General features: G+C 61.3%; 57 protein-coding genes. 18 read left to right on the forward strand and 39 right to left on the reverse strand.

What is annotated here, in order from left to right; genetic code table 11:
* Positions 1–164: 164 nt before the first annotated feature.
* Complete coding sequence (locus tag ACP7BS_RS25725; RefSeq protein ID WP_426233686.1) at positions 165–596, reverse strand: Lrp/AsnC family transcriptional regulator; 432 nt, start codon at positions 594–596, stop codon at positions 165–167.
* A gap of 87 nt (positions 597–683) precedes the next feature.
* Between ACP7BS_RS25725 and ACP7BS_RS25730 the strand changes: the two genes are divergently transcribed.
* Positions 684–1,823, forward strand: coding sequence for a saccharopine dehydrogenase C-terminal domain-containing protein (locus ACP7BS_RS25730; RefSeq protein ID WP_426240357.1), 1,140 nt, complete (start codon positions 684–686; stop codon positions 1,821–1,823).
* Positions 1,824–2,013: 190 nt separating this feature from the next.
* On the opposite strand, the gene ACP7BS_RS25735 is transcribed toward ACP7BS_RS25730, so the two are convergent.
* From ACP7BS_RS25735 to ACP7BS_RS25770, 8 genes are all read right to left on the reverse strand, one after another.
* A complete protein-coding gene (locus tag ACP7BS_RS25735; protein ID WP_426240358.1) occupies positions 2,014–3,441 on the reverse strand; it encodes a mannose-1-phosphate guanylyltransferase/mannose-6-phosphate isomerase in 1,428 nt (475 codons plus the stop codon).
* Positions 3,442–3,685: 244 nt separating this feature from the next.
* Positions 3,686–4,093: a F0F1 ATP synthase subunit epsilon gene (locus ACP7BS_RS25740; protein ID WP_426233680.1), complete on the reverse strand. Its 408-nt coding sequence runs from the start codon at positions 4,091–4,093 to the stop codon at positions 3,686–3,688.
* A gap of 128 nt (positions 4,094–4,221) precedes the next feature.
* Positions 4,222–5,784, reverse strand: coding sequence for a F0F1 ATP synthase subunit beta (gene atpD / locus ACP7BS_RS25745; protein ID WP_426240359.1), 1,563 nt, complete (start codon positions 5,782–5,784; stop codon positions 4,222–4,224).
* A gap of 24 nt (positions 5,785–5,808) precedes the next feature.
* On the reverse strand, positions 5,809–6,693 hold the full coding sequence (locus ACP7BS_RS25750; RefSeq protein ID WP_426240360.1) for a F0F1 ATP synthase subunit gamma: 885 nt from the start codon (positions 6,691–6,693) through the stop codon (positions 5,809–5,811).
* A 27-nt stretch (positions 6,694–6,720) separates the two neighbouring features.
* Positions 6,721–8,250: a F0F1 ATP synthase subunit alpha gene (gene atpA / locus ACP7BS_RS25755; protein ID WP_113313884.1), complete on the reverse strand. Its 1,530-nt coding sequence runs from the start codon at positions 8,248–8,250 to the stop codon at positions 6,721–6,723.
* Positions 8,250–8,816 (reverse strand): F0F1 ATP synthase subunit delta, encoded by a 567-nt coding sequence (locus tag ACP7BS_RS25760; protein WP_426233673.1) that lies wholly within the window; start codon positions 8,814–8,816, stop codon positions 8,250–8,252. The genes atpA and ACP7BS_RS25760 overlap by 1 nt, the downstream gene beginning before the upstream one ends.
* 262 nt (positions 8,817–9,078) lie before the next feature.
* Complete coding sequence (locus ACP7BS_RS25765; protein WP_426240361.1) at positions 9,079–9,465, reverse strand: DUF4345 domain-containing protein; 387 nt, start codon at positions 9,463–9,465, stop codon at positions 9,079–9,081.
* 316 nt (positions 9,466–9,781) lie between these two features.
* The gene (locus ACP7BS_RS25770) at positions 9,782–11,986 is read right to left on the reverse strand and encodes a primosomal protein N' (protein WP_426240362.1); all 2,205 of its coding nucleotides are present in this window, start codon (positions 11,984–11,986) and stop codon (positions 9,782–9,784) included.
* A gap of 96 nt (positions 11,987–12,082) precedes the next feature.
* On the opposite strand from ACP7BS_RS25770, the gene fsa reads away from it, so the two are divergent.
* Positions 12,083–12,736, forward strand: a complete 654-nt coding sequence (gene fsa, locus ACP7BS_RS25775) for a fructose-6-phosphate aldolase (RefSeq protein ID WP_426233667.1) — start codon at positions 12,083–12,085, stop codon at positions 12,734–12,736.
* Positions 12,737–12,799: 63 nt separating this feature from the next.
* Here fsa and ACP7BS_RS25780 read toward each other — a convergent pair whose 3' ends face one another.
* The gene (locus ACP7BS_RS25780; protein WP_426233665.1) at positions 12,800–13,933 is read right to left on the reverse strand and encodes an AAA family ATPase; all 1,134 of its coding nucleotides are present in this window, start codon (positions 13,931–13,933) and stop codon (positions 12,800–12,802) included.
* Positions 13,934–13,942: 9 nt separating this feature from the next.
* Positions 13,943–14,869 carry a GNAT family N-acetyltransferase gene (locus ACP7BS_RS25785; protein WP_426240363.1) on the reverse strand — a complete coding sequence of 309 codons (927 nt, stop codon included), beginning with the start codon at positions 14,867–14,869 and terminating at the stop codon, positions 13,943–13,945.
* A 130-nt stretch (positions 14,870–14,999) separates the two neighbouring features.
* Between ACP7BS_RS25785 and ACP7BS_RS25790 the strand changes: the two genes are divergently transcribed.
* From ACP7BS_RS25790 to ftsZ, 3 genes are all read left to right on the forward strand, one after another.
* Positions 15,000–15,941, forward strand: a complete 942-nt coding sequence (locus tag ACP7BS_RS25790) for a tyrosine recombinase XerC (RefSeq protein ID WP_426240364.1) — start codon at positions 15,000–15,002, stop codon at positions 15,939–15,941.
* A 99-nt stretch (positions 15,942–16,040) separates the two neighbouring features.
* Complete coding sequence (locus tag ACP7BS_RS25795) at positions 16,041–17,144, forward strand: TraB/GumN family protein (protein WP_426240365.1); 1,104 nt, start codon at positions 16,041–16,043, stop codon at positions 17,142–17,144.
* A 349-nt stretch (positions 17,145–17,493) separates the two neighbouring features.
* A complete protein-coding gene (gene ftsZ / locus ACP7BS_RS25800; RefSeq protein WP_426233497.1) occupies positions 17,494–18,519 on the forward strand; it encodes a cell division protein FtsZ in 1,026 nt (341 codons plus the stop codon).
* 251 nt (positions 18,520–18,770) lie between these two features.
* Here ftsZ and ACP7BS_RS25805 read toward each other — a convergent pair whose 3' ends face one another.
* From ACP7BS_RS25805 to sdhC, 20 genes are all read right to left on the reverse strand, one after another.
* Entirely contained in the window at positions 18,771–20,039 is a 1,269-nt protein-coding gene (locus tag ACP7BS_RS25805; protein ID WP_426240366.1) for a CHASE3 domain-containing protein, read from the reverse strand.
* Between the two features lie 118 nt (positions 20,040–20,157).
* On the reverse strand, positions 20,158–20,655 hold the full coding sequence (locus ACP7BS_RS25810; protein WP_426240367.1) for a DUF2867 domain-containing protein: 498 nt from the start codon (positions 20,653–20,655) through the stop codon (positions 20,158–20,160).
* A 101-nt stretch (positions 20,656–20,756) separates the two neighbouring features.
* Positions 20,757–22,163: a dihydrolipoyl dehydrogenase gene (lpdA, locus tag ACP7BS_RS25815; protein WP_426240368.1), complete on the reverse strand. Its 1,407-nt coding sequence runs from the start codon at positions 22,161–22,163 to the stop codon at positions 20,757–20,759.
* A 23-nt stretch (positions 22,164–22,186) separates the two neighbouring features.
* Complete coding sequence (locus ACP7BS_RS25820; RefSeq protein WP_426240369.1) at positions 22,187–22,945, reverse strand: SDR family oxidoreductase; 759 nt, start codon at positions 22,943–22,945, stop codon at positions 22,187–22,189.
* Entirely contained in the window at positions 22,942–23,436 is a 495-nt protein-coding gene (locus tag ACP7BS_RS25825; protein WP_426233487.1) for a hypothetical protein, read from the reverse strand. Before ACP7BS_RS25825 ends, ACP7BS_RS25820 begins: the two co-directional genes overlap by 4 nt.
* A 2-nt stretch (positions 23,437–23,438) precedes the next feature.
* Entirely contained in the window at positions 23,439–24,080 is a 642-nt protein-coding gene (locus ACP7BS_RS25830) for a LysE family transporter (RefSeq protein ID WP_426240370.1), read from the reverse strand.
* 27 nt (positions 24,081–24,107) lie between these two features.
* Positions 24,108–24,521 (reverse strand): MAPEG family protein, encoded by a 414-nt coding sequence (locus tag ACP7BS_RS25835; protein WP_426240371.1) that lies wholly within the window; start codon positions 24,519–24,521, stop codon positions 24,108–24,110.
* A gap of 12 nt (positions 24,522–24,533) precedes the next feature.
* Positions 24,534–25,766, reverse strand: a complete 1,233-nt coding sequence (gene odhB / locus ACP7BS_RS25840) for a 2-oxoglutarate dehydrogenase complex dihydrolipoyllysine-residue succinyltransferase (protein WP_426240372.1) — start codon at positions 25,764–25,766, stop codon at positions 24,534–24,536.
* A 75-nt stretch (positions 25,767–25,841) separates the two neighbouring features.
* Positions 25,842–28,838: a 2-oxoglutarate dehydrogenase E1 component gene (locus ACP7BS_RS25845; RefSeq protein WP_426240373.1), complete on the reverse strand. Its 2,997-nt coding sequence runs from the start codon at positions 28,836–28,838 to the stop codon at positions 25,842–25,844.
* Positions 28,839–29,007: 169 nt separating this feature from the next.
* Complete coding sequence (gene sucD, locus ACP7BS_RS25850; protein ID WP_426233478.1) at positions 29,008–29,910, reverse strand: succinate--CoA ligase subunit alpha; 903 nt, start codon at positions 29,908–29,910, stop codon at positions 29,008–29,010.
* Positions 29,911–29,928: 18 nt separating this feature from the next.
* Positions 29,929–31,122 carry an ADP-forming succinate--CoA ligase subunit beta gene (gene sucC, locus ACP7BS_RS25855; protein ID WP_426128111.1) on the reverse strand — a complete coding sequence of 398 codons (1,194 nt, stop codon included), beginning with the start codon at positions 31,120–31,122 and terminating at the stop codon, positions 29,929–29,931.
* A 31-nt stretch (positions 31,123–31,153) separates the two neighbouring features.
* Positions 31,154–32,116, reverse strand: coding sequence for a malate dehydrogenase (gene mdh, locus ACP7BS_RS25860; protein WP_068955315.1), 963 nt, complete (start codon positions 32,114–32,116; stop codon positions 31,154–31,156).
* A gap of 194 nt (positions 32,117–32,310) precedes the next feature.
* Positions 32,311–33,423, reverse strand: coding sequence for a cell division protein ZapE (zapE, locus tag ACP7BS_RS25865; RefSeq protein WP_426240445.1), 1,113 nt, complete (start codon positions 33,421–33,423; stop codon positions 32,311–32,313).
* Positions 33,424–33,530: 107 nt separating this feature from the next.
* On the reverse strand, positions 33,531–34,073 hold the full coding sequence (locus ACP7BS_RS25870) for a protease inhibitor Inh/omp19 family protein (protein WP_426240374.1): 543 nt from the start codon (positions 34,071–34,073) through the stop codon (positions 33,531–33,533).
* Between the two features lie 423 nt (positions 34,074–34,496).
* Positions 34,497–35,276: a succinate dehydrogenase iron-sulfur subunit gene (locus tag ACP7BS_RS25875; RefSeq protein ID WP_426128118.1), complete on the reverse strand. Its 780-nt coding sequence runs from the start codon at positions 35,274–35,276 to the stop codon at positions 34,497–34,499.
* Complete coding sequence (locus tag ACP7BS_RS25880; protein ID WP_426240446.1) at positions 35,269–35,718, reverse strand: type II toxin-antitoxin system VapC family toxin; 450 nt, start codon at positions 35,716–35,718, stop codon at positions 35,269–35,271. The genes ACP7BS_RS25875 and ACP7BS_RS25880 overlap by 8 nt, the downstream gene beginning before the upstream one ends.
* A 5-nt stretch (positions 35,719–35,723) precedes the next feature.
* Positions 35,724–35,960, reverse strand: a complete 237-nt coding sequence (locus tag ACP7BS_RS25885) for a FitA-like ribbon-helix-helix domain-containing protein (protein ID WP_426233475.1) — start codon at positions 35,958–35,960, stop codon at positions 35,724–35,726.
* 51 nt (positions 35,961–36,011) lie between these two features.
* On the reverse strand, positions 36,012–37,856 hold the full coding sequence (gene sdhA / locus ACP7BS_RS25890) for a succinate dehydrogenase flavoprotein subunit (RefSeq protein WP_426128120.1): 1,845 nt from the start codon (positions 37,854–37,856) through the stop codon (positions 36,012–36,014).
* 5 nt (positions 37,857–37,861) lie between these two features.
* A complete protein-coding gene (gene sdhD / locus ACP7BS_RS25895; protein ID WP_426128122.1) occupies positions 37,862–38,242 on the reverse strand; it encodes a succinate dehydrogenase, hydrophobic membrane anchor protein in 381 nt (126 codons plus the stop codon).
* Positions 38,243–38,257: 15 nt separating this feature from the next.
* Positions 38,258–38,650 (reverse strand): succinate dehydrogenase, cytochrome b556 subunit, encoded by a 393-nt coding sequence (sdhC, locus tag ACP7BS_RS25900; RefSeq protein WP_426233469.1) that lies wholly within the window; start codon positions 38,648–38,650, stop codon positions 38,258–38,260.
* A gap of 303 nt (positions 38,651–38,953) precedes the next feature.
* On the opposite strand from sdhC, the gene ACP7BS_RS25905 reads away from it, so the two are divergent.
* From ACP7BS_RS25905 to ACP7BS_RS25925, 5 genes are all read left to right on the forward strand, one after another.
* Positions 38,954–39,580: a hypothetical protein gene (locus tag ACP7BS_RS25905; protein ID WP_426240375.1), complete on the forward strand. Its 627-nt coding sequence runs from the start codon at positions 38,954–38,956 to the stop codon at positions 39,578–39,580.
* A gap of 68 nt (positions 39,581–39,648) precedes the next feature.
* Positions 39,649–40,458, forward strand: coding sequence for a helix-turn-helix domain-containing protein (locus tag ACP7BS_RS25910; protein WP_426240376.1), 810 nt, complete (start codon positions 39,649–39,651; stop codon positions 40,456–40,458).
* A gap of 75 nt (positions 40,459–40,533) precedes the next feature.
* Positions 40,534–40,935, forward strand: coding sequence for a VOC family protein (locus ACP7BS_RS25915; RefSeq protein ID WP_426240377.1), 402 nt, complete (start codon positions 40,534–40,536; stop codon positions 40,933–40,935).
* A gap of 31 nt (positions 40,936–40,966) precedes the next feature.
* Positions 40,967–41,368 (forward strand): VOC family protein, encoded by a 402-nt coding sequence (locus tag ACP7BS_RS25920; RefSeq protein WP_426240378.1) that lies wholly within the window; start codon positions 40,967–40,969, stop codon positions 41,366–41,368.
* Complete coding sequence (locus tag ACP7BS_RS25925) at positions 41,365–41,721, forward strand: DUF1801 domain-containing protein (RefSeq protein ID WP_426240379.1); 357 nt, start codon at positions 41,365–41,367, stop codon at positions 41,719–41,721. The genes ACP7BS_RS25920 and ACP7BS_RS25925 overlap by 4 nt, the downstream gene beginning before the upstream one ends.
* A 50-nt stretch (positions 41,722–41,771) precedes the next feature.
* On the opposite strand, the gene ACP7BS_RS25930 is transcribed toward ACP7BS_RS25925, so the two are convergent.
* The 5 genes from ACP7BS_RS25930 to tsaD form a co-directional block, all read right to left on the reverse strand.
* Positions 41,772–42,431, reverse strand: coding sequence for a class I SAM-dependent methyltransferase (locus ACP7BS_RS25930; protein WP_426240380.1), 660 nt, complete (start codon positions 42,429–42,431; stop codon positions 41,772–41,774).
* A 253-nt stretch (positions 42,432–42,684) separates the two neighbouring features.
* Positions 42,685–43,116 carry an EVE domain-containing protein gene (locus ACP7BS_RS25935; protein ID WP_426233454.1) on the reverse strand — a complete coding sequence of 144 codons (432 nt, stop codon included), beginning with the start codon at positions 43,114–43,116 and terminating at the stop codon, positions 42,685–42,687.
* A gap of 2 nt (positions 43,117–43,118) precedes the next feature.
* Positions 43,119–43,412, reverse strand: a complete 294-nt coding sequence (locus ACP7BS_RS25940) for a YciI-like protein (RefSeq protein WP_426233452.1) — start codon at positions 43,410–43,412, stop codon at positions 43,119–43,121.
* A 33-nt stretch (positions 43,413–43,445) separates the two neighbouring features.
* A complete protein-coding gene (locus ACP7BS_RS25945; RefSeq protein ID WP_426240381.1) occupies positions 43,446–44,444 on the reverse strand; it encodes an NAD(P)H-dependent glycerol-3-phosphate dehydrogenase in 999 nt (332 codons plus the stop codon).
* Positions 44,444–45,541 carry a tRNA (adenosine(37)-N6)-threonylcarbamoyltransferase complex transferase subunit TsaD gene (gene tsaD, locus ACP7BS_RS25950; RefSeq protein WP_426240382.1) on the reverse strand — a complete coding sequence of 366 codons (1,098 nt, stop codon included), beginning with the start codon at positions 45,539–45,541 and terminating at the stop codon, positions 44,444–44,446. Before tsaD ends, ACP7BS_RS25945 begins: the two co-directional genes overlap by 1 nt.
* A gap of 76 nt (positions 45,542–45,617) precedes the next feature.
* Between tsaD and hemC the strand changes: the two genes are divergently transcribed.
* From hemC to ACP7BS_RS25980, 6 genes are all read left to right on the forward strand, one after another.
* Positions 45,618–46,547 carry a hydroxymethylbilane synthase gene (hemC, locus tag ACP7BS_RS25955; RefSeq protein ID WP_426240383.1) on the forward strand — a complete coding sequence of 310 codons (930 nt, stop codon included), beginning with the start codon at positions 45,618–45,620 and terminating at the stop codon, positions 46,545–46,547.
* A 4-nt stretch (positions 46,548–46,551) separates the two neighbouring features.
* Positions 46,552–47,274 carry a uroporphyrinogen-III synthase gene (locus ACP7BS_RS25960; RefSeq protein WP_426240384.1) on the forward strand — a complete coding sequence of 241 codons (723 nt, stop codon included), beginning with the start codon at positions 46,552–46,554 and terminating at the stop codon, positions 47,272–47,274.
* Positions 47,275–47,414: 140 nt separating this feature from the next.
* Positions 47,415–48,695 carry a COG4223 family protein gene (locus tag ACP7BS_RS25965; RefSeq protein WP_426240385.1) on the forward strand — a complete coding sequence of 427 codons (1,281 nt, stop codon included), beginning with the start codon at positions 47,415–47,417 and terminating at the stop codon, positions 48,693–48,695.
* 10 nt (positions 48,696–48,705) lie between these two features.
* On the forward strand, positions 48,706–50,373 hold the full coding sequence (locus ACP7BS_RS25970) for a heme biosynthesis HemY N-terminal domain-containing protein (protein ID WP_426240386.1): 1,668 nt from the start codon (positions 48,706–48,708) through the stop codon (positions 50,371–50,373).
* Between the two features lie 29 nt (positions 50,374–50,402).
* The gene (locus tag ACP7BS_RS25975; protein WP_426233438.1) at positions 50,403–50,888 is read left to right on the forward strand and encodes a TerB family tellurite resistance protein; all 486 of its coding nucleotides are present in this window, start codon (positions 50,403–50,405) and stop codon (positions 50,886–50,888) included.
* 1 nt (position 50,889) lies between these two features.
* On the forward strand, positions 50,890–51,633 hold the full coding sequence (locus ACP7BS_RS25980; RefSeq protein WP_426240387.1) for a glutamine amidotransferase: 744 nt from the start codon (positions 50,890–50,892) through the stop codon (positions 51,631–51,633).
* Positions 51,634–51,675: 42 nt separating this feature from the next.
* On the opposite strand, the gene ACP7BS_RS25985 is transcribed toward ACP7BS_RS25980, so the two are convergent.
* Entirely contained in the window at positions 51,676–52,923 is a 1,248-nt protein-coding gene (locus ACP7BS_RS25985; protein WP_426240388.1) for an MFS transporter, read from the reverse strand.
* A gap of 129 nt (positions 52,924–53,052) precedes the next feature.
* Here ACP7BS_RS25985 and ACP7BS_RS25990 point away from each other — a divergent pair, with 129 nt between their 5' ends.
* Positions 53,053–53,346 (forward strand): YggT family protein, encoded by a 294-nt coding sequence (locus tag ACP7BS_RS25990; RefSeq protein WP_113241811.1) that lies wholly within the window; start codon positions 53,053–53,055, stop codon positions 53,344–53,346.
* A 345-nt stretch (positions 53,347–53,691) separates the two neighbouring features.
* On the opposite strand, the gene ppa is transcribed toward ACP7BS_RS25990, so the two are convergent.
* Positions 53,692–54,225, reverse strand: coding sequence for an inorganic diphosphatase (gene ppa / locus ACP7BS_RS25995; protein WP_426231192.1), 534 nt, complete (start codon positions 54,223–54,225; stop codon positions 53,692–53,694).
* A 151-nt stretch (positions 54,226–54,376) separates the two neighbouring features.
* Between ppa and ACP7BS_RS26000 the strand changes: the two genes are divergently transcribed.
* Entirely contained in the window at positions 54,377–54,991 is a 615-nt protein-coding gene (locus ACP7BS_RS26000) for a hypothetical protein (RefSeq protein ID WP_426240389.1), read from the forward strand.
* Positions 54,992–55,027: 36 nt separating this feature from the next.
* Here ACP7BS_RS26000 and ACP7BS_RS26005 read toward each other — a convergent pair whose 3' ends face one another.
* A complete protein-coding gene (locus ACP7BS_RS26005) occupies positions 55,028–55,534 on the reverse strand; it encodes a GNAT family N-acetyltransferase (RefSeq protein WP_113241773.1) in 507 nt (168 codons plus the stop codon).
* Positions 55,535–55,664: the final 130 nt, after the last annotated feature.

Consider the following 55,664-nt stretch of genomic DNA (forward strand, 5'->3'; position numbering starts at 1 on the left):
GAACGGCGGACGGAGACCCTTGCTCTCCCACGGGCTTGGTGTCCCAAAGGTGCGACGGTCTTCCATCCGCCACCGCAACTGGCATTACAGCGCCAAATGCGGAAGAAGGGAAGTTACAAGGGTTTAGGGTGAGGGGCCTTTAGGCGCACCTCCTCGACTGAAAATCACCGATTGATCCGCGTCGACAGAATGATCGACGACAGCGTCTTTTCAACCCCGTCGATCTCGCCAATCCGGTCGATGACCAGATCGAGTTCGCTGATCGATGACGCGGCGACAACGGCGATCAGATCGAAACTGCCGCTGACCGAATGCAGCGTCCGCACATCCTCGATATCGTGCAGGTCCTGCGTTACTCGCCCCAGCGCCTTGGCGGCAAGCGTGATCAGCACATGCGCCTTGATCAGCCCCTTCTCAAAATCATCCGACAGCCGCACGCCGTAGCCGGCAATGATGCCGTCGCGCTCCAGCCGCTCGAGCTTTGCCTGCACCGTCGTGCGCGAAAGGCCGAGTTTGCGCGCCAAAAGCGCCGTCGGCATGCGGGCATTCTCGCTGAGAATGGCGAGGAGTTGCCGGTCCTTGTCCGCTAACGTCATTATGATCATCCTTATCGGCATTATGCCGATTATTCGACGGCATTTTTATCAGATCAGCGCTTCATATCAACCGGTAGAAATCAGACAATGGAGGTACAGACAGATTCATTCGGGGGACCCACCATGAAAAATATCGTTGTCATCGGCGCCGGCAAGATCGGCTCGACCATCGCCCGCCTTCTCGCCCATTCCGGCGATTATCAGGTCACGCTGGCCGATCGCAGTGCCGAACAGCTCGCCATGATCGAAAAGCACGACGCCATTTCGGTCGCTGAAATCGACATCTCCGACAGCGCCGCCATGGTGTCCCTTTTGACCGGCAAATTCGCCGTCCTCAGCGCCGCACCGTTCCACCTGACGATCGCCATTGCCGAAGCCGCCTCCAAGGCCGGCGTGCACTATCTCGACTTGACCGAAGACGTCGAATCCACCCGTCACGTCAAGGCGATCGCCGAAACCGCCAATACCGCCTTCATCCCGCAATGCGGCCTGGCACCGGGTTTCATCTCCATCGTTGCCAATGATCTCGCCAGCCGCTTCGACACGCTCGACAGCGTGCGCATGCGCGTCGGCGCCCTGCCGCAGTATCCGTCCAACGCTCTGAACTACAACCTGACCTGGAGTACGGATGGCGTCATCAACGAATATATCGAACCCTGCGAAGCCATCGTCGAAGGCCATCTGATCGAAGTTCCGGCGCTTGAAGAACGCGAAGAATTCTCGCTCGACGGCGTCACCTATGAAGCCTTCAACACCTCCGGCGGCCTCGGCACGCTGTGCGAAACGCTGAAGGGCAAGGTTCGCACGCTCAACTACCGCACCATCCGCTATCCCGGCCACGCCGCGATCATGAAGGCCCTGTTGAACGATCTTGGCCTGCGCCACCGCCGCGAAGTTCTGAAGGACATCTTCGAAAATTCGCTGCCGTCGACCATGCAGGACGTCGTCATCATCTTCGTTACGGTCTCCGGCCGCAAGGAAGGCCGCCTGGTGCAGGAAACCTACGCCAACAAGGTCTACAGCGCCGTCGTTGCCGGCCGCATGATGAGCGCCATCCAGATCACCACGGCATCCAGCATCTGCGCCGTTCTCGACATGCTGGCCAAGGGCGAACTGCCGGCCAAGGGCTTCATCCGCCAGGAAGAAATCGGCCTCGACGCCTTCCTCAAGAGCCGCTTCGGCCACCACTACGAACAGCGCGCCTATGCCGACAAACTGGCCGGCTGATCTGCTGCGATAAATGACGTTAGACCGCAATGCCCGGGATTTTACTATCCCGGGCATTTTTGCGTCAGCTCCATCATTGGATTGCTGACGCTATTGCTGTTGGGGACAACAAGAGGGAAGATTTCCGGGCGCAAAGTGTAGCTCCCTCTTCTCCCCGCAGGGGAGAAGAGAAGAAAGCAATCCTGAGACCTTACGTCCGCCCAAACTCGTCATCCAGCCGGATGATATCGTCATCCTCCAGATAGGAGCCGGTCTGCACCTCGATCAGCTCCAGCGGGATTTTGCCCGGATTGGTCAGCCGGTGGACGACGCCTTGCGGGATATAAACAGACTCGTTTTCGTGCAGCAGGCGCGTCTCGCCGTCGATCATAATCTCTGCCGTGCCGCGCACGACGATCCAGTGCTCGGAGCGGTGATGATGCTTCTGCAGCGAGATCTTGCAGCCGGGCGTCACATGCAGCCGCTTGACCTCGAAACGCTCGCCGCTCAGCACCGATGCCACTGCACCCCAGGGGCGATAGGATGTCGGATGGTTTTCCGTCAGCCTTTTCGTTTTCGCCGACAATGCCAGCTGCTTTACGATCTGCCCGACATTCTGGCTGTCCTCCATCCGCCCGACATAAACCGCGTCCTCGCTGGCGATGACGGCGACATCATCCAGACCCTGCACGGCGAGATGGATATCGCGCGACAGTATCAGCGAGTTGCGGGTATTGGAGACCGTTGCCTTCTGGCCGACGACATTGCCGTCCGCATCCTTGTCCCCGATCGCCCAGACGCTGTCCCAGCTGCCGAGGTCCGACCAGCTGAAGGATGACGGCACGACAGCTGCATGCTCCGTGTTCTCGAACACCGCGTAATCGACGGAAATATCCGGTGCCTGCGAGAAGGCCGCCTCGTCGAGACGGTCGAAATCAAGATCCCGCTCTGCACTTTGGATTGCCCGCTGGGCTGCATCGTAGACGGCAGGCGCATAACGCAGGATTTCCGCCAGCAACTGGCCGACGGGCAGCATGAACATCCCGGAGTTCCAGAGATAACGGCCGCTTGCCAGAAGCTCCTCCGCCCGCTCCCGGTCTGGCTTCTCGACGAACCGGGCAACGGTTTTTGCGCCCGTTTCGAGATCGTCCCCCATTTCGATATAGCCATAGCCGGTCGCCGGTTCCGTCGGCTCGATGCCGAAGGTCACCAGCTTGCCCGTCTGTGCCGTTTCCTGCGCGATGCGGATGCAGTCGAAATAATGCGGGCCCGCATCGATCTCGTGATCGGAAGCCAGTACCTGCATGACGGCGGTGTCGCCATGATCGCGCAAAACCACGAAGGCGGCGGCTGCGAGTGCCGGCGCGGTATTGCGGGCAACAGGCTCCAGAAGGATGCTCGACAGCGGTGCGTCGAGCGCCCGGGCCTGCTCGGCAACGATGAAGCGGAATTCGGCATTGGTGACAACCACTGCCGGCGTGTAAAGCTCCTGATCGGAAACCCGCTCCAGCGTCTTCTGGAACAGCGAACGATCGCCAAGAAACTGGAGAAATTGTTTCGGCGCCGCCGAGCGCGACAGCGGCCACAACCGCGTCCCCTTGCCGCCAGCCATGATGACCGGCACGATCCTGGAAGACATGCGCATCCTCTTGTCTTGAGTCGAACCTTGCAGTTCCAGATTTTCAGAACTCTTTTTGCGAAGGGGCAACCTAACGCAAAACCAGAGCATGTAAAATCTTTTCGCGGATATGCGCTTTTATCAAATCAAGGTGTTGACGCCGGCAGTGCCGCCGAAGCCGACAGTCCCGCTCTCCTGCACAAGAAAGTCCAGACAATAAAAAACCCCGCCGGAGCGGGGTTCGAAAGCCACGTCACAGACCTTTTCAGGCTGCGACGACAATCTCATTGAGCTGTGTCAGCTCGGCAAGGAAACTCTCCAGGCGCGTCTTGTGCTCGTCACTGTGCGAACCGTCTTCCAGTTCCGACTTCGTTGCATCGATGCGCTTTTCGATCAGCTTGGCATCGACTTCGCTGACCGGAACGGCGGATTCGGCAAGCAATGTGCAGCCTGTCGGCAGGATATCGGCGAAACCGCCGAACACGACGTAACGCGTCACCGTGCCGTCGATCGCCTTGACGCTCACGACGCCCGGCTTGATCGTCGTCATCGTCGGCGCATGGTTGGCCATGACGGTCATTTCGCCTTCCGTTGCCGGAAGCACGACTTCGCTGACACGCTCGGACAACAGCAGGCGCTCCGGGGAGACGAGTTCGAAATTGAAATCAGCCATGATCATTCGCTTCTTTTGGCGCTACCGGCGAGAAACCCCGGCAGAAAATCCGTTCGGCGCGGCCAGGCCCTTGCCAGCCGCAGCGATTGTCGATCGGGGCACCGTTGCGGCGCCCCGATCGAAAGTCATTAAGCGGCTTCAGCAGCCAGGCGCTTGGCCTTTTCGACCGCTTCCTCGATGGAACCGACCATGTAGAAGGCAGCTTCCGGAAGATGATCGTATTCGCCATTGACCAGGCCCTTGAAGCCCTTGATCGTGTCTTCGAGAGCGACCAGCTTGCCCGGCGCACCGGTAAAGACTTCGGCCACGAAGAAGGGCTGCGACAGGAAGCGCTCGATCTTGCGGGCGCGGGCAACCGCGACCTTGTCTTCTTCCGACAGTTCGTCCATGCCCAGGATGGCGATGATGTCCTGAAGCGACTTGTAGCGCTGCAAGGTCGTCTGGACGCGGCGCGACACTTCGTAGTGCTCTTCACCGACAACCATCGGGTCGAGCATGCGCGAGGTCGAGTCGAGCGGGTCAACGGCCGGGTAGATACCCTTTTCAGCGATCGAGCGCGACAGAACGGTCGTTGCATCCAAGTGGGCGAACGAGGTTGCCGGTGCCGGGTCGGTCAAGTCGTCGGCCGGAACGTAGATGGCCTGAACCGAGGTGATCGAACCCTTGGTCGTCGTGGTGATGCGTTCCTGCATCTGGCCCATGTCGGTGGCGAGTGTCGGCTGATAGCCCACAGCCGAAGGAATACGGCCGAGAAGAGCCGACACTTCGGAACCTGCCTGGGTGAAGCGGAAGATGTTGTCGACGAAGAACAGAACGTCCTGGCCTTCGTCACGGAACTGTTCGGCGATCGTCAGACCGGTCAGGGCGACGCGCGCGCGGGCGCCCGGCGGTTCGTTCATCTGGCCGTAAACGAGGGCAGCCTTGGAGCCTTCGCCGCCACCGTGCTTGTTCACGCCGGATTCGATCATTTCGTGGTAAAGGTCGTTGCCTTCGCGGGTGCGTTCACCCACGCCTGCAAACACCGAGTAACCGCCGTGCGCCTTGGCGACGTTGTTGATCAGTTCCATGATCAGAACCGTCTTGCCGACGCCGGCGCCGCCGAACAGGCCGATCTTGCCGCCCTTTGCGTAAGGCGCGAGCAGATCGACGACCTTGATGCCGGTGACGAGGATCTGCGCTTCAGTGGACTGCTCGACGTAGGACGGTGCTTCCTGGTGGATCGAGCGCTTGCCCGAGGTGATCAGCGGACCAGCTTCGTCAACCGGCTCGCCGATGACGTTCATGATGCGGCCGAGCGTTTCCAGACCAACCGGAACGGTGATCGGAGCGCCGGTGTCGGTCACAGGCTGCCCGCGAACCAGACCTTCGGTCGAGTCCATGGCGATCGTGCGAACGGCGTTTTCACCGAGATGCTGGGCAACTTCGAGAACAAGGCGGTTGCCGTTGTTGTCGGTTTCCAGCGCATTCAGGATCAGCGGCAGCTGGCCTTCTTCGAAGGTCACGTCGACGACGGCGCCGATGACCTGCGTTACGCGGCCGACTGCGCCGGTTGCCGTCAAGACCACCTTGGCTGCCGGTGCCTTCTTCGCTGCAACGGTCTTCGCTGCTGCTGCCGGCTTTTCCGCTGCTGCCTTCACCGCTGTCGGCTTCGCCGCCGCTGCTGTTGTACTGGGGGTAGCTGCCTTAGCCATAATCCTTACCCTCTTTCCGTAACCTTAGAGCGCTTCCGCGCCCGAAATGATTTCAATGAGTTCCTTGGTGATCTGAGCCTGACGCTGACGATTGTAGGAGAGCGTCAGCTTGTTGATCATTTCACCGGCATTGCGCGTGGCATTATCCATCGCGCTCATTTTGGCACCCATTTCACCCGCAACATTTTCGAGCAAAGCCCGGAAAACCTGCACCGAAATGTTGCGAGGGATGAGATCGTTGAGGATCTCGCCCGCATCTGGTTCGTATTCGTAGATCGCCGCAGCAGATGCTTCGTCGCTCTTGGCGACTGCAGGAGCAGCGGCCGGGATCAGCTGAAGCGCTGTCGGAACCTGCGAAATGACCGACTTGAACTCCGAATAGAACAGAGTGCAGACGTCGAATTCGCCCTTTTCGAACAGGCCGATGACCTTCTTGCCGATCAGGTCGGCATTATCGAAACCGATCCGCTTGACTTCGCGCAGATCGACACGGTCGATGATCAGCGATGCGAATTCGCGGCGAAGGATATCGAAGCCCTTCTTGCCGACGCAGATGATCTTCACCGTCTTGCCGTCGGCCAACAGCTTGCGCACGTGGTCGCGGGCAAAACGGGCGATCTGGCTGTTGAAACCGCCGCAAAGACCGCGTTCCGCCGTGCAGACCACGAGCAGATGCGTCTGGTCGCGGCCATTGCCCGTCATCAGGCGCGGTGCACTGTCGTCCGTGCCCACAGCTTCCGCGATGTTCGCAAGAACGATCGCCATCCGCTGCGAGTAAGGCCGGGCAGCCTCGGCCGCCTCCTGCGCGCGCCGAAGCTTCGCCGCGGCGACCATTTTCATCGCCTTGGTGATCTTCTGCGTCGCCTTGACGGAGGCGATCCTGTTTTTCAGATCCTTAAGTGAAGGCATCCGTTGTCCGTCCTAACTGGTACCCGTTCAGGCGAAGGATTTCGCAAACGTGTCGATGGCAGACTTGAGCTTGCCCTTGACGTCGTCGCTGATTGCCTTGTCCTTGCGGATAGCCTCAAGAATGTCCTTGCCTTCGGAACGCATGTACGACAGCAGACCCTGCTCGAACGCGCCAACCTTGTTGACGGCAATCTTGTCGAGGTAACCGTTCACGCCGGCGAAGATGACTGCGACCTGTTCTTCCGTCTTCAGCGGCGAGAACTGCGGCTGCTTCAGGAGTTCGGTCAGGCGCGCACCACGGTTCAATAGGCGCTGCGTCGCAGCGTCGAGGTCGGAACCGAACTGAGCAAAGGCGGCCATTTCGCGATACTGGGCGAGCTCGCCCTTGATCGAGCCGGCAACCTGCTTCATCGCCTTGACCTGAGCGGCCGAACCGACGCGGGAAACCGACAGACCGACGTTCACAGCCGGGCGGATGCCCTGATAGAACAGGTCGGTTTCAAGGAAGATCTGGCCGTCGGTGATCGAGATCACGTTGGTCGGGATAAACGCCGAAACGTCGTTACCCTGGGTTTCGATGACCGGCAGTGCGGTCAGCGAGCCAGCGCCGTTGGCGTCGGAAAGCTTTGCAGCGCGCTCAAGAAGACGCGAATGCAGATAGAAAACGTCGCCTGGATAGGCTTCGCGGCCCGGCGGGCGGCGCAGCAGCAGCGACATCTGGCGGTAGGACACAGCCTGCTTGGACAGATCGTCGTAACCGATCAGGGCGTGCATGCCGTTGTCGCGGAAATATTCGCCCATCGCGCAACCGGCGAACGGTGCGAGATACTGCATCGGAGCCGGATCGGACGCCGTTGCAGCAACGATGATCGAGTATTTCAGTGCGCCGCGCTCTTCGAGCACCTTGACGAACTGGGCAACCGTCGAACGCTTCTGGCCGATGGCGACATAGACGCAATACAACTTTTCCGCTTCCGGACCATTGTCGTGAATGGCCTTCTGGTTGAGGATCGTGTCGAGAATGATGGCGGTCTTGCCGGTCTGGCGGTCACCGATGACCAGCTCGCGCTGGCCGCGGCCGACCGGGATCAGAGCGTCGATGGCCTTGAGGCCTGTCGACATCGGCTCATGAACCGACTTGCGCGGGATGATGCCCGGGGCCTTGACGTCAACGCGCGAACGGCGCGTTGCGTTGATCGGGCCCTTGCCGTCGATCGGATTGCCGAGCGCGTCAACGACGCGGCCGAGCAGTTCCGGACCAACCGGAACGTCGACGATGGCGCCGGTCCGCTTGACGGTGTCGCCTTCCTTGATGCCACGGTCGGCACCGAAGATAACCACACCGACATTGTCGGCTTCAAGGTTCAGCGCCATGCCGCGAATTCCACCCGGGAATTCCACCATCTCGCCGGCCTGGACATTGTCCAGACCGTAGACGCGGGCAATACCGTCACCGACGGAAAGCACCTGGCCAACCTCGGAGACTTCTGCCTCCTGGCCGAAGTTTTTAATTTGATCTTTGAGAATTGCGGAAATTTCCGCGGCGCGGATATCCATCAGCCGACCTCTTTCAGTGCAAGCTTAAGGCTAGAAAGCTTTGTGCGAAGGGAAGTGTCAATCTGGCGGGACCCGACCTTGACGATCAGACCACCGAGAATAGAGGGTTCAACCGTGACGTTGAGCGTCACGTCTTTGCCGGTGACGCCCTTGAGCGCCGCCTTCAATTCAGTCTGCTGCGCTGCCGACAGGGCATGAGCCGAAGTCACTTCAGCAGAAACTTCGCCACGATGACGGGCGGCGGTTTCGCGATAGGACTTGACGATGCCAGGCACTGCAAACAGGCGGCGATTGCGAGCAACCACCTTCAGGAAGTTGCCGACCAGACCCGTAATTCCAGCCTTCGCGATGATCGCGGAAATGGCCTTGAACTGGTCGTCGGCAGAAAAGATCGGGCTGACGATAAGGCGCTTCAGATCGGCGTTCTCGTTGATCAGCGACTGGAACTTGTCCAGATCCGCCCCGACGCTCTCGACCGAACCCGCTTCCAATGCGAGATCGAAAAGCGAAGACGCGTACCTTTCTGCAACACCGGAAATAAGCTGGGATGTGTCTGCCACGGGCACAAGCTTCTCTTATTTTAATTCAAAGGCGATGTCTGCGGAGAACCGTAAACCCAACACTTTGAATTTGTTGCTATATTTTAAAGGACATGCAGGCCGGGCGGCCTGTTTCCCCCACAAGTCGCGGTTCGTCTAGCATAGGATATCTGGACTCGCAACACGCGAACGGCACGAATGCGCTTAAGATCGCCCGGTTTGGCCAAATTTTGACAAAAATGGGGTATGAGCTGGCGAGGTCCGCGCTGTAGGGCCTGGCAGACGGGGCTTAAATGAAGCCAAAGACATAGGCCAAGGGCAAAGCCGAAAGCGCGATCTGGACGGCCAGATACAACCAGTTCACAACCGTATTGCCGCTATCCGATAGCATCGACAGGATGCGCCCGAATGCCGCAAGCGCAAACGCAGCCCCCAGCGCCAGATACACCATCGGCTGGGCAAGCAGCAGCGCTGCAAGACCAAGCCCCAGATGAAAGCCCCCCATCGTCGAGCGCGCCTCCGCATACCCGCCACGACGGCCTTCGCGAAGATCGATCCCCAAAGCCCGAAACGCGATGCCTGGCGCGAACAGAAAGACAAGCCCGAGCAGCGACGTGACGACGGCGGCACAGAACGCCAGGAACTCCCCCGTTTCTGTCGGAATGTAGAACTCCATGCCATCTCCCCGTTTTCGATCAGCCGATTCGCTTATCGCACAGACAGATTCGGCCTGAAAGCACAGAAATCCAACCGAAGAATCGCCCGTATCACCATCCACTTTTTCCGTAATATATTGAGGTAGCTATTATTATCCCTCCTTGAGAAAATTCCATGCGAATAGGGATAATGCCTGAACCGCAACACACCTTCCGCATCTGAGCGTCAAAGATCAGCCCTCAACGCGCTTCCCTTGAACTTGAAGAGTCGAACAGCGATGTTGGCAGACGGAAACCGAGATACCCCGCCTTCCCTTGAGCCGGATTGGTAAAACCTCACAAAAAACTCTGCGGATCGATATCCAGCTGCACGCTCACCGAGCCGCGCATCTTCGGTCCGTTGGCCATCATCGTCTTGACGAAGGCCTGCATGTCGCTGTTGCGGCGGCCGTGGACCAGCAGCCGGAAACGGTGGCGGCCGCGGATCAGCGCCAGCGGCGCCTCCGCCGGACCCAGAATACTGATGCCGCTGACCTTGGGGGCGGCCTGCCGCAGGCCACGGGCATGGCCTTCCGCATCGGCGCGGGTATCAGCCGAGATGATAATCGAGGCAAGGCGTCCGAACGGGGGCAGAAGCGCCTTTTCCCGCTCGCTGATTTCGCGTTCGTAGAAGGCGTCCGAATCGCCCGAGACGATCGCCTGCATCACCGGATGCTGCGGCTGGTAGGTTTGCAAAAGGCCGAGGCTCTTCAGGCCGGTTCGCCCGGCCCGGCCCGTCACCTGGCTCAAAAGCTGGAATGTCCGCTCGGCCGCGCGCGGATCGCCATTGGCAAGGCCGATATCGGCATCGACGATGCCGACGAAGGTCATCATCGGAAAATTGTGTCCCTTGGCAACCAGCTGCGTGCCGACGACGATATCGGCCTCGCCCTTGGCGATGGCCTCCAGCTCCAGCCGCAGCCGCTTGACGCCCATCAGGTCGGACGAGAGCACGATGGTGCGCGCATCGGGAAAATGCCGGTCGACCTCTTCGGCGATCCGCTCGACGCCCGGCCCGCAGGCGACCAGATGATCGAGCGTGCCGCATTCCGGGCAGCTCTCCGGCGTCTTTTCCGCATAGCCGCAATGGTGGCACTGGATTTGGCCGCGAAACCGGTGCTCGACCAGCCAGCTGGAGCAATCCGGGCATTGGAAGCGATGGCCGCAGACCCGGCAGAGCGTCAGCGGCGCATATCCACGCCGGTTGAGAAACAACAGCGCCTGCTCGCCGCGTTCCACCGCCTTACCGATATAGCGCAGCAGAACGGGTGACAGGAAGCCGCCGCGCTCCGGCGGATGCTTGCGCATGTCGACGAGGCCGAGATCCGGCAGTGCCGCGTCGCCAAACCGGGTCGGCAGGTGGATCGGATTGTAACGGCCAAGATCGCCATTGACCCGGCTTTCAACCGATGGCGTCGCAGACACCAGCACGATCGGAAACTCGCCGATGCGGGCGCGCACCACCGCCATGTCACGCGCATTATAAAAGACGCGGTCTTCCTGCTTGTAGGCGGGATCATGCTCCTCATCGACAATGATCAGGCCAAGGCTTTCAAACGGCAGGAACAGCGCCGAGCGCGCACCGGCCACGACCCTGACGCCACCCTCCGTCACCTGCCGCCAGACCTTTTCACGGGTGCGTGGCGCCAGATCCGAATGCCATTCGGCCGGTTTCGAGCCGAACCGGTCCTGGAAACGTTCGAGGAAACTCGCCGTCAGGGCGATTTCCGGCAAGAGGATCAGCACCTGTTTTCCAGCCTTCAAGGTCGCGGCGATCGCCTCGAAATAGACCTCGGTCTTGCCTGAACCGGTAATGCCGTCGATCAGCGAGACGGAGAACCCGCCGGCATCGACGCTTTCGAGCAGATCAAGCGCCGCCTGCTTCTGCGGCCCTTCAAGCCGATGCTCTGTATAGTCCGGATCGGGTAATGCCACCACGGGCGGCGGCGGCATGAACACCGTCTCAAACACCCCTTGCGCCGTCAGCCCGTCGATGACGCTGGACGAGGTGCCGGCCGCGTGCGCCAAACCCGACCGCGTCCAGGTAAACCCGTTATCGGCGGTGGCGATCACCCTTTCGCGCGCCGCCGTCATCCGTTCCGGCCGGATATCGGTCAGCCGCAAGCCCTCGATCATCGGTTCCGGATCGAATGCCGCCGGCGCCCTCAAGGCCATCCTCGCGACAAGTCCGGGCGGCGAGACGGTGTAGGTCGCCACCCAATCGAGGAAAGTCCGCATGTCCTTTGCCAATGGCGGGCAATCGAAGGCACGGGTAATCGCCTTCAGTTTTTTCGGATCGACGCTGCCGTCGTCGATCCCGTCCCAGACCACGCCCAACACCTGGCGGGGTCCGAGCGGCACCTGGACGATCGATCCGGGCTCGACAGCCATTCCCTCCGGCACGGCATAGGAGTATGGTTTCGGGGCGGGCATCGGCACCAGAACGGGCACGACGCGGCGGGCGAACAGGTCGTCAAACAAATCGGTCGAATCTTCAGTCATCGGCCGTGACCTTGCCTCCGGATTGCGTTAAAGAAAACCCCGAAACAACACAGCAGCCCGCGCATCGCCCGCCCGAGCGCCGAAAGGGAGAATTCCATGAAGTTTTTTGTCGATACAGCCGATGTCAATGAAATCCGGGAGTTAAACGACCTGGGCCTCGTCGACGGCGTCACGACCAACCCTTCGCTGATCCTCAAGTCCGGCCGTAACATCCTGGAAGTGACCAAGGAAATTTGCGGCATCGTCGATGGTCCGGTTTCGGCCGAAGTCGCTGCGACCGATTATGAGTCGATCATGAAGGAAGCGGCTGTCATTTCCAAGATCGCCGACAATATCTGCATCAAGGTGCCTTTGACGCTTGATGGCCTGAAGGCCTGCAAGAACCTGTCGTCGGACGGGCACCTGACCAACGTGACTTTGTGCTTCTCGGCCAACCAGGCCCTGCTCGCCGCCAAGGCCGGCGCCACTTTCGTGTCGCCCTTCGTCGGCCGCCTCGACGACATCGCCTTCGACGGCATGGACCTGATCCGCGAAATCCGCCAGATCTTCGACAATTACGGCTACGAGACCGAAATCCTCGCCGCCTCGATCCGCACGGTCAACCACGTCAAGGAAGCCGCCCTGATCGGCGCCGACGTCATCACCGCGCCTCCCGCAACACTGAAGGCACTGGTCAAGCACCCGCTGACCGACGCAGGCCTTTCTACCTTCCTGGCCGACTGGGCCAAGACCGGCCAGAAGATCGCCTGATCTTTTTCAGGTTTTGGAATGAATGAAGAGCCCTGCGAGATGATCGCGGGGCTTTTTCCTTTTTCAGTCCTCTTCCTCATCGATCACGCCCGTCAGCCGCATCCCCTCGATCCAGGTCGCGCCATCGTTGCGGATCACCCGTTTCGGGCGCGTGCCGCAGCGCTTATGGATTTCCGCCGCCAAGAGCTCGGAATGGGTGACGATCCAGATCTGGCTGTCGGCCGAGGCTTGGGCAATCATCTCGGCAAGTGCCGGCAGCATGTCGGGATGCAGGCTGGTCTCCGGCTCGTTGAGCGCAATGAAGCGCGGCTTGCGGTAGGAGAGCAGCGCGCCGGCCAGCGCCAGGAACCGCATCTGGCCGTCGGACAGTTCGCGCGGCGAAAACTGGCGCTGCGGGAAATCCGGAAAGACCAGCGAGAATTCGGCAAACTCTTCCGGCTCGGGCACCACAAGCCGGGCGCCGCCAAAGGCGTCGGCAATGGCACGGTCGAGATCGACCGTATCCTGGCGGGTGTGAAACAGCGTCGCAAAGACCGCTGCCAGGTTGGAGCCATCCTCGTCCAGCATCGGCGCGGTGACGGCAAGGCAGGGCGAACGCAGCGGCGAATCGCGGTCGGTACGGAACCCGTGGAAAAAGCGCCAGCCGTCGATCGCCCGCCGGAACGTGCCGATCTCCGGATAATGCCCGGCATCGCCGAGAAGCGCGATGGCGGTTTCCGAGGTCAGCGCCTGTTCCGGATGCTCCTCCATCCGGCCGGCAGCGTTTCTGACGAAAATGCCCGGCCCCGCCCGCTTCATCACGGTGACTGGACGGCCGGCGTCGACCTTCAGTTCCTCCTCCTTCACCTGCGGTTCGAAGACGAACCCGGCAGCCGCCTTCGCCGGGCGCAACCCGGCCTCGACCCGGTAGAGGAAGCTCAGCGCCTGAACGTCGTCGAGCAATTCAACCTCGAGCTTGATCCGCACCGGATCGCCGCTCCGGCGCCTGCCGCTCCACAGCGCCGACGCCATGCCGCCTTCGCGGGCGATCTCATGCGCCAACCGCCCGCGCACGGCGGCCTGGATCAGCTGCAGGGCACGATAGAGGTTGGACTTGCCGACACCGTTTTCCCCGATGAACAGGTTGACGTCAGCCATATCCATGCGGATGGATTTCAGCGAACGGTAATTGGCGGCGAACATCGAGCGAATCTGCATGACGCAGATTTACCTGATCGTCTCCGGCAACGGAACCGGATTGCGGAATCGGGCATCGCCGTCGAACGCCAGATCGACCACGGTGTGACGCTCCAGCGCCCGCGTCACTTCGATCGGATCGCCATCGAGCGCCTCCGGCTGAATCAGGTTGCCGATGGTGAAATCGAACAGGTCGCCCTTCTTGTTCAAAAGCTCATGGAACACCGTCATGTCGCGCAATTCCGTCGACCATTTGGCGAGCCAGTAGAACAGCCCGGAATTGCGCGCGGCCATATGCACCGGCAGGATCGGCAGATTGTATTTGCGGGCAAAGCCAACAGCCGAGGTTTTCCATGGCCGCTCATTGAGCCGTCCGTCTGCCCAATAGGCGATGCGGCCGGAGGGAAACAGCACGGTTGCCTTGCCCTCCGAGATCGCCCGGTTGGTGATCTCAAGCGTTTCGCGCGCCTTCAGCTTGCTCTTGTAATCCTCGCGCCACTCGACGGGGATGACCATCTCGGCGAAGCGCGGATTGACCCGGATGGCATCGCGATTGGCAAAGAACATCATGTCCGGGCGACGTTTCTTCAACAAATCGAACACGGCAATGCCATCGGCGATGCCGGTCGGGTGGTTGCTGACCAACAGGAAACCGCCCTTTTCGGGAATACGCTCTTCGTTGTGCACGCGGATATCGAGCGACAGCGTCCGGCTCAGATGCTCAAACGCCTGGAAGCCCGGCACGTTGGCCACGGCTTCGGCAAACTCGATCGCCTTGCGGTAATTCAGCACCGTATAGAGAAACGGCCGCATCACCGGCCAGAGCGGATGCTTGACGATGCGCTGGCCACGCTCGGCAATCAGCATATCGACGATATGGCCGGGCTGGCCGTGCGACACCAGCGCGACCGTCTCCGCGAAATAGGTGAAACCGCTTGCCGAATCCCGTCGCGCCATCGCTTTTTCCGCCTTGCCTGTGCTTGAGCTATCGCAGTTGAATATGATCCGGGCATGACAAATTCCTGCGGCCGTTAGGAAAAACATAACCGGCTTGCGCGCAGAGTCGCGCTCATTACGAACGCGGAGCATGGCTGTGAACGAACTGCTGATCATAGGTCATCCCGAACTGATGGCCGAGCGCCAGCGCTGGCTTTCCGGCCTTGGCGAGGAGCGGCGCCTGTCCGACAAGACTGTGGAGGCCTATGAGCGCGATACGCGGCAATTCCTGCATTTCCTCACCGGTCACCTGAGCGGCCCGGCTCGGCTCAACGATATCAGCGCGCTTCGCCCCGGCGACTTGCGCGGCTTTCTTGCCTCCCGCAGACGGGATGGTGCGGGCGCGAGAACCCTTGGCCGTGGGCTTGCGGGTTTGCGTTCCTTTCTGCGCTATCTGGAAAAGAAGGGCCTTGGCAATGCCGCCGGGGCCTCCGCCGTGCGCTCGCCAAAACAGCCGAAATCGCTGCCGAAGCCGCTGACGGCGGTGGATGCCCTGATGGTCGTCACCAGCGACGCGCAGCTCGCCGACGAACCGTGGATCGCCACCCGCAACGCGGCCGTGCTGACGCTGCTTTATGGCTGCGGCCTGCGCATCTCCGAAGCGCTGGACCTGACGCCAGCCGATTTTGCCGGAGCGCCGACAGCACTTCGCATTCATGGCAAGGGCGGCAAGACCCGCATCGTGCCGCTGATATCGGCCGCGATCGATGCCGTGCACGCCTACGAAAAACTCTGCCCCTATCATCTGGCGACGGACGGCCCGCTGTTTCGCGGCGCCAAGGGCGGCAAGCTGCAGGCGGGGATCATCCAGCGCGAGATGCAGAAGCTGCGCGGCGCCCTCGGCCTGCCGGATACGGCAACGCCGCATGCCCTGCGCCATTCCTTCGCCACCCATCTTCTGGCCGGCGGCGGCGACCTCAGAACCATCCAGGAACTGCTTGGTCATGCCAGCCTGTCGACGACGCAGGTCTATACCGGCGTCGATTCGGCACGACTCCTGGAAATCTACGACCGCGCCCATCCACGCGCCTGAATTTTGCCGGTTAAGGCGCGTTAACCAGATTTGTTAAACGGCCTGTGAGGCCTGGGCGCCTAGAATCGCCCGATAGAGTTTTCGCAGACAGGATCGACTATGTTTCAGCACTGGGCAAAACCGGCACGCAGCCTGGCCAGAACATTGGCCGGCAGGTTGAGCGACAACGTGCTTGCGTTGATCGCCACGCTGCACGTTCTGTTTGCGCTGAGCCTGATCGTCACCCTGATGTCGATCTCGCCTGCCCGTGCAGAAGACGCGTCCTGTGGCGGCAAAAACCTGATTGCCGAGATGCAAACCTCCAATCCGGCCAAGTTCGCGGCGCTGGAAAAGGAAGCGGCGGCCATTCCGAACGGCAAGGGCACATTCTGGAAGATCGAGAAGGCGGGCATCGCGCCATCCTACCTGCTCGGCACCATGCACGTGACCGATCCGCGCGTGCTTGCGATGCCGGCCGGCGCCAGCCAGGCCTATGACGCCGCCAAGACCGTCATCGTCGAATCCGACGAGATCGTCGATGATCGCAAGGCAGCGGCCGCGATCATGATGCAGCCGGGTTTGACGATGTTTGCCGACGGCAAGACGATCAACGATTTCCTGAAACCCCAAGAGATCGAAAAGCTGTCGGCCGGGCTAAAGGCGCGCGGTATCCCGCTGACGCTGGTGGCCAAGATGAAACCATGGATGATCGCCAGCTTCGTCGCCCTGCCAGCCTGCGAAATGAGCCGCAAGGCCGCCGGTGCCGCCTTTCTCGACAAGAAGCTCGCCGAAGACGCCCTGAAACAGGGCAAGAGCCTGAAGGGGCTGGAAACTCTGATCGAACAATTGCAGGCGATGGATGCGCTGCCGGTGCAGTTTCATCTGGAAGCGCTGATCGAGACGCTGGCGCTCGGCGATACCATCACCGATGTGATGGAGACGACCACCGAACTCTATCTTTCCGGCGATACAGGCCTGATCATGCCGATGATGAAATCCGTTTCGGAAGAAAAATCCGCCGCGGACGACGCAGGCTATGCCGATTTCGAGCAACGCATCATCACCGACCGCAACAAGACCATGGCGACGAGAGCCAAGCCGATTCTCGACGACGGCGCCGCCTTCATGGCCGTCGGCGCCCTGCACCTGCCCGGAGACGAAGGCGTGATCGAACTTCTGCGCAAGGACGGCTTTACCGTCACCAGCATGTCAGCCGCCAACTGAGCAGCGTCTTGACTCTTCTCCACCGCGGGGAGAAGTGCCGAACGAAGTGAGGCGATGAGAAGGTGGTTCGGGATATTCCGCACCTGCGGCTCCCTCTCATCCGGCCTTTCAGGCCACCTTCTCGCCGCTGGGGAGAAGAGGCATGCTCGAAGCCCCCTTTACCCGCTCCAGAACGTTCGTCGGCACAGCAATTTTAGCTGTGACTCTTGCACCCGTGCCGTCTCTCTGCCTTTTTGCCAGAATAACCTGCGGCAGCCTGATTCGCGCCCGCTCCGCTTCGCATTCGATGCAGCTCCCGGAACGCGCTTCCACATGCCGGGGCCGCAAGCACGTCCAAGGAGACGACGAGATGACAGAGATCAAAAAACCCGTGATTTCGGAAATGAGACCGAAGATCACGGTCATCGGCGTCGGCGGCGGCGGCGGCAATGCCATCAACAACATGATCACCGAGGGCCTGCAGGGCGCCGAATTCGTCGCTGCGAACACCGATGCGCAGGCGCTGACCATGTCGAAGGCGACGCGGCTGATCCAGCTCGGCGCGCAGGTGACCGAAGGTCTCGGCGCCGGATCGCTTCCCGAAGTGGGCCGTGCGGCGGCAGAAGAATCGATCGACGAGATCATGGATCATCTCGGCGGTACCCATATGTGTTTCGTCACGGCCGGCATGGGCGGCGGTACCGGCACCGGTGCAGCCCCGGTGATCGCGCAGGCCGCGCGCAATGCCGGCATCCTGACGGTGGCCGTCGTCACCAAGCCGTTCAGCTTCGAGGGCAAGCGCCGCATGCAGTCGGCCGAGGAAGGCATCGAGCGGCTGCGTGAAGCCGCCGATACCGTCATCGTCATTCCCAACCAGAACCTCTTCCGCATCGCCGACGCCAAGACCACCTTTGCCGATGCCTTCGTCATTGCCGACCGGGTTCTCTATTCCGGCGTCGGTTGCATCACCGACCTGATCGTCAAGGAAGGCCTGATCAACCTCGACTTCGCCGACGTCAAGTCGGTGATGAAGGGCATGGGCCGCGCCATGATGGGCACCGGCGAAGCCAGCGGCGACAGCCGCGCCTCCAAGGCTGCCGAAGCGGCGATCGCCAATCCGCTGCTCAGCGAGGTGTCGATGAAGGGCGCCAAGGGCGTGCTGATCTCGATCTCCGGCGGCTCCGACATGACGCTGTTCGAAGTCGATGAGGCAGCCACCCGTATCCGCGAGGAAGTCTATGAGGATGCCGACATCGTCGTCGGCGCGATCTTCGACAAGAGCCTCGACGGCGTCTTCCGCGTCTCCGTCGTTGCCACAGGCCTCGACGGCCAGGCTGCGGGCGCCGATACCGGCGCTATCGCCGCTCAACTGGCACAGATGCGCACACTGCAGTAAGAGGGCTGGCCGCCGGATCAGTTCGAACCCGGGACAGCTTCACGCCCTCTGTCCGCGACGCCGGCATCTCCCCCTCAAGGGGGGAAACCGGCCGTTTGCTTTGTGCCCGCCTTACTGAGGGGCCAACAGAGGAAATGAATAATCTCCCTCCTTGAGGGGGAGATGTCACGAAGTGACAGAGGGGGGGTCTCCACAGTCTCTGAGCAAGCGGCCGGAAGCCGTACAAGACACTGCCGGAAAAATCTTGAGTGTCAGCTCAATGCTTCCACCACCTGCACCTTCGGATCAAACCGCACCCTGAAGGCGCTGACCGGATGGGCGATGTTCTTGACCTTGAGGAAGCCCAAGTCGTCGAAACTCAGGTGCCTCTGCTTGCGAATATGATCGCGCACCGCGCGTGAGATGCAGATGCCGCCGGGATCCGCCATCGGCTCCAGCCGGGCCGCCACATTGACCGTATCGCCGAAGACATCCCCGTCCTGCACGATGACGTCACCAACATTGATGCCGATGCGGAACATCAGATGTTGTTCCTCCGGCAGTTCATCATTGTCGGCCGCCATCGCCCCTTGGATCTCCACCGCGCAATCGATCGCCGACAGGGCGCTGGCAAAGGCAACCAGCACGCTATCGCCCGCGGTGGTGACGATGCTGCCGCTGTGGCTGGCAATGATCGGATCGATGCGATCGCGCATCTCTTTCAGCCGCGTCAGGGTCTGGGCTTCATCGCTCTCCATCATCCGGCTATAGCCGACGATATCGGCCGCCATGATGGCGAGCAGCTTGCGATCGAGCTGCTGCAACAACTCATCGCGCGACGCCTCCGCCGATCGTGCCCGCCGCAGCGTGGCCCGCACGGCGATCACGCCCATGAGGGCGGTCAACAGCGCCAGCCCGATCACCATCATCTCCAGCACAAACCCCGCGCGCCGCGCCTGGTTGGCGCGGACGGTCATCAGGCTTTCCTCCTCGGTGCGCATGCGCTCCAGAACGTCGCGCACGCCGTCCATCAGCACCTTGCCCTGGCCGTTGCGCAGAACGGAAACAGCCGCCGCCTCATCGCCGGCCCGGCGCCGCTCGACGGTCTGGCGCAGCTCCGACAGCTTTTGCGTGGTCAGCGATCGCAGCACTGCGATATTGCCATCCTGGCGGCGATTGTCGGAAACGCCGCTTGCAAGGCTCTCGATGCTGGCGCTGATCGCGCCGACGGCCTTGTCATAGGGTTCGAGATAGAAGGGATCACCGGTCAGAAGATAGCCGCGCTGGCCGATTTCCGCATCTTGAAGCTGAGATTGCACGACGGAGATCAGGCGCCCATTGTGCACCGTGTGCGCGACGGCCTCATCTGCCTCCTGCCCCTTTTTGGACACCCAGAAAGACGCGCCCAGGAGCAGGATGATGAACACCGCGACGCCGGCTGTGATCAGCCGCAGGTTCTGTCCTGCCTCGTAGCCGATACGCCGGATGACCGTCGAGGTTTTCGGGCCGGAGAGTTTGGGCGCACTGAAATCGGATGCCACGAATACCTGCCTTGGGCCACCGGCACCGATTGCGCCGCCAAGGGAAAATGGCGCGTGACCGCAGTTTTACAAGGGCTTGCCGACAGGCAATATTAGACGGTCCTTGCGGCCAGTAGTGTCAGCGCATGGCCATGACGGGACGGGAGAGCCGGGCCAGCATCGTCCTGACGATCAGCCGGTGAAACGGCGTGATGACGGCGATGTAGATCTTGCCGAGCAGGATCTTGCGGTGCACCAGCGTCGTCACGCTGACCCTTTGGGCTAGCTCGCCTGCCTGGCGAACATCGATAACAATGCGGAAATCCAGATGGGTATCGTCGAACCCCAGCACGGCCTGTTCGTTCGAACGCGAAATGACGGGAAAGGAGCCGATCATCTCCGCCTTACCGCCCGGACTGGCACCTGATCCCTTCAAGCCGAAGGGGCTGACAACGGCGTTTCGCAACCACATCAGCGCGCGCACCCAGGCCGGAAAATCACCCAATGCCCGCTTGGCCGCAGAGATGGCGGTGGTCGCCTGGCCGGGCACCAGAAGTTCGTAACAATCCGCCCAATCGGCCAGAGGCAATGCCGGCTGCGGCAGGGTGACCGGAACTGTGTGGGGGCGTTGGGGCATAGGCGGCACTCCTTGAATGCACCGATCCTAGACCGCACATTCAGGAGCCGCAAAGGGGCCGATTGTCACGGCCCCTCCCAGTTTTTCCGGTGCAAATTTTCTTACAGATGGATCGGCTTGAAGAAGGTGGCGAGAGCCGCTTCCTTTACCGCTTCCGACATGGTCGGGTGCGCATGGCAGGTACGGCCGAGATCTTCCGACGAACCGCCGAATTCCATCAGCACGGTGATTTCGTGGATCATCTCGCCGGCGCCGAAACCGACGATATGACCGCCGAGCACCCGGTCGGTGTCCTTGTCGGCAAGGATTTTCACGAACCCGTCGGTCTCCAGCATGGCGCGGGCGCGGCCGTTTGCGGTGAACGGGAACTTGCCGACCTTGTAGGCGATGCCTGCAGCCTTCAGCTCTTCCTCGGTCTTGCCGACGGACGCGACTTCCGGCTGGGTGTAGACGACGCTCGGGATGACGTCATAGTTCACGTGACCGGCTTGGCCGGCGATGATCTCGGCAACCGCAACACCTTCGTCTTCCGCCTTGTGGGCCAGCATCGGGCCGCGCACGACGTCGCCCAGCGCATAGATGCCGGGAACGCTGGTGAGGAAATGATGGTCGATCTCGACACGGCCACGCTTGTCCATGACGACGCCGGCCTTGTCGAGGCCAAGGCCATCGGTGAACGGCTTGCGGCCGGTGGCGATCAGGACGACATCGGCGTCGATGGTCGCAGCGTCGCCGCCCTTGACAGGCTCGTACGTCACCTTGGCACCCGTGCCGGACTTTTCAACACCGGTCACCTTGGCGCCGAGCTTGAAATCGATGCCCTGCTTGGCGAGCATGCGCTGGAACTGCTTGGAGACTTCGCCGTCCATGCCGCCGAGGATGGTGTCGAGATATTCGACGACGGTGACCTTGGCACCGAGACGCGACCAGACCGAGCCGAGCTCCAGACCGATGACGCCGCCGCCGACCACGACCATGGTGGCAGGAACATTTTCCAGCGCCAGGCCGCCGGTCGACGAGATGATGATCTTTTCGTCGATCGCGACCTCGACGCCAGGAATGCCGGCGACATCGGAACCGGTGGCGATGACCACGTTCTTGGTCTCGATGATCTGCTCTTCACCCTTGTCGTTGGTAACGGAGACCTTGCCTTCGCCGAGCACCTTGCCGGTGCCCTGGAAGGCATCGATCTTGTTCTTCTTGAACAGGAAGGCGACGCCATCGACGTTTGATTTGACGGTCGCGTCCTTGTGGGCCAGCATTTTGGGCAGGTTCAGCTTGGGGGCTGCGACTTCGACGCCGAGCGCATCGATGCCGTGGCCGACCTGGTGGAACACTTCCGACGCATGCAGCAGAGCCTTCGAAGGGATGCAGCCGATGTTGAGGCAGGTGCCGCCATAGGTGGCGCGCTTCTCGATGACGCCGACCTTGAGGCCGAGCTGGGCCGCCTTGATGGCGCAGACATAGCCGCCGGGGCCGGTACCGATAACGATGAGATCATAAGCCATGGAAAAGTCCTTCCTGAGAGCGGCTAGCGTCCGCCGCTGACGTTGAGAATGGCGCCCGTAACATAGGACGACGAAGGGGAAAGCAGGTAGAGAACGGCATCCGCAACCTCTTGCGCGGTGCCCGGCCGTTTCATGGGAATGGTCGGTCCGAGTTCGCGGGCGCGATCGGGAAGACCGCCGGACGCGTGGATATCCGTATCGATGACACCGGGGCGCACCGCATTGACGCGAATGCCATCCGAAACCACCTCGCGTGCTAGGCCGACTGTAAACGTATCGATCGCCCCCTTGGAGGCGGCATAATCGACATATTGCCCGGCCGAGCCGAGCACGGCGGCCATCGAGGAAATATTGACGATGACCCCACCCTTGCCGCCGTGCCGCACCGACATGCGCCGGACGGCCGCCGCCGCACAAAGGATCGAGCCGGACACGTTGACCCGCAACATGCGTTCCAGCCGGTCCGAGGTGATCTCCTCGATCCGCGCCGGAACGCCGACGATACCGGCATTGTTGACCAGCCCGTCGAGACGGCCGAACCTCTTGTCGATCGCCGCAAAAATGGCAGTGATCCCGGCTTCACTGCCGACGTCACCTTCCACCGCAATGGCCGTACCGCCCTCTGCCTCAATCGCAGCCACAACCGCGTCGGCGGCAGGCCGGTTGGAGGCATAGTTGACGGCCACCGCCCAGCCCTGCGCGGCAGCCGACCGGCAGATGGCCGCGCCGATGCCGCGGCTGCCGCCGGTCACCAGCAGAACGGGCCTGTCATTGCGCGTCATTGGCTGCATCCCTTGAAGGTCAGAGCGTCCCAAGGAACGACAGTCGCCTTGCCCCAGATCGAAGAATTGCGGATCGCCGGGCCCAAATCGGGCAGCAGGACCTGCGAGGCAGCCTCCAGGCCCTCTCCCGGCAGCGAAGCCACCTTGCCGTCGGAACTGACGGAATAGATCACGCCCTGCCAGACGGTGCAGGCGGCGATATCGTCGCCGGTGACGTCGCCTTCCGGGCAATTGTTCATGATCATGCCGTTGGCGCGCGCCGGTTCATCCGATTGCATGACGATACCGTCAAGCACCAGATCGGTCTTGGCGACCTTGACCTTGAAATGATTGCTGGTGGCGGCGCTGGCCGAACCGACCGGCTCGAACCGCAGTTCGTAGGCATTATCGGCATCGCCATAGATTGCCTGTTCCTGCAGGCAACCGGCAGCAACCGCCGGCGAAACCGCCAGCAATGCGCTCAAAGTCGATGCGAAAGCGGCAAGACGCATGCTCAGGCCGCCTTTTCGGTGGCAAGCTTCAGGCCGAGCGCGATGAAGACCAGACCACTGGCGCGGTCGATCCACTGGCTGGCGCGCGAGAAGGCGGCGCGCATCTTCGGCGTCGTCATGAACAGGCTGACACCGACGAACCAGAGGATCAGGCAGCTGGCCATCACCAGCCCATAGCCGAACTTGACCATGGTCGGCGTATGGGCGCTGACCACCGTCGAGAAGATCGACAGGAAAAAGAACACCGGCTTCGGGTTCAAGGCATTGGCGGCAAAGCCGAGACCGAACGCCTTCAGCCCTGACTGACGCTTTTCGCCGGTCTGCACGCCTTCGGCCTGCGCCGTCATGTCGGTCTTGCCGGCACGCAGCGACTTGATGCCGATATAGAGAAGGTAAGCGACACCGCACCATTTGACGATGTTGAACAGGGTGATCGACTGCGAGATCAACAGGCCAAGCCCGAGGATCGTGTAGGTCACATGGAACATCAGCGAGGTACCGACGCCAAACGACGTGATGACGGCGGAGCGGCGTCCGTTGACGATCGACTGGCGCATGACCATTGCAAGATCGGCGCCGGGCGAAACGATGGCAAAGGAAAAAATAGCCATCAGCGAGGCGAGTTCGAACAGATAGGGATGCACGGCACTCTCCGTTTATCGCTGTGGACGTCAGAAAACCAGCGTCGCAACCATGATGAGGAGCCCGGCAAGCGAACCGAGCCAGACGAGCGAGCGGACATAGGGAATACCCGCCAGATACAGCGGAATATAGATGATCCGGCAGACAAGCCAAGTCCACGCGCCGACCAGGCCCCAGCCGGTGAGGTCACCGGTGATCGCTAATGCCAGCGTCAACCCGACGAAGGCCGGATAGGTCTCGCGGAAATTGGCCGATGCCCGTGCCGCCCGTCCGGCCAGCGTGCCGGAGGGTTTCTTTTCCTCGTCGCGCGGACCGGCATTCCATGCCGATCCAAGTTCGAGTGTCGCGGAAAAACCCTGCAGCCCGACGTGGAACACGAGCAGCACCACGCTCCATGCGAGGAGCGTAACGAAGGGCGATACCGCCAGTGCTGCCGTGTCCATGCTTACTGTTCCTTACAGATCGAGAACGAGACGTTCCGGATCTTCCAGGCTTTCCTTGACGCGCACGAGGAAGGTAACCGCTTCCTTGCCATCGACGATGCGGTGATCGTAGGAAAGCGCCAGGTACATCATCGGACGGATGACGATCTGGCCGCCGACGACGACCGGGCGGTCCTGGATTTTGTGCATGCCGAGAATGCCCGACTGCGGTGCATTCAGGATCGGCGAGGACATCAGCGAACCGTAGACGCCGCCATTGGTGATCGTGAACGTACCACCCTGCATGTCAGCCATGGAGAGGGCTCCATCGCGGGCAAGCTTGGCGAGACGGCCGAGATCCTTCTCGACTTCGGCGATCGACATCTCGTCGGCGTCGCGGATCACCGGAACGACAAGACCCTTGTCGGTACCGACGGCCATGCCGATATGGCAGAAGTTCTTGTAGATGATGTCGGTGCCGTCGATCTCGGCGTTGACCGAGGGAATTTCCTTCAGGGCATGCGTTACCGCCTTGGTGAAGAAGCCCATGAAGCCGAGCTTGACGCCGTGCTTCTTCTCAAAGATGTCCTTGTACTTGGTGCGTAGCGCCATCACCGCCGACATGTCCACCTCGTTGTAGGTGGTGAGCATGGCAGCAGTGTTCTGCGCATCCTTGAGGCGCCTGGCGATCGTCTGGCGCAGACGGGTCATCTTGACGCGCTCTTCGCGTGGCGCATCCTCGGCAGCCGAAGGGCCGCGCGACACGACTTTCACCGGCTCGGATGCGGCTGGCGCCGAAATGCCCTTGGCAACGGCGGCGATGACATCGCCCTTCAGAACCTGGCCGCGTTTGCCGGAGCCGTCGACCTGTTCGGCCGAGAGGTTGTTTTCGGCCAGCATCTTTGCAGCAGCAGGGGCTGCCGGCATCGAGGAGGCAACCGGCGTTGCGGCCGGTGCAGCAGCAGCGGCCGCAGGCGCTGCAGCAGCCGGTTCGGCAACCTTCTTTTCAGCAGCAACTGGTGCAGCAGCACCAGCGGCGATGTTGCCGAGCAGCGCGCCGAGGCCGACGGTTTCGCCGGCAGCAGCGACGATCTCCGACAGGACGCCGGCGGCGGGTGAAGGCACTTCGATCGTCACCTTGTCGGTTTCGAGCTCAAGCAGGGGCTCGTCGGCCTTGACGGTATCGCCGACCTTCTTGAACCAGGTACCGATGGTAGCTTCGCTGACGGATTCGCCCAGAGTGGGAACGCGGATTTCTGTGGCCATGATATTTTGTCGTCCGTTGATCGGGTGTCTGTTTCTGTGAGGCAAAAAGAGGGAGGCCTTTCAGCCTCCCGTTTTTCAGCCCCCGAGGGCGTCTTCGAGGAATGCGGCAAGCTGGGCGAGATGCTTGGACATCAGGCCCGTCGCCGGAGAGGCGGCAGCCGGACGGCCGGTGTAACGCACGCGCTGGTACTTCGCATCGATATGGGCAAGCACCCATTCCAGATACGGGTCGATGAACGACCAGGCACCCATGTTCTTCGGCTCTTCCTGGCACCAGACCATTTCGGCGTGGCGGAAGCGCGAGAGTTCGTTGATCAGCGCCTTGGCCGGGAACGGATAGAGCTGTTCGACGCGCAGCAGATAGACATCGTCGATGCCACGCTTTTCGCGTTCCTCGAGCAGATCGTAATAGACCTTGCCGGTGCAGAGCACGACGCGGCGGATCTTGGCGTCCTTCTGCAGCTTGATCGGACCGTCCTTGATGACCTCGGCATCGTCCCAGAGCAGACGGTGGAACGAGGTCTCGCCCGCCATTTCCGACAGCGAAGAGACGGCGCGCTTGTGGCGCAGCAGCGACTTCGGCGTCATCATGATCAGCGGCTTGCGGAAGTCGCGCTTCGTCTGCCGGCGCAGGATGTGGAAATAGTTCGCCGGTGTCGTGACGTTGGCGACCTGCATGTTGTCTTCGGCGCACATCTGCAGCCAGCGCTCGAGGCGGGCCGAGGAATGTTCCGGACCCTGGCCTTCATAGCCATGCGGCAGCAGGCAGACGAGACCGGACATGCGCAGCCACTTGCGTTCGCCCGACGAGATGAACTGGTCGAAGATGACCTGTGCACCGTTGGCGAAGTCGCCGAACTGGGCTTCCCAGAGGGTCAGCGCGTTCGGACGGGCCAGTGAATAGCCGTATTCGAAACCCAGTACGGCTTCTTCCGACAGCATCGAGTTGATGACTTCGTAACGGGCCTGGGTCGGCGCCAGGTTGGCAAGTGGGATGTAGCGGTCTTCGGTCTCCTGATCGTAGAGAACCGAATGGCGCTGCGAGAACGTGCCGCGTTCGCAATCCTGGCCGGACAGGCGGATCTTGGTGCCCTCGACGCAGAGCGTACCGAATGCGAGCGCTTCCGCCATCGCCCAGTCGATGCCTTCACCGGTCTGGACCATGTTGGCCCGGCCGTCCATGAAGCGCTGGATGGTCTTGTGGGCGTGGAAGCCTGCCGGAACTTCCGACAGCTTGCGGCCGACGTCCTTCAGCACCTTCATCGGCACCGAGGTCTTGCCGCGGCGCTGCTCATCCTGATTGTCGGCAGCACGAAGCCCCGACCAGACGCCGTCCAGCCAGTCGGCCTTGTTCGGTTTGTAGGACTGCCCGGCCTCGAATTCCTGCTCCAGACGCGCGCGCCAGTCGGCCCGCATCATTTCGAGTTCGCCTTCGGAGATCAGGCCTTCGGCGATCAGGCGTTCGCCATAGATCTGCACGACCGTCTTGTGGGCACGGATAACCTTGTACATCTTCGGCTGCGTGAACGACGGCTCATCGCCTTCGTTATGGCCGAAGCGGCGGTAGCAGAACATGTCGACGACGACAGGCTTGTGGTACTTCATCCGATATTCGGTGGCGATCTTGGCAGCGTAGACAACCGCTTCGGGATCGTCGCCATTGACGTGGAAGATCGGCGCTTCGATCATCTTGGCAACGTCGGACGGATAGGGCGACGAGCGCGAGAAAGCCGGATTGGTGGTGAAGCCGATCTGGTTGTTGATGATGAAATGCACGGTGCCGGCAACGCGGTGACCGCGCAGGCCCGACAATCCGAGGATTTCGGCCGTGACGCCCTGGCCGGCAAAGGCGGCATCGCCATGCAGCAGCAGCGGCATGACCTGCGCCCGCTCGGACAGCGGAATGACGTCGCCTTCGAAGATCTTTGCCATCTGGTCCTGCTTGGCGCGGGCCTTGCCCATGACGACAGGATTGACGATTTCCAGATGCGACGGGTTGGCCGTCAGCGACAGATGCACCTTGTTGCCGTCGAACTCGCGGTCCGAGGAGGCACCCAGATGGTACTTCACGTCGCCCGAGCCCTCGACATCGTCCGGAGCGGCAGAGCCGCCCTTGAACTCATGGAACACCGCGCGGTGCGGCTTACCCATGACGTTGGTCAAGACGTTCAAACGGCCGCGATGGGCCATGCCGAGGATGATTTCCTTCAGGCCTTCCTGGCCACCGCGCTTGATGATCTGTTCGAGCGCCGGGATCAGCGATTCACCGCCGTCGAGACCGAAACGCTTGGTGCCCTTGTACTTGACGTCGATGAACTGCTCGAAACCTTCGGCCTCGATCAGCTTCTGCAGGATCGCCTTCTTGCCTTCCGGCGTAAAATCGACGCCCTTGTCGACACCCTCGATGCGTTCCTGGATCCAGCCTTTGATTTCCGGATCGGAGATGTGCATGAACTCGACACCAAGTGTCGAGCAATAGGTACGCTCGAGGATATCGACGATCTCGCGCAGGGTGGCGTATTCGAGGCCCAGCACGTTGTCGATGAAGATCGGGCGGTCCATGTCTTCCGGGCCGAAACCGTAGTTCGACGGCGACAGTTCATGATAGTCGTCGACCGGCGCGGCAATCGCCAGCGGATCGAGCTTGGCATGAAGGTGGCCGCGCATGCGGTAGGCGCGGATCAGCATGATCGCGCGGACGCTGTCGCGGGTCGACTGGTGAACGTCGGCGGGCGCTGCGGCAACGCCGGTTTCGACGGCCTTTGCCTCGGCCTTCGCCTGCACCTTCTTTTCGATGACCTTTTCGACCGTGCCCCAGTCGCCGTCCAGCGCCGAGACCAGATCGCCGCTCGCCGGGATCGGCCAGTGCGGCTTCTTCCAGGAAGCGCCCTTGGCGGCCTTGATGACGTCTTCGGGCTGCTCCTGCAGCGCCTTGAAGAACGACTGCCACTCGCCGGAGACCGACGACGGATCGTTTTCGTAGCGCGCATAGAGCTGATCGATATAGCCGGCATTCGCTCCGTCGAGGAATGAAGTCAGCTGAAATTGCTCGTTGGCTTCTTGCCGTGCCATGGTGCTCTGCGGACCTGTCCGTCCGCCTCCTGACTTGTTAATTCTGCCGGGTGTGGGCACCCGGTAAACCGCATTGTCGAAAGCGCCGAATGCGCCGTCACGTCTTCAAATGGGGCAGCCCGGGCCATCCGCAATGGGAAGCCCGGTCACGTTATCAATATGGACCGTCTCAGCCCTTGAGGACTTCGACCAGCGTCTTGCCCAGGCGCGCCGGGGAAGGCGATACCTTGATGCCGGCCGCTTCCATGGCCGAAATCTTCGATTCCGCATCGCCCTTGCCGCCGGAAACGACAGCGCCGGCGTGCCCCATGGTGCGGCCCTTCGGAGCCGTCCGGCCGGCGATGAAGCCTGCCATCGGCTTCTTGCGACCCTTCTTGGCTTCGTCGATCAGGAACTGTGCCGCGTCTTCTTCAGCCGAGCCGCCGATTTCGCCGATCATGATGATCGAGGTCGTGGCTTCGTCGGCGAGGAACATTTCGAGCACGTCGATGAATTCGGTGCCCTTCACCGGGTCGCCGCCGATGCCGACAGCGGTCGTTTGGCCGAGACCTTCGTTCGACGTCTGGAACACGGCTTCATAGGTCAGCGTGCCGGAGCGCGAAACGATGCCGACCGAACCCTTGCGGAAGATCGAGCCCGGCATGATGCCGATCTTGCATTCTTCCGGGGTCAGGATGCCCGGGCAGTTGGGCCCAAGCAGTCGCGACTTGGAGCGGTCGAGGCGAGCCTTGACGCGCACCATGTCCATGACCGGAATGCCTTCGGTGATGCAGGTGATGAACGGGATCTCGGCTTCGATCGCCTCGATGATCGCGTCGGCGGCACCTGCCGGCGGAACGTAGATCACCGATGCATCAGCGCCGGTGCGTTCCTTGGCTTCAGCGACCGTCGCAAAGATCGGCAGGCTTTCGCCCTTCGAACCGGTCCAGGTTTCGCCACCCTTCTTCGGGTGGATACCGCCAACCATCTGCGTGCCGTAGTAGGCGAGCGCCTGTTCGGTGTGGAAAGTGCCGGTCTTGCCGGTCAGGCCCTGAACCAGGACCTTTGTATTCTTGTTGACGAGAATAGACATAAGTTCGGGTCCTTCAAATTAGGCTTTGATCGCCGCGACGATCTTCTTGGCCGCATCGTCCAAGTCGTCTGCCGCCGTGATCGCGAGACCCGACTCGTTCAGAATCTTCTTGCCGAGCTCGACATTGGTGCCTTCGAGGCGCACGACGAGCGGAACCTTGAGGCCGACTTCCTGCACGGCAGCGACGACACCTTCAGCGATGACGTCGCACTTCATGATGCCGCCGAAGATGTTGACGAGGATGCCTTCGACCTTCGGGTCGGCCGTGATGATCTTGAAGGCCGCCGCAACTTTTTCCTTTCCGGCGCCGCCGCCGACGTCGCAGAAGTTTGCCGGCTCCTTGCCGTAGAGCTTGATGATGTCCATCGTCGCCATGGCAAGACCAGCACCATTGACCATGCAGCCGATATTGCCGTCGAGCGCCACGTAGGCGAGGTCCCACTTGGAGGCTTCGATTTCCTTGGCATCTTCCTCGGTCTCGTCGCGCAGCGCCTTGACGTCGTCGTGACGGAAGATCGCGTTGCCGTCGAACGACATCTTGGCGTCGAGAACGCGCAGATGATCGTTCTTCATGACGATCAGCGGGTTGACCTCCAGCAGCGCCATATCCTTTTCGTTGAAGGCTTTGTAGAGGAGCGGGAAGAGCGACTTGGCGTCTTCGGCAGCAGCGCCCGAAAGCTCAAGAGCCTTGGAGATCGCGGCCACATCCGCATCCGTCACGCCCGTTTCCGGATCGATGGCGATGGTGTGGATCTTTTCAGGCGTGTCGTGGGCGACAGCCTCGATGTCCATGCCGCCTTCGGTGGAGACCACGAAGGCTACGCGGCCGACCGAACGGTCGACGAGCAGCGAGAGGTAAAGCTCGCGGGCGATGTCGGCACCGTCTTCGATGTAGAGGCGGTTGACCTGCTTGCCGGCTTCGCCGGTCTGCGCTGTCACCAGCGTGTTGCCCATCATTTCCTTGGCATGCGCCTTGGCTTCGTCGATGGAGAACGCCAGGCGAACGCCACCCTTGGCATCCGGGCCGAGTTCCTTGAACTTGCCTTTGCCGCGGCCGCCGGCGTGGATCTGGCTCTTGACGACATAGAGCGGGCCTGGAAGCGACTTTGCAGCCGCTTCGGCTTCTTCCGCCGAGAAGATGGCGACACCTTCCGCGACCGGAGCGCCAAAGGTCTTCAACAGAGCCTTGGCCTGATATTCATGAATGTTCATGGGGAAACTTCCTGTTTAAGCCGAACGGCAATTACTTGAGGCTCGGCGCGATGGCGATGCAGGCTTCGCAAAGGCTCGCCACCGACGCGACGGACTTTTCGAAGGCTTCCTGCTCGGCCTTGTTGAATTCGACTTCGATGATGCGCTCGATGCCGCCGGCACCGATGATCGTGGGCACGCCGACATACATGTCCTTGACGCCGTACTGGCCGTTGAGATAGGCGGCGGCCGGCAGCACCCGCTTCTTGTCCTTGAGGAAGGATTCAGCCATTTCGATCGCCGAGGCAGCCGGAGCGTAGTAAGCCGAACCGGTCTTGAGCAGACCAACGATTTCGGCGCCGCCGTCGCGGGTGCGCTGAATGATTTCTTCGAGGCGTTCCTTGGTGACCCAGCCCATCTTGACCAGATCGGTCAGCGGAATGCCGCCAACGGTCGAGTAACGGGCAAGCGGCACCATCGTATCGCCATGTCCGCCGAGAACAAACGCAGTGACGTCCTGGACGGAAACGTTGAATTCCTGCGAAAGGAACAGGCGGAAGCGCGAGCTGTCGAGAACGCCGGCCATGCCGACGACCATGTTCTTCGGCAGGCCGGAGAACTTCTGCAGCGCCCAGACCATCGCGTCAAGCGGGTTGGTGATGCAGATGACGAAGGCGTTCGGGGCATATTTCTTGATGCCGGCACCGACCTGTTCCATGACTTTGAGGTTGATGCCGAGCAGATCGTCGCGGCTCATGCCCGGCTTGCGGGCAACACCGGCGGTGACGATGCAGACATCGGCGCCTTCGATTGCGGAATAGTCGCTGGCACCCGTGAGGTTGGCATTGAAGCCCTCGACGGGAGAGGACTGAGCGATATCGAGACCCTTGCCCTGCGGAATGCCGTCGGCAATGTCGAACAGGACGATGTCGCCCAGTTCTTTCAGGCCGGCGAGATGCGCCAGCGTGCCACCAATCATTCCAGAACCAATAAGTGCGATCTTGTTGCGCGCCATGAAAGTGCTTCCTTTGCGATCCAAATCTGACAAGGCCTGACGTGGCGCCTTGAGCGCGAGCTATGGCAAACCTTCGGCGCAACGAATTAAACTTCAAAAACTAAAATATCAACCGATACTTTTGAACAGAGCAATTTCAATCGGTTAGATCATAAAATTCTTACGTAAACGTAATATAATGCGTCGTCAATGTGTCATAAGATAGTGGAATTTGCGTGGTGGTTTGCGGCATATTCCTTGCTTTGCAACTCGATCAGGCGCGACACGGTGCGATCGAACTCGAACCCTTCCGTGCCTTTTTTCGCCGTCAGCAGATCGATCGGCGCAGATGCAGCCGAGGCAAACAGCCGGGCGCCATGATCGTAGATCGTGTCGATCAGCATGATGAAACGCTTGGTCTCGTTGCGCCGCTCAGGCCCCAGATGCGGGATCTGCTCGACGAAGATCGTCCGGTAATGCGAAAGGATGGCGAGATAATCGGCGGCCCCGAGCGGCTTTTCGCAGAGATCGGCAAAGGAAAACCGCGCACACTCGCCGGCAGCCTTGGGCACGACGATCTTGCGTCCCTTGAAGGCCACCTCAGCGGAGGTCACCGTCAAACCTGCGGTTGCCAGTTTCCAGGCATTGTCGAGTTCGGCATCGGCTTCCGGTCCGAGCGGCGACGACCAGACCGGCAGGCCCTCGATCTTTGCCAGCCGGTAATCCGTCGTCGTATCCAGCGGCACGATATCGGCATACGCTTTCAAAAGGTCGATGAACGGCAGGAACAGGCCGCGATTGAGACCATCCCTATAGAGATTGCCCGGCTCGACATTCGACGTCGCCACCAGCACGCAGCCCTTGGAAAACAGCTCGGAAAACAGCCGCGACAGGATCATCGCATCAGCAATATCGGTGACGGAAAACTCGTCGAAGCACAGCAGGCGGGCCTCGGCAAAAATCTCCGCCGCCACCGGCGGCATCGGATCGGCCTGGCGCGTCTCACCGTTCTTCAGCTTCTGCCGGTGCTTGAAGATGCGCTCATGCACGTCGGCCATGAATTCATGGAAATGCGCGCGGCGCTTGCGCTGGATTGGCACCGTCTCGAAAAACAGGTCCATCAGCATGGTCTTGCCACGCCCGACGCCGCCGTAGAGATAAAGTCCCTTCAGCGGCGGATGCTCGTTCTTGCGCGAGGCAAACAGCCAGCCGAGCGCATTCGACTTGCGCTGGGCACGGCTGGCGGCGAGTTCCGAGGACAGATGATCGAGGCGCTTGGCGATGACGAGCTGCGCCGGGTCACGCGTCAGCGTTCCCGCCACGATCATGGCTTCGAGTTTTCGCGAAATACTGTCTTGCGGATTGGGCACGCGCTTTACCGGTCTTATGTCGGAAACGACGGCAAGAAAAAACCCGGCTGATGCCGGGCTGATGATTAGCGGCTGAGGCTGACCGACTGGCCGCCGTTGGTCGAGCCGTCAAAGCGGGCATCGGCCGTCTTGAACAGGCGCGCCAGCGGATTGCCGTTGCGATCCTTGAGCACGACCTGCTTGCCGGCCACTTCCCAGGAGCCCATCGCCGTCAGTTCTCCGGCGCAACCGCGCGTACCGCCGCGCGAGCCGCTGCCGAGATTGGTCAGCGTCAGGAACATGTCGCAGGAGGCTCCGGCATTCGAGACGCGCCAGTTGCCGACCATCGATTCCTTGGTGACATCAAGCGCATTGGTCGCCGCCGCAACCTCGGTACCGCCGGGTGTCTGCACGCCGCCGACTGCGGCCGTGCCGCTGACCGGAGCTGCCGGAAACTGCGAAGTATCACCGGGAGCTGCCAGCTGGCCGGACGAAACGGTCGGCACAGGCTGCGCCTGCACAGGAGACGGCGACGTGCTGTTGCCACTGAAATCGGTCATGGACGTCCTCTGACATCCAGCCAGCGCCAGCACCACGGCCAGTCCCGCCACCGCATGTATTGTCCGCATGTTTAAGCTCCCGATCATCTTTGCTAACGCGTTGTCCAGGGGAATATAGGCGGAATTAGCTTAAAACTAACTTTAAAATCAAGATGGCGCCGATTCTTTAAGACCTGTGGCATGATTGAAACGGTCTGGCCGCATGCGCCGGGAGGTTGCCGGATGGCGAGGATGCCTGAAACCTGTCTGGCGCACTTTCAGCACGTGCGGCATTTGCCCCCTCTGTCGGCGACGCCGACATTTCCCCCTTAAGAAGTGGGGGGGGGGGGAGAGATCAACCGTAGACGTTGTGCTCTCCTGACAAAAGAATTTGCGAGCACCGGGCAAAATCTCGGAAAAGAATGATCTCCCCCTTGAGGGGGAGATGTCACGCAGTGACAGAGGGGGGTTGAGGCCCCGCCCCGTATCGCCTGCGTTAAGCAACAACCAAAACTAGACGCGGCGCTCCACCATCATCTTCTTGATCTCGCCGATCGCCTTGGCCGGGTTCAAACCTTTCGGACAGGTCTGGGCGCAGTTCATGATCGTGTGGCAGCGGTAGAGGCGGAAGGGGTCTTCGAGATTGTCGAGGCGTTCGCCCTTGGCTTCGTCGCGGCTGTCGATCAGCCAGCGATAGGCCTGCAGCAAAACCGCCGGGCCGAGGTAGCGGTCGCCATTCCACCAGTAGCTGGGGCACGAGGCGGAACAGCAAGCGCACAAGATGCACTCGTAGAGGCCGTCGAGCTTCTGGCGGTCCTCGTGGCTCTGCTTCCATTCCTTGGCCGGCGTCGGCGAAACCGTCTTCAGCCAGGGCTCGATCGAGCGGTGCTGGGCGTAGAAATTGGTGAGGTCCGGCACCAGATCCTTGACGACGGGCATATGCGGCAGCGGGTAGACTTTCACCGTACCCTTCACCTCGTCCATGCCCTTGGTGCAGGCCAGCGTATTGGTGCCGTCGATATTCATGGCGCAGGAACCGCAGATGCCTTCGCGGCAGGAGCGGCGCAGCGTCAGCGTCGGGTCGATCTTGTTCTTGATGTAGAGCAGCGCATCCAGAACCATCGGGCCACAATCGTCGACATCGATGTAGAACGTGTCGATCGATGGGTTCTTGCCGTCGTCCGGGCTCCAGCGATAGATGCGCAGCTCGCGGGTATTGGTGGCACCAGCCGGCTTCGGCCAGACCTTGCCTTCGGTCATCGTCGAATTCTTGGGGAGAGCGAGTTCAACCATTATCGTTTTCCTGTGACGTCGTGACCAGCGCGTAAGCTGCGTCCAAATTCAAAATCTTATCGCCGTAACCGGCAGCGGTGGCCTTGGCTCTGAACTTTTCATCCACCGTGACTAGCCTTCCAACCGGCGCTGTCATCGCACATGCCAGGTAAATCGCATCGTAGACCGAATGATCGAGCTTCGATGCCATGGCAAAGGCAATCTCGTTCAAATCCGCACACGGCACGATCCGCCTGAAAGCCTCCGGAAGTCTACGCACCGCCATCGATGCCTGGGTTTCCGATATCAGGCCCTGTCGCACTTTCCGTCTCAACACGTTGCCGACCTCTGGAAAGATCAGGTCCGGGGCAATCAGCACGTTCCCATTTTCGGCAAGCGCCACAGCTTTGTCGTGCCCCATTTCCTCAATGAACCACATCACGGCAACGGAGGCATCAACCACGAAGATCAACGATCGCGATCCTCTCTGAGCATCTCCAGGCTGCTTGTTTGCACTACGTTCTTCGGCGTCATTGCAGCGATCTGTCGCGCTATGTCGGCAAAGCTCTCTTGCGGACGCTCATTGTTGACGGCTTTTGTCAGAAGGTCGGAAATTTCTTCGTCGAGCGAACGTGCATTGCTCTTCGCCAAATCCTCGATCCTCGTCCGCAGGTCGTCTTCAATTCTGATGTTCATTTCACCCATATCAGGGTCCTTCGCGGATCTTTCCTACGTACTATCCTGCCACAAGCACCCTCAATACACACGTGCCTTGGGCTCGATCTTTTTCGGATCGATGCCCGGCTGCAGAAGTTCGGTGTGAACCGGGCGGTAGTCGAGGCGGACTTCGCCGGCCTCGTTCACCCAGGACAGCGTATGCTTGCGCCAGTTGACGTCGTCGCGGCCGGCAAACGGGCCGTCGACGAAATCCTCGCGCGCATGGCTGCCGCGGCTTTCCTTGCGGGCTTCGGCGCCATAGACCGTGACGATGGCGTTGGCCATCAGGTTTTCCAGCTCCAGTGTTTCGACCAGGTCGGAATTCCAGATCATTGAGCGGTCGGTGACCTTGACGTCGCTCAGTTCCTGCCAGATGGCGCTCATCCGCTTGCAGCCACTTTCCAGCGATTCCTGGGTGCGGAACACGGCGGCATCGTCCTGCATGGTGCGCTGCATCTTTTCACGCAGCACGGCGGTCGGCGTCGAACCATCGGCATAACGCAGCTTGTCGAAGCGCGTCATGATCTTTTCGCAGGCCTTTTCGTTGATCGCCGGGATCGGCGAAGCGCGATCGATGACTTCGCCGGCGCGGATCGCAGCGGCGCGGCCGAAGACGACCAGGTCGATCAGCGAGTTGGAACCCAGGCGGTTTGCCCCATGCACCGAGGCGCAGCCGGCTTCGCCGACAGCCATCAGGCCCGGCAGGACGCGCTCGGGATTTTCACCGTCGGCATTCAGCACTTCACCCCAATAGTTGGTCGGAATGCCGCCCATGTTGTAGTGGACCGTCGGCAGAACCGGGATCGGCTCGCGCGTCACGTCGACACCGGCAAAGATCTTGGCGCTCTCGGAAATGCCCGGCAGGCGCTCGTGCAGAACGGCCGGATCGAGATGGTCGAGATGCAGGTAGATATGGTCCTTGTTCTTGCCGACGCCGCGGCCTTCGCGGATTTCCAGCGTCATGCAGCGGGAAACCACGTCGCGTGAGGCAAGGTCCTTGGCCGATGGCGCATAACGCTCCATGAAGCGCTCGCCTTCGGAATTGACGAGATAGCCGCCTTCGCCGCGCGCACCTTCGGTGATCAGGCAGCCTGAGCCGTAGATGCCGGTTGGGTGGAACTGGACGAATTCCATGTCCTGCAGCGGCAGGCCGGCGCGCGCCACCATGCCGCCACCGTCGCCGGTGCAGGTATGGGCTGACGTCGCCGAGAAATAGGAGCGGCCATAACCGCCGGTCGCCAGAACCACCATCTTGGCGGAGAAGCGATGGATCGTGCCGTCGTCGAGGTTCCAGGCAACAACGCCGGTGCAGCGGCTGCCGTCATCCGACATGATCAGGTCGAGCGCGAAATATTCGATGAAGAATTCGGCATTGTGCTTCAGCGACTGGCCATAGAGCGTGTGCAGGATGGCGTGGCCGGTACGGTCGGCCACGGCGCAGGTGCGCTGTACCGGTGGGCCTTCGCCGTAATTCTGCATATGGCCGCCGAACGGCCGCTGGTAGATCTTGCCCTCGGCATTGCGGGAGAAGGGAACGCCGTAATGTTCCAGCTCGTAAACCGCTTTCGGGGCTTCCATGGTCAGATACTGCATGGCATCGACATCGCCGAGCCAGTCGGAACCCTTGACCGTATCGTAGAGATGCCACTGCCAGCTGTCGGGCGTCATGTTGGTCAGCGATGCGGCGATACCGCCCTGGGCTGCGACCGTGTGCGAACGCGTCGGGAAAACCTTGGTGATGCAGGCCGTCTTAAAACCCTGCTCGGCCATGCCGAGCGTGGCGCGCAGTCCGGCGCCGCCGGCGCCGACGACGATCACGTCATAGGCATGGTCGACATAGTCATAGGCGTGGCCGTTGATGAGCGGCGAGGAAGTGGGTGCCATTTGAATTACCCTGCAAACGCGATCTTCAGGATGGCGAAAAGACAGAGCCCGCCAACTGCGATCGCAAAAAACGTATTGAGCATGACGAGGACGATCTTGGCGCCTTCGTTGTGGACATAGTCCTCGATGACGACCTGCATGCCGAGCTTCATGTGGATCAGGCCGGAGATCACCACCAGCCCCATGACCACCGCCACGAACGGGTTCGACAGGGCAACGACGACCTCGGCATAGGGAGCGCCGGCATATTTGATCAGGAACAGCACGAAGAAGATGATCAGCGGCACATTGGCAACGGCCGTCAGCCGCTGGCGCCAGAAATGATCGGTGCCTTCCTTGGCCGAACCGAGGCCGCGAACCTTGCCGAGGGGAGTACGCATATCCATGGAATTCTTATCCTCTCAGCGAACCGCGTAGCCGACGATCCAGATCAATACGGTCACGGCGACCGAACCGATCAGATTGGCAATGGCAAGCTTGGTCGCGAAATGCTTTTCGTAGCCGTAGCCCAGATCCCAGACGAAGTGCCTGAGACCGCCGAACAGATGATGCACCAGCGCCCAGGTATAACCAAACAGAATGAGCTGGCCGATGATGGTGCCGAAGGCCCACATGGCCCAGTCGTAATATTCAGGACCGCTGGCGGCGGCGATCAGCCACCAGGCGACGAGGACGGTACCGAAATACAAAGCGCACCCCGTGATGCGGTGCACAATGGACATAACCATCGTGGGAATGGGCTTATAGATTTGTAGATGCGGCGAGAGCGGCCGGCTTTTGGTGACATTCGTCATCTGAACCTCACGGAAGATCCGGAAAGATGCCCAAAAACTGGACTATTTTCATCCGGTATTGCACCTGATTGTGCGCAATTTAGTCAGCCGACGTTTAATCACCATATTGATGAACGACAAGTGTGTTTGCACTGCAAAATCAATTTAATCGATTAGACGAAAATGTGGCGCCGTGCCGAATCGATTTCGCTGCAACGTTAACGATAAGCCGTGAAAATTCAGCGTCATCCGTGACTTTTGCGGGCATCTGCCCCACATTGCCCGTTAAGGATTTGTTAAGAACCATCCGGAGGGCCGCGCGAAATGCGTCCAATCAGCATTCAGAATGCGACGAAAGTCTTGATAGCGGCGCTTGCCATGATCATTTCGGTCGCCGGTTTCGCCGAGGCGCGTGATCGCAACGGCGAGAGAAACCATGTGCGCCGGCCGCATTTCGAACGGTTGCAGGACCAGCACCCACATCGCGGACGCCAGGAAGCCATTTCCGGCGTAACGGCCGATCGCCATTATTACCGGCGCGACTGGCGGGATCGCGGATATCGCTACGATCGCCGCCATGACAGGTTCCAGTTCGACCGGCGCCAGGCCAATCGCGGCCATTTCCAACCGAGATATGGACGTGACCGTTACGATCCCACCCTGCCGGTGCGGGAGTATCGTGGCCAGCGCCAAAACGATCGGAACCGGTCCTACGGCGATGACGGTTTCCCGTCGCATGCCAATGGCGGCACCTATTTCGGCGGCCTCTCCGCCTGGACCGATCCCGGCAACGGCACCTATTTCCACTCGGAGCGCAGCGGTTACGGATACTATTCCGGCGACACAGGCATGAACTATCCTGCCGCACGCCCGAAGATCATCCGCGTCACTCCCTCGACCACCGGCCGCGCCTGCTCCTGGGAATCCGGCGTCTGCGTCATTCGCAGATGACATTGTTGTTCCGAGGGTGGCGGTAAGGGGGACGGTGTGTGCTGTGCGGCGTGATCGCCGCAAACCTTATGCCAGTTTCCGTTGCTCTTCAGGCCCAGATGACACTTTCCTCGCGCTACGCCGAACGACCCGAACTGACTGACCTGAATGCCGGGATCGAATCGGTCTGGTCGTCGCTCAGCGATCGGTCGGGAGAATATCGCGTCCTGCCTGACGGGCGATGCGATATCATTCTCAGGTTCCAGGGTGGCGAACGCCCAATCCGGGAGGTGACGGCGGTGGTGACCGGCCCGGCGACCGGATATTATGATGTTCCGATAGTGTCTGGCATGGGATTTGCGGGCGTCCGGCTTCGTCCCGGTTCCTTTTTCAAGATACTGGGACTTGAACCTGCCAGTCTTCGCGATCGCAACCTGGTTGGTGATGCAGCGCTTGGCGCCTGTCCTGAACTTGCCGCGATCTGCCTGCCGGCAGTGTGCAGGGAAGAATTGCTCAATCGCCTGATCGGTTTCGTTCATCGGCGAAACGCCCAAAGCAATTACAGGCTCCCGCCTCGAACGCGCGAGGTTCTCGGCGCATTTCACGCGTCCAGTGGGCGGTTGCGCATTGGGGAAATTGCCCGAATGCATGACATCGCCGATCGCACTGTGCGGCGCATTATGATCGAGGCCACCGGCCTCCCGCCCAAGGCATTTGCGCAGATCCTGCAGTTTCATCGCGCACTGCGGCTGTTGCGCGATCATCACCTGAGCCCTGCCGATGCAGCGCTGGAAGCCGGGTTTTCCGATCAGCCACATATGAACCGGGTGTTTCGCCGCTTGGGCGGCATTTCGCCGACCCGGCTGCCTGACCTTACACTGGTGACAATTCGCGATTGATGTCCGATTTGTTCAAGACTAGCCCATCCTTGTCCACCATGATCAGGCTGCACTATAGAATGCAGAGAGAGACAAATGACCGTAAGGTTCGGATATACTATCCTTTACGTGCCGGATGTGACCGCAGCCATCGCGTTCTATGAAACAGCCTTTGGCCTCAAGCTGAGGTTCCTGCACGAAAGCAAGCTCTACGCCGAGATGGAAACAGGGGCAGTTACCTTGTCTTTCGCCGGCGAGGAAATGGCGGAGACGAATGGTCTGGCCATCCGCCCCGGCCGCAAGGGCGACCTAGCGGCAGGCTTCGAGATTGCCCTCATCTGTGACGATCCGCAAGCGGCGTGGGACAGGGCAAAGGCCGCAGGAGCCACCCCGGTCAAGCCTCCCGAGGCGAAACCGTGGGGACAGACAGTCGGCTATGTCCGCGATTTGAACGGCTGCCTGGTAGAGCTTTGCTCCGACATGTCGACGGTGGCCTGATCGTGCCCCGCACCACTTCAGGAGAAGCATAATGCGTCCAACCGCAGCCTCGCCCTGCATCACCACCCCGCATATCGCCGCTTGCCGGACATTCTACCGGAAGCATTTTGGTGCCCGGTTGGTCTTCGACTGCGGCTGGTTCATCAGCCTTGAATTTGGTGACGGAATTTCTCTGCAGTTCATGGAGCCACAAGGGGGACAACCAGCCTGCAACACCGAGGGGTTAACCTATAATTTCCGGGTGCCGGATGTGGATGAAGATTTCCGCCACCTCGTCAACACCGGTCTAGCACCGGACATTCAGCCGGAAGACCACCCTTGGGGCGATCGTAGCTTCTCGGTCAAAGACCCGAATGGCATCACCCTCTACATCTATTCCGATCGGGAACCAGCGCCTGAGTTCAAATCGGCTTTCATCGGGGAAACTGCATGAGCACAGATAAAGTGCAAGCCTTGTTGCAGGAGGTAAGGGAGCATCGCGAAGAGCTTTTCCCGATTGTCGCGCACCTACGAGATGTGATTCTTGCCGCAGGCCCATCCATCACCGAAGAGGTGAAGTATGGTGGATTGCTGTTCTCATCCGGGCAAAGTTTCTGTGGCGTTTTTCCCTACAAGGCCCATGTAACGCTGGAATTCAGCCAGGGCGCGGCGCTCGCCGACCCCCATGGTTTCCTGTCCGGCGATGGCAAGTACCGGCGCCACATCAAGCTGGAGACAGTGCAGGACATCGAGACGCGACGCGTTGCGGAATATGTGGCAAGCGCAAGAGCGGCGGCGGACAGCTGAACATCTGCGTTGTGCTGCTCCGAGGCCGGACACCTACGCCGTAACAGCCATCAATCAAGCTCTCCGCTCAGAAACCGCCAGACCGTGGTCTTCTTGACTTCGCTGTCCTCCAGCGCCCGGGTCACCGGCACCTGATAGGTTGCCAGCATCTCCATCCGCTCACGCGGGCAATAGGCTCGGCCGGGGTCGCCGACGAGAACATCGGCACCGCTTTCGGCAAGCATGCTCAACCACGGAACGATCCGGTCGGCAAATGCCTTGTCATAGAAGACGTCGCCTGCAAGATAGACATCCGCATCCCGCCCAGCGCCGATCACATCCGAAGCCGCTGAAGACACCTCGACGCTGTTCAGCGCCGCATTGAGCCGGATAGCCGTTTCGGTCCACGGATCGATATCGACGGCCACAACCGAAGCCGCCCCCGCCTTCATCGCCGCGATCGCCACCAGGCCGGACCCCGAGGCGAAATCGATCACCCGCTTGCCCGCAACCAGTCCGGGATGATCGAGAACATGCCGCGCCAGCCCCTGCCCGCCCGCCCAGGCAAACGCCCAGAACGGCGGCGGCAAGCCGATCTCTTCCAGCTCCTCCTCGGTCTTCAGCCACAGATCATGGGCTTCACTGGCCAGATAGAGCCGCACCTCCGGCACATGCGGCGGCGCCATGATGTCCGTGTTGTCGCGGATGAAGGTTTCGGGATCGGTTTTCACGGTTGATGAAGGTTCCGGTTGATGATTGGCCAATAGGTTGATGGCACCTCTTCTCCCCAGCGGGGAGAAGGTGGCCCGTAGCGCCGGATGAGGAGGCCGAAGGCAACTTTTTTGGCTCCGGCTTCGCCGAAGCCCCCTCATCGCCTCGCATGCGCTCGGCACTTCTCCCCGCTGGGGAGAAGAGGGGGATCGGCGCGCGCTCCCCTTCCATAAGTGATCCGACCCTAGTCTCTACGGTCAGCCACAGAAGAAATCACCGTGGCGGATTGTCCAGCCCGCCAAGCCGGCAGATTTCCAGGTATTCCTCTTCGGTGACCGGCTGCACCGACAGCCGCATCGAGGTCACCAGAGCCATCTTCTCGAATGCAGGATTGGCCTTGATGTCCTTCAGCGAAATCGGGTTGGGCAGGTCGCAGACGGCGCGGATATCGACGCAGTCCCATTTCGGATCGCCCTCGGCGGTCGAATCCGGGTGCGACAGCGCGCAGACTTCGGTGATCCCGACGATCTCCAGCCCCTCGTTCGAGTGGTAGAAGAAGCCCTTGTCGCCGATCTGCATCGCCCGCATGTTGTTGCGCGCCAGATAGTTGCGCACGCCGGTCCATTCGGTCCCCTTGGCGCCCGCATCCTTCTGCATCTGCCAGGACCATTTGAACGGTTCGGACTTGTAGAGCCAGTAACCCACGCTCAAGCCTCCGGCTTGTTGAAGACCCAATTCCAGGGCTTGATGTCGACATTGGCAAACAGGCCGGCCTTGGCATAGGGATCGGCGTCCGCGATCGCCCGCGCATCGTCGATCGTCTCCGCCTGGATGACCACCAGGCTGCCGTTCGGCTTGCCGGCATCGTCGAGGAACGGGCCGGCGAAGGCCAGCGTACCCCTGGCATTGAGATCGTTGAGAAACGCGACGTGCTCGGGACGGGCGTCCATCCGCACCTGCAGGGCATTCGGCTTGTCCGTGCACAGAACCGCAAACAGCATGGTGGTCTCCTTGATTTCTATTCCTGGAGTTGACTATTCCTGGGTGATCGGCCGGGACATCAGCTGTTCCAGCGCCGTTTTCACATCCATTTTTCCATCGATGATCGCAGCCACCGCTTCGGTCACCGGCATATCGACGCCAAGCTGCCGGGCCACATCGGCAGCAACCGAGGCGGCAAACGCGCCCTCGACCAGTTCGCCGGAAAACCCCTTGGCACTGCCGCTTTGGCCAAGCGCGATGCCGTAGCGCAGATTGCGCGACTGATGGCTGGTTGCCGTCAGTACCAGATCGCCGAGACCCGAAAGACCGCGCACCGTATCGGCCTCACCACCCCGCGCCGCAACGAAGCGCGACATTTCGGCCAGTCCACGCGAAATCAGCGCTGCCCGGGCCGAATCGCCAAGGCCTGCGCCTTCGACAATGCCGCAGGCAATCGCCAGCACGTTCTTCAGGGCACCGCCCAGCTGGACGCCGATACGGTCGGCCGATGGATAGAGACGGAAGGTCGCACCCGACAAAGCTTCCGCCAGAACAGCGGCGCGCTCGATGCTGCCAGCCGCAATCACCATCGCCGTCGGCAGCCCCTTGGCGATATCGGCGGCGAAACCAGGGCCGGACAGCACCGCGACATTCTGCAGATGCAGCTCTTCCTCGACGACATCGGTCAGCAGGCGGCCGCTGGCGCGCTCCATGCCCTTGGCGCAGATCACCACGTCGGCACCCTTGCCGATAAACCCGTGCAGCGAACGGCCAGCTTCGCGCTGCGCCTGCGACGGCATGGCGAAGAGAACGATGCCGGCGCCCTTGAGCACGGTCGGATCATCGGAAACAACCAACGTTTCCGGCAGGTCGATCCCCGGCAGCGCGCGGTCATTGCGGCCGGTTTGCTTGAAATCCTCGACAATGCTTTCGCGGCGGGTGAGCAGCGTCACCGGCACCTTGCCGGATGCGGCGGCAACGGCCGCGAGCGCCGTGCCGAAGGCACCGGAACCGACAACCACAATACGATCCGTCCGCACCCCGTCCGCCATCACGCCTTCGCTCCCCGCTTGCCGAACCCGATCAGGGCCTTTGCATCCGCATCCAGCGGCCAGCGCGAACGCGGCGCCACATCGAGATCATCGGCCGGCAATCCCGCCGCCATGCGCTCGGCACCGGCCCAGGCGATCATCGCCGCGTTGTCGGTGCAGAGCTGCAGCGGCGGCGCGATGAAGCGGAAGCCGTTCTTGTCGCAGAGCTCCTGGAGCGTCGCCCGCAGCGCCTGGTTGGCCGCAACCCCACCGGCCACGACCAGCGCCGGATGCGCGACAGTGCCGGAAAACTGCTCCTTGAAGCGGGCGAGCCCCCGGCCGATGCGATCCTTCAGGGTGCGCGAAATCGCTTTCTGAAAGGAGGCGCAGATATCAGCGATATCCTGCTCTGTTACCGGCGCTATCGACTGCGCGGCCTGGCGAACGGCGGTCTTCAGGCCGGAAAATGAGAAATCGAGCCGCGCCTCGCCGACCAGCGGACGCGGAAAGGAGAACCGGTCCGGGTTGCCGCTTTTTGCCGCACGCTCGACGGCCGGACCGCCCGGATAGGGCAGGCCGAGCAGCTTCGCCGTCTTGTCGAAGGCTTCGCCCAATGCATCGTCGATCGTCGTGCCCCAGCGCTCGTAAACGCCGACATCCTTGACGAGGATCAGTTGCGTATGGCCGCCGGAAACCAAAAGCATCAGATAGGGAAAGGACAGTCCATCGGTCAGCCGCGCCGTCAGCGCATGGCCTTCGAGATGATTGACCGCATAGAGCGGTTTTCCCGAGGCGCGCGCCATCGCCTTACCGGTCATCAGACCGACCAACAGGCCGCCGATCAGGCCGGGGCCGCTGGTTGCGGCGATCGCGTCGATATCGGCCAACGTCACGCCGGCGCGCAAAAGCGCTTCCTCGATCAGCGTATCCAGCGCCTCGACATGCGCACGGGCGGCGATCTCGGGCACGACGCCGCCATAGGCGCTGTGCTCTTCCAATTGGCTCAAAACCACGTCGCCAAGAATTTCGCCATGGCCGTTCTCATCGCGCAACACGACAGACGCGGCGGTTTCGTCGCAGCTTGTTTCGATACCGAGGATGCGCAGGCGGGCGGACATGGGCAGGTTTACTCGAATATTGCGGTCAGGGGGAAAGGCGGTTACACGGAACTCCGGTAACAACGGATCGCAGTGGATGCAAACAAAACCTTTCCGGATCGGCACGCGGGGCAGTCCCTTGGCGCTGGCGCAGGCCCATGAAACACGGGACCGGCTGATGGCGGCGCATGGCCTGCCGGGCGACATGTTCGAGATCGTCGTGCTGTCGACCATGGGCGACCGGATCACCGACCGCTCGCTGTCGGAGATCGGCGGCAAAGGTCTCTTCACCCAGGAACTGGAGGATATGCTCATCTCCGGCGGGCTGGATTTCGCCGTGCATTCCTCCAAGGACATGCCGACCAAGTTGCCGACCGGCCTCTTCCTCTCCGCCTACCTGCCGCGCGAAGATGCCCGCGATGCCTTTGTCGGCCGCACGGCCGCAAAGCTGCTCGATCTGCCGCAGGGCGCCACCATCGGCTCCTCGTCCCTGCGCCGTCAGGCGCTGATCAAGCGCCTGCGCCCGGATATCAACGTCATTACCTATCGCGGCCTGGTCGATACCCGGCTCAGGAAATTGGCCGAGGGCCAGGTCGATGCCACCCTGCTCGCCTTCGCCGGCCTGAAGCGGCTCGGCAAGGACGACGTGCCGACCGAGCTTCTCGATCCGGAAACCTTCCCACCGGCACCGGCGCAGGGCGCCATCTGTATCGAGAGCCGCCTTGGCGACGCCAAGGTCAATGCGTTGCTCGAAGCGGTCAATGATATCAGAACCCATGAAGCCGTGACCTGCGAGCGGGCTTTTCTGGCAACGCTCGACGGCTCGTGCCGCACGCCGATCGCCGGTTACGCGGTTTCCGACGGCGACACGATCCGCTTTTCCGGCATGGTCCTCACTCCGGACGGCAGCGAATATTTTCGCGTGTCGACCGAAGGCAAGGCGTCCGATGCCGAACAGCTTGGCGCCAAGGCCGGCGACGATATCCGCCTCGATGCGGGACCGGACTTCTTTTCGAGCTGGGCCTGAGCCCATGCCTGTCTCCTTGCGCATTCTTGTCACCCGGCCGCAACCTTCGGCAGCGGTTACGGCGGCAAGGCTGGAAGCAATGGGACACCAGATTGTCCTGTTGCCGGTCATGGAAGCCATCCATCAGCCGCAGGCCGCTTTGGACGCGCTTGCCCATCCCCACAGCGCTATTGCCGTCACCAGTGCCGAGGTGTTTCGTGCCCTTGCGCCCTATAAGGCGCAGCTGGCGCCGCATCTGCAAACAACGGTCTATTGCGTCGGTCCGGCAACGGCGCAGGCGGCACGGCACATGGGCTTCCAGTCGGTCGTCGCCGGCTCAGGCACCGGCGTTTCGCTGGCGCAGATTGCCGCAGCCGCGTCGTCCGACCTCACCGGCGGCCTGGTCTATCTGGCCGGCTGGCCACGCTCGCCCGCCTTCGAGGCCGGGTTGCAGGCCGCAGGCATCGCCTGCCGCACCGCCGAAACCTACCGGATGTCGACAATCGCCCATGCGCCGGAAGCCGTGGAACAGCTTCTCCATCCGCCCGGGCCGGACGTCGCCTTGCTCTACTCGCACGAAACCGCGCGGCATTTTTTCGCGCTTCTGCCTCCACAGATAGCACGCAGCATTTCCGGCATGCGTCTCCTCTGCCTGAGCCAGCATGTCGCCAATGCCATCCCCCCGGGTTTCGGGCCGGTAGCCATCGCCGCAGAGCCCTCCGAAGAGGCGCTTCTCGCCCTGCTTTGACCGGTTAAACGACAGCTACAGAACCCGCGTTCAACGAGGTGCGGTCAAGGAATTGTCGCTTGGGGGCTTTCCCTATCCCTGCCGCGTGTCTAGGTTTAAGACAGTACGCCAAATTCATGCGATAACGGAAAGAGATCATCATGGGACCGGAAAACCCTCCGCGCCGCTCGAAGTCCGATCAGGAGCCGTTGACGATCGACCTGGACGCCACTGCGGTGCAGCGGCAAGGGTCCGATGAAAGCGCCGCTGCGTCAGATTCCGCAGCATCTGCCGATGAAGCGGCAGAAATCCGCGCCGATGAAACCGAGGAGACCGTGCGCGCCGACATTTCCAGCACTGATACCGGAAAATCCGGAGAGGAAGAGGAGGACGCGCGCGCCGAAGCCGCCGCTGCAGCCTTTGCCGAGGAGCCAATCTCGGCTGCAACCGCCGCCGAAGAGCCGGTAAGACCGATCTACCCCGCCCAGCACCGCACCTCCAATTCCGGCGCCTTTGCCGCTGGTATCCTCGGCGGACTGATCGCGCTTCTCGGCGCGGGCGGCCTGCAATATGCCGGTGTCATGCCCTCGCTCAGCCCGGCCGCTGACAACACCGCGATCCAACAGGGCCTTGCCGGCGATATCGAAGCTCTCAAGGCGCAGCTGGCCGCAGCCCCGGCACCGCAGACGACTGCCGACCTCGGCCCGCTTGAAACCCGCATCACTGAGCTGGAGAAGAAGACCGCCGAAGCCGGAAATGGCGCGGCCGCCGATGTCTCGGGCCTCGATGCCCAGATCGCCAACCTGACCGGCGAGATCACCACGCTGAAAGCGGCGCTGGCCGACGCGCAGCAAACGACCGAAGCGGCCAAATCCGAACTTTCGACCCGTCTCGATGCGGCCGAAAAGAAGATCGACGAACCGGCAAGCGACGTCCAGCTCGCCCGTGCCATCGCCGTCACGGCGCTGAAGACCGCGATCGATCGCGGCGGACCGTTCCTGGCCGAACTCGATGCGCTGAAGAGCATTGCCGCCACCGACCCGGCCGTCACCGGCCTTGCCGAGGACGCCAGGACCGGCATCTCCCCGCGCGCCGATCTGGTGCGCGATTTCCCAGCCGTTGCCGATGCGATGCTGGAGGCAACAGAGCACAGCGACCCCAACCAGGGTGTTTTCTCCCGCCTGATGGACAGCGCCTCCTCGGCTATCCGCATCCGTCCGGTCGGTAGCGTCGAGGGCGAAGGCCCGGAAGCCGTCGTCGCCCGTATCGAAGACAGGCTGACCAATGGCGACCTGAAGGGCGCAAGCCTCGAATGGGACACGCTGCCGGAGCCGGCAAAGACTGCCGGTGACGATTTCAAGACCAAACTGGACCAGCGCATCCGCGTCGAGGGTCTGATCGACGCCACCGTTGCCGGCGCCATGACGGCGAACCAGGGCTAAGGAAGAGTTCATGATCCGTATTCTGTTCTATGTTCTCGTCGTCCTTACGCTTGGCGCAGGTTTCGCCTGGCTGGCCGATCGCCCGGGCGAACTGTCGCTGATCTGGCAGGGGAGCCGCATCGAGATGAGCCTGATGGTGGCGGCAACGCTGCTGGCCTCGCTGATAGCAGCCATCCTGATCGTGGTCTGGCTCGTCCGCGTCGTCTGGCTTTCGCCCCATTCGATCTCCCGCTATTTCCGTGCCCGCAAGCGCGACCGGGGCTATCAGGCGCTTTCGACCGGCCTGATCGCCGCCGGCGCCGGCGACAGCGTCCTCGCCCGCAAGATGACTGCCCGCACCCATGGACTGCTGAGCGCCGACCGGGAGCCGCTGATCCACCTGCTCGAAGCCCAGACGGCGCTGATCGAGGGCAAATACGACGACGCCCGCAAGAAGTTCGAGCTGATGGCCGACGATCCGGAAACCCGCGAACTCGGCCTGCGCGGTCTCTATCTCGAAGCCAAGCGGCTGGGCGCCAATGAAGCCGCCCGCCAATATGCCGAGCGCGCCGCCGACAAGGCACCGCACCTGCCCTGGGCAACGCTGGCCGCTCTCGATTATCGCAGCCAGACCGGGCAGTGGGATGAGGCCATCCGCCTGCTCGACCAGAGCCGTACGGCACATGTCATCGAACGCAAGGAAGCCGACCGCAAGAAGGCCGTGCTCTTGACCGCCCGCGCTTCCGAAAAGCTGGAGGCCGATCCGAAGGGCGCCCGCGACGATGCGCAGGCAGCCTTGAAGCTGGCCGAAGAGCTGGTGCCGGCCGGCCTGATCGCCGCCAAGGCGCTATTTCGCGAGGACAATCTGCGCAAGGGCGCCGCCATTCTCGAAAAGCTCTGGAAACAGGATCCACATCCCGAGGTGGCCAAGCTCTATGTCCGCGCCCGCAGCGGCGATTCGGCCACCGACCGGCTGAAGCGTGCCAACAAGCTGGAGGCGCTACGTCCCAACAACCCTGTTGCGCTCGCAGCCGTTGCCGAAGCCGCGCTCGAAGCCCGCGAACTACCGCTCGCCCGCTCAAAGGCGGAAGCAGCCGCCCGTATGCAGCCAAGCGAAAGCATCTTTCTGCTGCTCGCCGATATCGAGGAGGCCGATACCAATGATGACGGCCGCATCCGCCACTGGATGAACCAGGCGCTGAAAAGCCCGCGCGATCCGGCCTGGACGGCGGATGGCGTGACAGCGCCCGAATGGCTGCCGGTTTCGCCGGTCAGCGGCCGTCTCGATGCCTTCGAATGGAAACAGCCGGTTGCCCAGATCGCCGGTCCCATCGAGGACGGCACGCCGGATGCCGCCGATGAGGCGATCCGCAGCCTGCCGCCGGTCGCCATTGTCCATCAGCGTCCGGAGCCCCAGCCCGAACGCGCAGCGGTTTCTGCCGTGCCCGTCCATGTCATCGAAGCTGCGGAAAAACCCGAGGACGTGGCGGTCAAGACCATCGCCGTGCCGGCACCGAGCGAATCGGTGATCGTGCCGCAGACGGTGAAGATCGAACCTCAGCCGGCGCCAGCCAAAACTGCGCAAGCCAAAGCCGTCGAGACGGTCGTCGAACCGTTCTTCGGCCGGCCGCCGGACGATCCCGGCGTTCGCGACGACGGCAATAAGCCGCTGGAAAAGACCACTTTTCGCCTGTTTTGAGAAGAAACCCCGCTCTTTGACGGAAACCCATGTTTGACCGATTCCGAACTTTCCTCGACAGCCTGACCGGCAGCGGGCCTTCCGCCATCGAGCCCGGCGATCCTCGCATCGCCATCATGGCGCTCTGCATCCAGGTGATGGAGGCCGACGGCGAGATCCATGACAAGGAGCGCCGCAAAGTCCGCGCGATGATCAAGGATCATTACCAGCTCGACGACGCGGCCCTCGACGCGCTGATTGCTGCCGGCGAAACCGCAGAAAGCCAGGCCATCGATTTCTTCCGCTTCACCTCCGACATCAAGCGGCATTTTTCCGAGGAGCAGCGCATAGACCTGATCGGCATGCTGTGGGAGATTGTCTATGCCGATGGCAAGCGCAGCGAGATGGAGGATCATGTGATCTGGCGGATCGCCGATCTCTTGGGCGTGTCCGGCAGGGACCGGATCATCAAGCGGCAGGAGGTGGCCGCCAAGCTGGACGTCGTGGAGGAGGCAACCGCGCACCAGGAAAAGTGACATGCTTTTCGACGACGGGATTTATTCTAGACGCAACACCGGTAAGCCGGTCCTGATCGTTCTGCATCAGGAACGCTCCAGCCCCGGCCGTGTCGGACATCTGTTGCTGGAAAAGGGGCTGAGCCTCGATATCCGCCGCCCGGTGCTCGGCGATCCCCTGCCCGCGACGCTGGAACAGCATGCCGGCGCCGTCGTCTTCGGCGGGCCGATGAGCGCCAATGACGAAGAGGACTATGTCCGCCGCGAGATCGACTGGCTCTCGGTGCCTTTGTCTGAAAACAAGCCGCTTCTCGGCATCTGCCTCGGCGCCCAGATGCTTGTGCGCCATCTCGGCGGTGTGGTCGGCCCGCATCACGAGGGACAGACGGAAATCGGCTGGTATCCGCTGCACGCCACCGAAAAGGGCCACGCACTGATGGACTGGCCACCGATGGTCTACCAGTTTCATCGCGAAGGTTTTGATCTTCCTCAAGGCGCCGAACTGCTCGCCTCCGGAGCTACCTATCCCAACCAGGCCTTCCGCTACGGCGAAAACGCCTGGGGCATCCAGTTTCACGGCGAACTGACACGGGTGATGATGCACCGCTGGGTCGTGCACGGCGCACACCGGTTCGACCTGCCCGGCGCCCAGGCCGGGCGCGCCCATCTGGAAGGCCGCATGGATCACGACGCCCCGCTGCGCGCCTGGATGGATCGGTTTCTCACCCATATCTTCCAGCGACAGGGCGAGAAGGTTTCGGCCTGAATCTCCCTCTTCTCCCCTGCGGGGAGAAGAGATGGCGAGCAATCACCCCGAAACAGAACGATCCGGGGCATCCAGTGAATCGATCTTGCGCAGCTGCGGAAAACCGAGCGCCCAGATGACGGCGACTGCCAGCGTGCCGACACCGCCGATGACGACGGCCGGAATCGCGCCGATGAAATGCGCCATCGTCCCCGCGCGGAATTCGCCGAGTTCGTTGGACGCGCCGACGAACACCATGTTGACCGCATTGACGCGGCCGCGCACTGCATCCGGCGTCCACAGCGCGATCAGCGTTTCGCGCACATAGACCGAGATCATGTCCGATGCGCCCATCAGCATCAGCGCCATGATCGACAGCCAGGCAATTTGCGACAGGCCGAAGATCACCGTGCCGAGACCAAACAGCGCCACACCGGCAAACATCAGCCTTCCGGCATGGTGGCGGATCGGGTAGGCAGCCAATGTCACGGCCACAAGGATGGCGCCGATGCCGGGTGCGGCGCGCAACAGGCCAAGACCAAGCGGCCCCAACACGAGGATTTCTTTGGCAAACACCGGCATCAGCGCCACGGCACCGCCGAGCAGCACGGCAAACAGATCGAGCGAGATTGCCCCCAGCACGATCTTTTCGGTACGGATGAACTTGAATCCGGCCAGAACCGAGGTCCAGTCGCGCGGTTCGCTGAGACTGTGCTGCGCCGGCTTCTCGATCATGAAGACGAGGATGGCCGACAGGATCAGGAAGACCAGCGCCACGGAATAGGCGACGACGGCGCTGACACCGTAAAGCAGACCACCTGCCACAGGCCCCAGAATAGCAGCCGTCTGCCAGGAGGATGAATTCCAGGCGATGGCGTTCGCGAGGTCCCGGACCGGAACGAGGTTGGGCGCCAGCGATTGCACGGCGGGCGCCATGAAGGCGCGCTCGATCCCGAAGACGATCAGGATGGAAAACACCGGCCAGGGCGAAAAGGCATCGGCAATCGTCAATCCCAGCAGCGCCGCCGCGCAGAGCGCGCTGATGATCATGCAGATCGAGACGATCATGCGCCGCGAATGGCGGTCGGCCACCGATCCGGTGATCAGGATCAGCAGCAGCGACGGCAGAAACTGGAAAAGGCCGATCAGGCCGAGATAGAGCGTGTTCTGCGTCTGCTCGTACATCTGCCATCCCACCGAGACGCTGATGATCTGGATGGCGAAGGACGCAAGGAAGCGGGCGAAGAAGAAACGGGCATAGGAGACATGCCGGAATGCGGCAAACCGGTCTGCACCTTGAAGGACGGACATGCGGCAATCTTTCCGGAGAACGGCAGGCTATCGCGCCGCATTAAACATGTTTGGCCCATCGCGAAGCGCGGACTTGCCGGTTTAGTCGGCAATGTCTACATGTCTGTCAACAACGAATTGGAGACCGGCATGCTTGCTGTCATTGCGACCCTGAATTTCATCATCAACATTGCGTGGTTCCTGGTCATCGCCTCGGCCATCTTTTCCTGGCTCTACGCCTTCAACGTCATCAACGTGAACAACAACGCCATCAACATGATCGGCCGCTCGCTCTACCAGCTGACGGAGCCGCTCTACCGGCCGATCCGCAACGTCCTGCCCAACATGGGCGGCGTCGACCTGTCGCCGCTGGTGGTTTTGGTCATCCTCTATTTCCTCTGGTATTTCCTCAACACGACCGTCGCTGCCGCCTTGCTCAGCTAACGCTTGAGGGCCTTTGAACCCAAGGCTTGAACAACCGACAACAAAAAACCTCCGGATCAGCCTGATCCGGAGGTTTTCATTTTACGACTGACAAAGCCATTTCCCATTTTTGACAGGTCATTTGGGGAACTGAGTGACACCAAAATCTCCGTCATTCCCGTGCCCGTCACAGGAATCTAGCCAGCCCAAGTCCTTAGGCTGAAAAGCTTTTTGACCCGATGGACGTCAGGTCGCTGGATGCCCGCCACGAGGGCGAGCATGACGGGGGATGGGGCTATGCGCTTCGTCAAAGCAACGCCCTGGAGCGTCGGCAACTGAAGCGCAGGACGCCTTTTCAGCTCTCGCTTACTTCTCAGCCTTGGCGCGCTCGACGGCTTCGAGGATCAGCTGCTGGGCAACGGCGGTATCCTTCCAGCCGTAGATCTTCACCCATTTGCCGGGCTCCAGATCCTTGTAGTGCTCGAAGAAGTGCTCGATCTGCTGCAGGGTGATTTCCGGCAGGTCGGTATAGTCCTTCACCTTGTCGTAGCGCTTGGTCAGGTGATAGTTCGGCACCGCGACGATCTTTTCGTCCTTGCCGGAATTGTCTTCCATCATCAAGACGCCGATCGGCCGCACGTTGATGACGCAGCCGGGAACCAGCGGACGGGTCGAAGCGATCAGCACGTCGATCGGATCGCCGTCTTCCGACAGGGTGTGCGGCACGAAGCCGTAATTGCCGGGATAGGTCATCGGCGTGTAGAGGAACCGATCGACGACCAGCGTGCCGGCTTCCTTGTCCATTTCATACTTGATCGGATGCCCGCCAACCGGAACCTCGACGATCACGTTGATATCTTCCGGCGGATTCTTTCCAATCGAAATTGCATCAATACGCATGACTTTTCCCCCAGGGGCCAGTTTTTCGGATGGCAAGTCCGATAACGGGAAACATGACGCGGCGCAACATTACTTTCGTCATGCCCCGAAAAATGCGACGTTTGAGCGACTATTCGCCCATTTGCACCGCGTATCTGCAAGAGGAGCCCCGATGAAGCCGTTCGCCTATGCCATGCCGTTTCTGATCCTCGTGCCGATCGTGGCCAGTCCCTCGCTGGCCAATGACAGCACCTATACCGACCTCGACACCGATCGCTGCAAACCCCTTTTGCCGGAAGACACGGAAGGCGGCAGTCTTTCGCTGCGATGCAAGGGGTTCAAGGATCACGCTGTCTATTTCAAGGAAGGCGATCTGCGCCAGAGCATCCTCTACGGCCCCGTCAGCGACACCTACATCGCCGGCGTCTTCGAAAGCTTCGAGCCGTTCAACAATGCGACGCGAAAAATCGAATGGCGGCTTGATGCGGACGGCAAGCCGGTTGCGACAATCCTGCGCTGGTTCCTGGACAATATCGATCCGGTCACCTACCAACCGTCACCGAAATTGAAAGGCCAGGTTCTCGTCGTCTCGAAAGTGGCGGATGGTACCGGACAGGGCTGCGTGGTCGGTTATGTGGATGCACTGGCGAATCCGGATCCCAATGCACTGGCCCGGCAGGTTGCCGATGCCAGAGCCACGAATTTCGTCTGCGGTAAGGACATGGCGGGGTATCACGGCATTCGCGGGCCGACGGCGGCAGAGCCGACGCACGTTTTCCCCGACTGAACCACAGCCTGAGCGCAGACAGTCAGTGCGAGCGCATCAATCCCAGATATAGCCGATCTTCTTGAGATTCTTTTCGCCGAAATCTTCCATGCCCTCGCAGAGATCGCGGCCGCCGGCCATGCGGAAGAAGCGGTCGGCATGATGGCTGTCTTCCAGGCACCACACGACGAGGCCTTGGCAGCCCAGCGATTTCAGCAGGCTCTTGGCTTCACCGAACAGGATGCGGCCAAGCCCGATGCCCTGATATTCCGGGCGCAGGTAGATCTCGTAGACCTCGCCTTCCTGCGGCAGCGACCGCGACCGGTTGAGGCCCAGCGTCGCGTAGCCTGCGATGACGCCGGCAACTTCGACGACCAGCAATGTCGAGGGTCCGCGCGTGGCCTTGCGCCACCACGCGTGATCGCGCCGGTGAACCATCTGGGTCAGCGGCTTGTGTGGAATGAGACCGCCATAGGCCTGCAGCCACGAGACGCGGTGCACATCCGATATGGACATGGCGTCCCTCGGCTCACCCGGGCGCACCTCGATTGATAGTGTTTTCATAACGCGACTCTAGACTCGTGCCGTACAAACAGGAATCCCGTCCAAGCCCTGTCTTTAACTAACTCACAGGCAACTTATGGGGACAACCATGCAAAGTTAACGCTTTTTTAACTTTTCCGGCAAGCGGCTT

Source organism: Pararhizobium sp. DWP1-1-3 (assembly GCF_049896125.1).
GTDB lineage: Bacteria > Pseudomonadota > Alphaproteobacteria > Rhizobiales > Rhizobiaceae > Pararhizobium.

Excerpts from the sequence above, each read along its gene's own strand:
- ppa (WP_426231192.1), bottom strand. The coding sequence starts at position 54,225 with ATGCGTATTGATGCAATTTCGATTGGAAAGAATCCGCCGGAAGATATC.
- ACP7BS_RS26005 (WP_113241773.1), bottom strand. The coding sequence starts at position 55,534 with ATGAAAACACTATCAATCGAGGTGCGCCCGGGTGAGCCGAGGGACGCC.
- sucC (WP_426128111.1), bottom strand. The coding sequence starts at position 31,122 with ATGAACATTCATGAATATCAGGCCAAGGCTCTGTTGAAGACCTTTGGC.
- ACP7BS_RS25910 (WP_426240376.1), top strand. The coding sequence starts at position 39,649 with ATGCCAGTTTCCGTTGCTCTTCAGGCCCAGATGACACTTTCCTCGCGC.
- ACP7BS_RS25885 (WP_426233475.1), bottom strand. The coding sequence starts at position 35,960 with ATGGGTGAAATGAACATCAGAATTGAAGACGACCTGCGGACGAGGATC.
- ACP7BS_RS25945 (WP_426240381.1), bottom strand. The coding sequence starts at position 44,444 with ATGGCGGACGGGGTGCGGACGGATCGTATTGTGGTTGTCGGTTCCGGT.
- ACP7BS_RS25835 (WP_426240371.1), bottom strand. The coding sequence starts at position 24,521 with ATGGACACGGCAGCACTGGCGGTATCGCCCTTCGTTACGCTCCTCGCA.
- sucD (WP_426233478.1), bottom strand. The coding sequence starts at position 29,910 with ATGTCTATTCTCGTCAACAAGAATACAAAGGTCCTGGTTCAGGGCCTG.
- ACP7BS_RS25970 (WP_426240386.1), top strand. The coding sequence starts at position 48,706 with ATGATCCGTATTCTGTTCTATGTTCTCGTCGTCCTTACGCTTGGCGCA.
- tsaD (WP_426240382.1), bottom strand. The coding sequence starts at position 45,541 with ATGTCCGCCCGCCTGCGCATCCTCGGTATCGAAACAAGCTGCGACGAA.
- sdhD (WP_426128122.1), bottom strand. The coding sequence starts at position 38,242 with ATGGATATGCGTACTCCCCTCGGCAAGGTTCGCGGCCTCGGTTCGGCC.
- ACP7BS_RS25820 (WP_426240369.1), bottom strand. The coding sequence starts at position 22,945 with ATGACGCGCAATGACAGGCCCGTTCTGCTGGTGACCGGCGGCAGCCGC.
- ACP7BS_RS25770 (WP_426240362.1), bottom strand. The coding sequence starts at position 11,986 with ATGACTGAAGATTCGACCGATTTGTTTGACGACCTGTTCGCCCGCCGC.
- ACP7BS_RS25990 (WP_113241811.1), top strand. The coding sequence starts at position 53,053 with ATGCTTGCTGTCATTGCGACCCTGAATTTCATCATCAACATTGCGTGG.
- ACP7BS_RS25925 (WP_426240379.1), top strand. The coding sequence starts at position 41,365 with ATGAGCACAGATAAAGTGCAAGCCTTGTTGCAGGAGGTAAGGGAGCAT.
- ACP7BS_RS25965 (WP_426240385.1), top strand. The coding sequence starts at position 47,415 with ATGGGACCGGAAAACCCTCCGCGCCGCTCGAAGTCCGATCAGGAGCCG.
- ACP7BS_RS25845 (WP_426240373.1), bottom strand. The coding sequence starts at position 28,838 with ATGGCACGGCAAGAAGCCAACGAGCAATTTCAGCTGACTTCATTCCTC.
- fsa (WP_426233667.1), top strand. The coding sequence starts at position 12,083 with ATGAAGTTTTTTGTCGATACAGCCGATGTCAATGAAATCCGGGAGTTA.
- ACP7BS_RS26000 (WP_426240389.1), top strand. The coding sequence starts at position 54,377 with ATGAAGCCGTTCGCCTATGCCATGCCGTTTCTGATCCTCGTGCCGATC.
- ACP7BS_RS25725 (WP_426233686.1), bottom strand. The coding sequence starts at position 596 with ATGACGTTAGCGGACAAGGACCGGCAACTCCTCGCCATTCTCAGCGAG.
- ACP7BS_RS25810 (WP_426240367.1), bottom strand. The coding sequence starts at position 20,655 with ATGCCCCAACGCCCCCACACAGTTCCGGTCACCCTGCCGCAGCCGGCA.
- ACP7BS_RS25975 (WP_426233438.1), top strand. The coding sequence starts at position 50,403 with ATGTTTGACCGATTCCGAACTTTCCTCGACAGCCTGACCGGCAGCGGG.
- ACP7BS_RS25915 (WP_426240377.1), top strand. The coding sequence starts at position 40,534 with ATGACCGTAAGGTTCGGATATACTATCCTTTACGTGCCGGATGTGACC.
- zapE (WP_426240445.1), bottom strand. The coding sequence starts at position 33,423 with ATGATCGTGGCGGGAACGCTGACGCGTGACCCGGCGCAGCTCGTCATC.
- ACP7BS_RS25825 (WP_426233487.1), bottom strand. The coding sequence starts at position 23,436 with ATGCGTCTTGCCGCTTTCGCATCGACTTTGAGCGCATTGCTGGCGGTT.
- ACP7BS_RS25920 (WP_426240378.1), top strand. The coding sequence starts at position 40,967 with ATGCGTCCAACCGCAGCCTCGCCCTGCATCACCACCCCGCATATCGCC.
- ACP7BS_RS25795 (WP_426240365.1), top strand. The coding sequence starts at position 16,041 with ATGTTTCAGCACTGGGCAAAACCGGCACGCAGCCTGGCCAGAACATTG.
- ACP7BS_RS25765 (WP_426240361.1), bottom strand. The coding sequence starts at position 9,465 with ATGGAGTTCTACATTCCGACAGAAACGGGGGAGTTCCTGGCGTTCTGT.
- ACP7BS_RS25875 (WP_426128118.1), bottom strand. The coding sequence starts at position 35,276 with ATGGTTGAACTCGCTCTCCCCAAGAATTCGACGATGACCGAAGGCAAG.
- sdhC (WP_426233469.1), bottom strand. The coding sequence starts at position 38,650 with ATGACGAATGTCACCAAAAGCCGGCCGCTCTCGCCGCATCTACAAATC.
- mdh (WP_068955315.1), bottom strand. The coding sequence starts at position 32,116 with ATGGCGCGCAACAAGATCGCACTTATTGGTTCTGGAATGATTGGTGGC.
- ACP7BS_RS25735 (WP_426240358.1), bottom strand. The coding sequence starts at position 3,441 with ATGTCTTCCAGGATCGTGCCGGTCATCATGGCTGGCGGCAAGGGGACG.
- ACP7BS_RS25905 (WP_426240375.1), top strand. The coding sequence starts at position 38,954 with ATGCGTCCAATCAGCATTCAGAATGCGACGAAAGTCTTGATAGCGGCG.
- ACP7BS_RS25730 (WP_426240357.1), top strand. The coding sequence starts at position 684 with ATGGAGGTACAGACAGATTCATTCGGGGGACCCACCATGAAAAATATC.
- hemC (WP_426240383.1), top strand. The coding sequence starts at position 45,618 with ATGCAAACAAAACCTTTCCGGATCGGCACGCGGGGCAGTCCCTTGGCG.
- ftsZ (WP_426233497.1), top strand. The coding sequence starts at position 17,494 with ATGACAGAGATCAAAAAACCCGTGATTTCGGAAATGAGACCGAAGATC.
- atpD (WP_426240359.1), bottom strand. The coding sequence starts at position 5,784 with ATGGCTAAGGCAGCTACCCCCAGTACAACAGCAGCGGCGGCGAAGCCG.
- ACP7BS_RS25750 (WP_426240360.1), bottom strand. The coding sequence starts at position 6,693 with ATGCCTTCACTTAAGGATCTGAAAAACAGGATCGCCTCCGTCAAGGCG.
- ACP7BS_RS25790 (WP_426240364.1), top strand. The coding sequence starts at position 15,000 with ATGGCTGTGAACGAACTGCTGATCATAGGTCATCCCGAACTGATGGCC.
- ACP7BS_RS25780 (WP_426233665.1), bottom strand. The coding sequence starts at position 13,933 with ATGCAGATTCGCTCGATGTTCGCCGCCAATTACCGTTCGCTGAAATCC.
- ACP7BS_RS25870 (WP_426240374.1), bottom strand. The coding sequence starts at position 34,073 with ATGCGGACAATACATGCGGTGGCGGGACTGGCCGTGGTGCTGGCGCTG.
- ACP7BS_RS25740 (WP_426233680.1), bottom strand. The coding sequence starts at position 4,093 with ATGGCTGATTTCAATTTCGAACTCGTCTCCCCGGAGCGCCTGCTGTTG.
- lpdA (WP_426240368.1), bottom strand. The coding sequence starts at position 22,163 with ATGGCTTATGATCTCATCGTTATCGGTACCGGCCCCGGCGGCTATGTC.
- ACP7BS_RS25985 (WP_426240388.1), bottom strand. The coding sequence starts at position 52,923 with ATGTCCGTCCTTCAAGGTGCAGACCGGTTTGCCGCATTCCGGCATGTC.
- ACP7BS_RS25960 (WP_426240384.1), top strand. The coding sequence starts at position 46,552 with ATGCCTGTCTCCTTGCGCATTCTTGTCACCCGGCCGCAACCTTCGGCA.
- atpA (WP_113313884.1), bottom strand. The coding sequence starts at position 8,250 with ATGGATATCCGCGCCGCGGAAATTTCCGCAATTCTCAAAGATCAAATT.
- ACP7BS_RS25940 (WP_426233452.1), bottom strand. The coding sequence starts at position 43,412 with ATGCTGTTTGCGGTTCTGTGCACGGACAAGCCGAATGCCCTGCAGGTG.
- ACP7BS_RS25785 (WP_426240363.1), bottom strand. The coding sequence starts at position 14,869 with ATGGCGCGACGGGATTCGGCAAGCGGTTTCACCTATTTCGCGGAGACG.
- odhB (WP_426240372.1), bottom strand. The coding sequence starts at position 25,766 with ATGGCCACAGAAATCCGCGTTCCCACTCTGGGCGAATCCGTCAGCGAA.
- sdhA (WP_426128120.1), bottom strand. The coding sequence starts at position 37,856 with ATGGCACCCACTTCCTCGCCGCTCATCAACGGCCACGCCTATGACTAT.
- ACP7BS_RS25980 (WP_426240387.1), top strand. The coding sequence starts at position 50,890 with ATGCTTTTCGACGACGGGATTTATTCTAGACGCAACACCGGTAAGCCG.